The sequence below is a fragment of the Antarctobacter heliothermus genome (genome assembly GCF_900188425.1).
GTDB classification, from domain to species: Bacteria; Pseudomonadota; Alphaproteobacteria; order Rhodobacterales; family Rhodobacteraceae; genus Antarctobacter; species Antarctobacter heliothermus.
In genome coordinates this window covers 1-53,732 of sequence record NZ_FZON01000007.1, presented here as the reverse complement: position 1 = coordinate 53,732, position 53,732 = coordinate 1, and the positions used below count along the sequence as shown (strand labels likewise).

The window sequence follows — 53,732 nt, the reverse complement described above, 5'->3', positions numbered from 1 at the left end:
CGGCATTGGGACGGATAAAGATCCAGTTTTGCCAGGCGGTCAGACGGCCAAAGATGCGGGTTTCCATGGTTTCAGGCCCGGCAAAGCGCAGGTTCGCCTCCATCCCCGTCATCGCATCCGGGCTGAACGACGCGCGCTCCTCCATGAAGATGCGCACCTCGTCCTCCCAGTCGATGTCGTCGAGGATCATGGTGACAAGCCCCTGCTCATCCGCCTCTTCGGCTTCCAGCGCCTCACCGATCTTCTCCTTCAGCGCCTCGACATGCTCCGGCTCCGCTAGAAAGCGGGTTTGCAGGCGGGTGATGCCGTTGCCCATCGGATAGGGGCCAAAGTTGTCCGCCGTCAGGGTCAGCGTCGCCGTCGGGCGGTTATCGCCCTCAAATTCGTCTTCCATCATATAGCTGCGGTCGACGGCAAAGAGGATTTCCGCCAGCACACCGACAAAACACGATCCATGCTCGATAAACGCCGCCAGCGAGCGGGAGGTCACGTCGATCCGTTTCAGCGTGCGTTTCCAGAACTGGCGCACCTCGTTGGCCAGCCAGTGATCGGCGTTCGCGGCCAACAGCGCCTCATGCGCGGCCAGTTTCTCCGGGTCGCCCTGCGTGCGGAAAATCCACAGGCCCAGCGCCATCTCGTTCAGCCGCAGGTGCAGGATCGCGTCCTCCAGCTCGCGGCAAAGCTTCAGCATGTAGGCCTGATCGCCCTGCGCCTGAAAGGCCTCCATGTCGGCGGGCGCATCCTCTTCCGGCCCTTTCAGAGTGATCACCGCCTTGCGCCCGGCCCGGTCCAGTTCAACCTCGACCAGCGAATAGGTCACCGCGTCGTCGGTGATGGTGCGCGACAACGGGCCAAGGGTGATGCCCTCTGCCACGTCGGCCTTTTTCGAGGACGCCGCAAATTCGCGGGCGCGTTCGGCGACGGTGTCATCGAACTTCGAATTCGGGATCACCTCGTCGACCAGCCGCCAGTCCTTGGCGCGCTTGCCCTTTACGCCCTCTTCGATCGAACAGAAGATGTCGGCCCGATCACGGCGCACTTTGCGTTTGTCGGTGACGCGGGTCAGCCCGCCGGTCCCCGGCAGCACCGCCAGCAGCGGCACCTCGGGCAGACCCACGGACGAGGTGCTGTCATCGGTCAGCATGATGTGGTTGCAGGCCAGCGCCAGCTCATACCCGCCCCCGGCGCAGGCGCCTTTGACGGCAGCGATGTAGTTCTGGCCGCTTTCCTCTTCGGCGGCCTCATAGGCATTGCGCGTCTCGTTGGTGAACTTGCAAAAGTTCACCTTGTGGCCATGCGCCGCCCCGCCCAGCATCCGGATGTTCGCGCCGGCACAGAACACGCCGGTCTTGCCCGACCGCATGACGACGGTCTTGACCTCGGGGTGTTCGAACCGCATCCGCTGCACCACATCGTTCAGCTCGATGTCGACGCCCAGATCGTAGGAATTCAGCTTCAGCTTGTAGCCCTCAAACAGGCCACCGTCCTCATCCACATCCATGTACAGGTTAGCCACCGGACCGTCATATTCGACACGCCAGTGGCGGTAGTGGGCCGGGTCTGTCTGAAAGTCGATCATCTTGGTCATCGGGTCCTCCCTAGTCGTGAAGTTGCAGGCAACGTACATCAATGGGAAAAGTAAGTAAACTTATGTATGCATAATAAAGCACAAAAATTCACGTTCGCCTTCAATGGCTTGCGCAATTCAGCGCCAATCTTACGGCGCGTGTGCATTATATTTCACATATCGCCGCCTCTTCGATAGAATCGATCATAGCGTGGACCCTCTCCGCGCCAAACGTCATGATCTGCACATTGCGCGCCTCGGGCAAAAGCCCGCGCGCAATCGCGCACAGGCGCAGCGCGGCCTTGGGGCGATCCATGCGCAGTTTCAACAGTCCATTGGCGGTCTGGATCAGGGCTTGTACGAAACGCCGTTCAACGCTGTCCTCGGGCAGTGCCATCCAGACCGGCTCCAGCACCTCATGGGCCTCCCAGTAAAACCCACGTTCGATGTAGAACAGCCCGTGGCGAAACGCATCGCTCTGCGCGAGATCCGCAGGGGTCATTCCCGGCTGCGCAGATGCGCTGATCGAGTCGAACAGCCCGTCAGGCGGGCGCGCGGTGCGTCCCGGCACATAGGCTTGCGCCGGGATGAACCAGCCCGCCTGAGTCACGCGACTTCGGGTTCGGCGGCTTCGATCCGCTCCAGCCGGGCACAGAACGCGGCGATCCCTGCCACCACCCGCTCTGGCTGATCCAGATGCGGGGAGTGTCGGCAATCATCCAGGATCAGGGTTTCGACCGGCGCATAACTGCGGCTGTCCAGTTCCTCGATCTGCGCCAGCGTGCCGTATTGGTCGTCGCGCCCCTGCACCGCCAGAGCCGGGATGCGCAAGTAGTCGATGACATCCGCCACGTTCCAGTCCTTGAAATCCGGGTGCAGCCAACTGTCGTTCCAGCCGAGAAAGGCGTTGTCCGGGTCGCGGTGATAGCGCGCCATTTTCTCGCGCAGGTCTCCGGTTTCAAAACCCGCCTTCGCCTTGGCGATCTCGGCCAACCCGGCCTCTTCGGTAAAGAAATGCGGCGCCATCAGCACAAGCGCCCGCACGCGCGCATCAGACACGCTGCCGGCGTAAATTGCCGCGATCGTCGCGCCATCGCTGTGGCCGACAAGGACACCGCGCTGAAAACCGATCTCCTCCAGCACCTGCGGCAAGACATCCACCGCCTCGCGCGTCATGTAGCCCAGCGGGCGCGGCAGGTCCGCCGGGTCCGATTGACCATAGCCCGCCCGCGAATAGACAAACACGCCAAAGCCGGTGGCCTTTGCCAGCGCCTGCGGGAAATCACGCCACAGCGCCACGGCGCCCAGCCCCTCGTGCAACAGGACCAAGGTCGGCGCCTTGTCAGGGGCGGGACCGAAACAAGCATACTCCAATGCCTTGCCACCTGCCGTCAGCCGTCCGTTTTCCGTCCACTCTACCGTCATGTCTGCGCCCTCAGCTTGAACCGTTGAATCTTGCCCGTCGCGGTCTTGGGCAGGTCATCGACCACCTCGACCCAGCGCGGGTATTTCCACATACCGATCTTGTCTTTCACGAACTCCTTGAGGTCTTCGACCGCCGCGGCGTCCTGCCCTTCCTTGAGCACGATATAGGCCTTGGGCTTGTCCAGCCCCTTGTCGTCGGCGCAGGCCACCACTGCCGCCTCCAACACGGCGGGATGTTCGACAAGGGCCTGTTCCACCTCAAAGGGGCTGACCCAGATGCCCGACACCTTGAACATGTCGTCCGTGCGCCCGCAGTAGACAAAGCGCCCCTCAGCGGTGCATTCGTATTTGTCGCCGGTCCGGGTCCAGTGCCCCTCAAACGTCGACCGCGACTTGTGCCGCTTGTTCCAATAGCCATCCGCCGCCGATGGGCCGCGCACCAGCAACTCGCCAACTTCTCCTGCGCCGACATCCTCATCGTGTTCATCCACCAGCCGCACCTCATAACCGGGGACCGCCGTGCCGGAAGTGCCATAGACGATGTCGCCGGGACGATTGGACAGGAAGATGTGCAGCATCTCGGTCGAGCCGACGCCATCGACAATCTCGGTGCCGGTCAACCTGTGCCAGCGTTCGCCCACCTCACGCGGCAGCGCCTCACCGGCAGAGGTACACAGGCGCACAGCCATCCCCTGCGGCAGGCCGGTCTTTTCCAAAGCGGCGCTCATCGCGGCGTAAAAGGTCGGCACGCCGCAAAACAACGTCGGACGATGCGTCCCAAGGATGCCGGACACCACCTCTGGCGTCGGCCGCCCCGACAACAGCACTGTCGTCGCGCCCACCGACAGGGGAAAGGACATCGCGTTGCCCAGACCATAGGCGAAAAAGATCTTGGCCACCGAATAGACGATGTCGTCCTCACGGATGCCAAGCACCTGCGCGCCAAAAGTGTCTGCCGTGGCCTTGAGGCTGGAATGCACATGCCGCACGCCCTTGGGCTGGCCGGTGGACCCGGAAGAGTACAGCCAGAATGCCATCTCATCCTCATGCGCCTCAACCGCCGTCTCAATCGGCGCGTCCGCGACAAACTGCTGATAGCTCTCGGTGCCCTCGGGCGCCTCCCCGATCACCAGCACCGCGCGCAGATACGGGTTGTCGGCAACCACCGGCTGCACCGTCGGCCACAGCTTTTCCGACACCACAAGGATAGAGGCGCGACTGTCGGTGAGGATGACATCGTAGACCGGCGCCGACAGCAGCGTGTTCAACGGCACCGGGATCGCCCCGGCCTTGAGCGCGCCCCAAAAGATCACCGGACACTCGATCTGATCCTGCACGATCATGGCAACCCGCTCTTCGCGGCGCACCCCATGCCGATGAAGCGCCCCGGCGAACCGCCCGCTTTGCTCTGCCAGTTGCCCGAAAGTCAGGCTGCGCTTGTCGCCATCCGCTTCTTGGAAGGCCACCTTGTCGGCGCGCCCCTCGTCCACATGGCGGTCGACAAAATACAATGCTGCGTTTTCGTTCATGACGTGGCCTCCTCCCTGCCTGTCACCCGCGCCGCATGGCGGCACATATCGTCGCTCTGATCCCCGAAGCAGCCTCACCCGACACGCCCCTTGCAGACAGGACCGATACGCGCCTGGCCCGGTCGACCTCCTCGCCGCCTCCCCCGGTTTCGGCGCGTCGCCTCCTGCGGAATCAAATCTTTGGTAAGCGTACACCTTATTTTTCAAAGATGCAATTTCATGCACTCCAATTGCCGAGCCGTTCACAAAAATGCACTATACTGCACAACTCACATCCACCCCGCCCTAGGCAAAAGCGCAGCACGATGACAATATGCGTACTTGCGACTTTCACCGGCTGGCCTACCCTGCGGACATGCACGCGATCTATAACATGCCCGGACACCTGATCCGCCGTCTGCAACAACTGTCCTCGTCGATCTTCGCCGAACAGATGAGGGCGACCGGATCTGACCTGACTTCGCCGCAATTCGCGGCCCTGGCGATGTTGCAGGAACATCCCGGCATTGATCAGGCAACATTGGCCGGGCTGATCGCACATGATCGCGCCACCATCGGCGGGGTGATCGAACGGCTGTGTGCCAAGGGGCTGATCGAACGGCGCACCAACCCTTCTGACCGCCGGGCAAAGGTGCTGGCCCTGACGCCGGAAGGCGAAAGGCGCATCGCCCATATCCGCCCCATCGTCGAGACCATGCAAAAGAACCTGCTGGTTGGGCTGGACGAGGCCGAAAAGGCAGAGTTCATCCGGCTGGCCGCCAAGGTCGCCGCCGCTGGCAATGACCGGACGCGCGCGCCCTTGCGGATGCCCAAGGACAAGGCCGACTGACCTCCACGTTGACCGGACCGCGTTGATCATCGCCGCGCGACATGCCATCCCTTGCCGCAACCGCGTTGAGGAGGGGATCACATGTCGGACACCATTCTTGTCACCGATCACGGCACATGGGCCGAGGTCACGTTGAACCGGCCCGACCGGCTGAACAGCTTTACCCCCGACATGCATCTGGCCCTGCGTGCCGCCCTGACCCGCGCGGCAGCGGATGACAAGCGCGCGCTGCTGCTGACCGGCGCGGGACGCGGCTTTTGCGCCGGGCAGGATCTGGGCGACCGCGATCCGCGCAAGATGGACGGCCCGCCCGATCTGGGTGAGACGGTGCGCAGCTACTGGGCGCCGCTGGTGCGCCAGATCCGCGCCCTGCAAATGCCGGTGATCTGCGCCGTCAACGGTGTGGCCGCCGGGGCCGGGTCCAGCGTGGCGCTGGCCTGCGACATGGTGCTGGCCGCCCACAGCGCCAAGTTCATCCAGTCCTTTGCCAAGGTCGGGCTGATCCCCGACACCGGCGGCAGCTGGCACCTGACCCAGCTGCTGGGGCGCGCCCGCGCCATGGGCCTTGCCCTGACAGCCCAGCCCTTGCCCGCCCAACAGGCCGAAGATTGGGGCCTGATCTGGAAGGCGCTGCCGGATGAGACATTGATGGACGAGGCGCGCAAGCTGGCCGCCCAGTTCGCCGATGGCCCGACCTTTGGCTTTGCCAGCACCAAGCAGGCGATTGATGCGGCGGCGACCAACACGCTGGACGCCCATCTGGATCTGGAGGCCGAGTTGATGAAGGCCTGTGGCGAACACCCCGACTATGCCGAAGGCGTCGCCGCCTTTCTGGACAAACGCGCGCCGAAGTTCACCGGAGAGCGGTAAACCGCTCCTTCACAGGTCAATTTCCCAGCCCTGCTCCACCACGTCCACGCCAAAGCTGACCTTTGGCGTGGTCCGCACCAGCCGCCAGCCGGTTTTCTGGTACAGGGCGCAGGCGGCGCGGTGGCTTTCGTGGGTCCACAGCACCATGCGACGATAGCCACGGTCCCGCGCAAACCCCATGCATTCGGCCAGCAGGCGTTTGCCCAGCCCCTTGCCGCGCGACTCTGGCATCAGAAAAAACAGCCGCAACTTGGCCGTTTCCGCATCCTCGCGCACACAAAAGATGCTGCCCAATCGCTGCGCCCCCTGCCACGCGACAAAGCCGCGTTCGCCCGCCGGGTCATGACCTGCGTCAAAATCCTCCAGGATCTGCCGCACCAGCGCCGGGAACGTCTCATCAAAACCTTCGTCGCGCGCATAGAGGCGACGGTGCTGCGCCACCAGCCAGTCGATGTCGCCGGGGCCAAGAGGTTTCAGGTCTATCTCCATCCGCCGATACAAACCCCTGCGCGTCTTGCAAATCAACCCCTACAGGGCTAGGTGACGTCGATCCTCAAACCTATCGGACAAGGCACTGGTAACATGAGCATCCACGACGAACGCGACATCGAAGCCAACCTTCAGATCGGCCCCACCGAAAAGGGGATGGTCCGCCTGTTCATCTTTGCCGACGGGATGGAAATCCCGATGGATTTCGAACCCGAAGAGGCCGAGGAAATCGCCGAAGAACTGCGTGCCGCGGCCGCAACCGCGCGCCGGACCAAGCCCAGCCGCTAATCCTGCGACGGCGCGGGAACGTGCTGATCGACAAAGACCCTGTTCCCGTCCGGGTCGACCAGCGTCATGCAGGCTGGCCCCGTGCTGTCACCCTCTACACCTGATTCCGGTTCAATGCCGTTGGCGCGCAGCCGCGCCTGCATCGCGCGGATATCGGTGAAGTCGTCCAGCGGCTCACCGCCGCCGCTCCAGCCGGGGTTGAAGGTCAGCATATTGCCTGTGAACATGCCCTGAAACAGGCCGATCACGCTGTCACCGTTGCGCAGGATCAACCAGCCCTCTTCGGCGACCCCGGCGACTTGCTGAAATCCCAGTGCCTCGTAAAAGCGCCGCGAGGCGGTCAGATCCTTGACCGACAGACTGACCGAAAATGCCCCGAGTTCCATGACGGATCCTTTCTGTGATGTGCCGCGACGGTTCCATCGTCGTCCGGATCAACCCGTTCAGGCAAGCCCCACCAGACAGCAGCCCGACTATCCCCAGCGGTCCAGCCCTGCGCCGGGATCCCGCAACCCCTGCAACCGCCGCGCCGCATGAACGGCAAACTTGCGCGTCAGCTTGGTCCGCCGCGCGGCTGCCAGCTTATCCTCTGGCGCCATGCGCAGGATCTCCGCGTCATAACCATCGGCAATGATCAACCCTGTCCCCTCTGGCAACAGATCGGTCGGAAACGTCTGATCCACCGCCCAGAAATAGCGATCACACCACGGCAGATAGCCCTGCCATTTGCCGTCGCTCATGAAATCCGCGCGTGAGGATTTACACTCCACCACCCACAGCTCTCCCTTTGGGCCCAGCGCCATGACATCGACGCGCAACCCCCGGTCGGGCACAAACTCTTCCACCACGGCAAAGCCATGCCCTGCCAGGTGGCGGGACACGCCGCGCGCCAGCAACTGGCCGGGCATCAAGTCAGACATCACATCGGGCATCAGGTTGGGCGCGACAGGCAATTCCATGCTCAAATTCTTGAACATTCCGTGAACAAATGCAACCCCGCCGCGCGCTGCCTTTCCTCTGGTGGCGATTTGCCTACTGTCGCCAAAGCACCCTTTTCATGACTCTCAAGGTTCCGCATGTCCCAAGACGCCCCCCAGACCCGACTGACCCGCGAAGAGGCCCGCGGGGTGCGTGCCGCGCGCGAACTGGAAGGGCACCTGACATGGCTCGACACGTTTTCCGGCACGGCGCTTGGCGTATTGTCCGTGGCGTCGGGCATCTACACCTACCTTGGCGTGTCCTCGTTGCTGGATGAAAACGGCGCCATGTCGATCTTTGCCGCCATCGCCTATTCCACCGCCGTCTCTGTCGGGATCTTTGTGTTCTGGTCCTACATGCTGCGGCTGTTTCCCGCCGTCCGCACCGCGCGCGCCCGCGCTGGCCTGCTGGCCACCATGGGTCTGGGCAGTCTGGCCATCGTCGCCATGTCATCCTGGCTGAACGCCGCCGCCCTTGCCGGGTCGGCAGCCGTGGAACAGCACCTGGCCGAAACGGTGCAGGATTATCAGGCGGCGCTTGAACGCGCGCATGAGATCGCCCTGACCGGGCAGGCGCTGGAACGCGATGTCGCGCGCACCCGCCAGAGCTTTGAAGATTTGTCAGAGTTGGAGGCGCAAGGCGCGCTGTCCGGTCTGGCCGGGCGCGGCGCTGTCTTTCGGGTGTTGCGTCAGAAATCGGCGGAACTGACCGCACTGGAGGGCCAGATCGCAGCCCAGACGCCTCTGGTCGACACCGCCTTTACCGAGGGCAACACCATCCTGTCGCGGATGCGTGCGCTGACCGTGGAACCCGGCAACGTCGAGGCGCGGTCGGTCGAGTTTTCAGAGGCCGCCGTGCGTCTGCAAGGGCTGATCACCCAGTTGCGGCAACTTTCGGTGGCCCCGCTGGTCGAACGCGCCGCGCAAGATCTGGCCGCTTCTGTGGTGCTGCCGGAACTCGACAGTGCCACGGCGCAGGGCCGCGCCGACCAGTCCGCCACCATCACCTCTGTGCTGGAGGTGCTGGCGCAGCGCGCCGCCACGCTGGAAAGAGCCGCACAGGCCGTGCAATCGTTGCAGGCCCCCACGGACGTGACCTATGCGCCGCTGTCCGCCGCCGATGCGGTCATCCTGTATGCCGGAAATTTCATCCCCTCCTGGGCCGGCGCCATCGCCATCGACCTGCTGCCCATGGTGCTGGTCTTTATCCTTGCCATCACCCACGGCGCGATTCGAGAGGGCCGCGAGGGCGCGGGCGTTGAGGACACGCTGACACTGGCCGAACTGCGCGCCGCCGTCACCGCCCTGCGCGAGGTCGAGGCCGTTGCAGGCCCGCCGCCCGCACGCGCCGAACCGCCGGCAGCGCCGCGTGAGGATGTCACACCGCTCAAGGGTAAATCCGCATGACGGCGGCTGCGCACCCAATACCGCGCCCAAACGGCGTTCAGAGGCCCCGGCGCGATGTGGGGACGGGCGTCGGCCTGACCGCACCGCGAGTCCAGCCATGAACCGCAGCGTTGCCCGCACCCTGTCGGCTGTGCTGATCTTTCAGGTCGGCATTGGCGTCCTGCTGGTCCTCGGTGACATGCGCCAGGGCACCCTGTCGCTGCCGACCTTCAAACCCGATGCACCCCGCCTGTCCGAACCTGTCCGCCCCGGCGATCAGCGCCGCATCTTCAAACCGGGCCGTGACCGCCCCGCCGTTGCCCCCGAACGCGATCCCGGCGAGCTGCCCGAGCGTTTGACCCTGACGTTGAATAACGGTCTCTGGCGGATGGAGGGGGCGATTGCCGAGGGTGACGCCGAACGCCTGATCCCGCAGATCGACCGTGCCGATCCGCCCATCGCCACGCTGGTGCTGCAATCCTCTGGCGGGTCTGTCCGCGACACCCTTGACCTTGGCCGTCACCTGCGCGCCTCTGGCATCGCAACAGAGGTCCTGTCGGGCGAATTCTGCTACTCCGCCTGCCCTTACCTCTTTGCCGGCGGAAAAACCCGCACCGCCGCCGCCGCTGCCTCTATCGGGGTCCACCAGCACTATTTCGGCGAAAGCACCCTGCTGCCCGCCTTTGTTGCGGTCGAGGATATCCAGCGCGGTCAGGCCGAGGTCATGGGCTTTCTCGACGACATGGGGGTTGACCCGCTGGTGATGCGGCACGCGCTTGTTACGCCACCGGACGAAATCTACATCCTGCTGCCCGAGGAATTGACCCGCTACGGGTTCGTCACCGACGACTCCTGACGGCGACCCGCGAACGGCGGACGATCCAGGAAAAAACCCGACACAGGTCTTCCTGCTTGACAGGATACCATTTGGCATCCCATAAAAGGATGCCAAATGGTATCACAAAGCTGTCTCACACCGGAGCCGCCATGCCACCAGACCTGCAACCCGCCTTCCGCGCCCTCGCGGATCCGACCCGGCGCGACATCCTGCGCCGCCTCTCAGCCCGCGAAATGACCCTCGCCGAAGTGACACGACACTGCGACATGACCCGCGCGGCGGTCAAAAAGCACCTTGTCGTGCTCGAAGAGGGCAACCTGATCCAGATGCGGCGGCAGGGTCGGGAAACGATCTCCACCCTCAACGCCGCCGCGCTGAAACCCGTCACCGACTGGCTCAGCTATTTCGACGCTTTCTGGCAGGACAAGCTCACGGCCCTGACAACCGCTCTCCAAGACGAAAAGGACAACACATGACCCTCACCATCCGCAAATCCGTCTTCCTGCCCGCCGATCAGGCCACTGTCTGGGATCACCTGACGCGCGCCGATCTGCTGGGCAAATGGTTTCACCCCGCCACCTCTGATCTGGTCGAGGGCGAGGCCTATACCCTGCTGTCACAAAAAGACGGCGACCGCATGTGCTGGGGCACGGTGGAAAAACTCTCGCCAAAGGATCACATGCGCTGGTCGTTTACCGTCGGCCCGCTGAACGGCAAGATGACCACCGTCGACTGGCGCCTGACCCCGGCCCCCGGCGGCACACAGTTGACGCTAGAGCATTCCGGCCTGCCCGATGACGCCGATGGTTATGGACTGGTGCTTGCGCTCGACAAGGGCTGGCATGGCTTTATCGGCAATCTGCACGAAATCGAAACGATGGCCTTGTCATGAGCCGGGCACAGGCATAGATCACGCGATGGCGGGTTCTGCCCTTCTCGTATACGGGTACATTCCGGTGGCCTTAAGCAAATCCGAGGGAGCTGGCTCTGGCGGGATCGTGGTCTCGTTACCTGGCGCCCACCTGTACATACAGGTCCTCGGGAATGCACTACCCACACGGTTGGCGCGGTTCCCGCCGCACACCCCACACTCCACATGATAACAAGACCGGAAGCGGGCTGGAGGGCGGGCCGCTGAGCCGCAGGCTCAGTCGGGGCGTCCGGAGGCCTGCTTGGAGTGTTCAGCGGCGGTTCAGAATCCGCAGCGACCGCGCTTTCGGCGCCTCTGCCGCAACACGCACCCGTGCAGGCACTTGTGGGCGGATGCGCTCACGCTTGCCACCCGAGGTGTCGTCGTCCTCTGCCATGCGCATGATCGAGATGGCGAATTGTACGCCGGCAAACACCACACCGTTAAAGAACACCAGCATGATCACGGCCACAACCGCGACATCGCTGCCGGAAATCAGGGTCCACAGATTCGCCACGTTGAGCCACAACAGCGCGCCGACAAAGAGCGCCGAAAGGCCAAAGCCAGTCAGGACCTGGATGATGTAAAGACGGATGAGCTTGGGCATGGGCTACTCCTTCGCATTCCATGATCAGAATACAATTGGGGCACAATGGCAATCCCGCAAGAGGTCACAGGCAGATTGCCGCCTCTATGCGCCGCGCGTTTCGACGCAGGCGCGGTCTGGTGCAAACCAGGCCACGCCAACAGCGGGTCAAAACGCCTCGGGTTTGGCCTCTCGCGCCATGTGATCCAGAACCGCGTTCACAAAACGTGCTTCCTTGCCATCCGGGAAAAAGGCCGAGGCCACGTCCAGATATTCGACGATGACCACCTTGGGCGGTGTGTCAAAGGCCAGCATCTCTGCCCCGGCCACACGAAACAGCGCGCGCAGGGTCGGGTCGATCCGCGCGATGGGCCACTTGGCCACCAGCGCCCGGTCGGTCATCTGGTCGATCTTGACCTGCCAGTTCACCGCCTGCTCCAGCAGCTTGGCAAAGAAATCGACGTCCCCGTCGATCATCTCTGTACCGTCCTCGATCTCAGCCCCGAAGCGGAACTCCAGAAACTCGTGCCGGACCTTGTCGAGGCCCGCGTCGGATTGTTCCATCTGGAACAGCGCCTGCACGGCATAAAACCGCGAGGCGCTCTTCATCTTGCGTTTCTGGTTGCCCGATAGCTGGGTCATGCGATGTCGGGGCCCTTGCTGCTGCCTGCGATCTGGATCTCTTCGCGGGCGGGGACGAATCCAACACCCTTGCGCGAGCCGCCCCACTTACGGGTCAGCGCCAGCAGATGCAAGGCCGCCGCCGCCGCGCCGCCGCCCTTGTTCTGCCCGGTCGCCTCGGCCCGCACGCGGGCCTGCTCAAAGGTCTCGACCGTCAGGATCCCGTTGCCGATGCACAGTCCCTGAAGACCCAGAAGCGTCAGCGCGCGTGAGCTGTCGTTACAGACCGTGTCGTAATGCGTCGTCTCACCCCGGATCACGCAGCCCAGCGCCACATAGGCGTCGAAATTCGACATCCGTTCCGCGATGCCGATGGCGGTGGGCAGCTCCAGCGCACCGGGCACCTCGACGGTTTCATGCCAGCCGCCGCAGGCCTCGATCTCAGCCGCGGCACCGGCCACCAACTGGTCGGCGATGTCCTTGTAGTAGGGCGCCACCACGATCAACACCTTGACCGGCTTGTCGAATTCCGCGCGCTCCAGCACATGGTGCGTTTCATTCGATGCCATCAACCCAGCTCCGAGATCTTGCGCGTTCCGACGATTTCAAGACCGTAGGCGTCAAGCCCCACAACCTTTGGGGTGGGTGAATTGGTCAGCAGCACCAGCTTGGACAATCCCAGCGAGGACAGGATCTGCGCCCCCAGACCGTATTGCCGCAAGGTCTTGGGCGAGACGCCTTCGGTGACGTCCAGCTTCATCGAGGTGTCACGCAACAGCACGACCACGCCGCGCCCCTCGTCCGCAACCGCCTGCATGGCGTGCTGGAACTCATGCCCGCGCCCCTTTGGCCCGGTGCCGATGATGTCCAGCATCGGGTCCATGGCGTGCATCCGCACCAGCACCGGATCGGACGTGCCGATGTCGCCCTTGGTCAGGACGATATGTTCGTCGCCGTGGGTTTCGTCGGTGTAGATACGCATGTTCCACTCACCACCGAACTCAGAGGTGATGGTCTCTTCGGTGCGGACCTTGACCAGATTGTCGTGACGCCGACGGTACGAAATCAGGTCCGAGATTGTCCCGATCTTCAGCCCATGGCGCTGAGCAAAAGCCACCATTTCCGGCAGCCGCGCCATGGTGCCGTCCTCGTTCATGATCTCACAGATCACGCCCGCCGGATTCAGCCCCGCCAGCCGCGACACGTCGACCGCGGCCTCTGTATGTCCGGCGCGCACCAGCACGCCGCCCTTGCGGGCGCGCAGCGGGAACACATGGCCGGGTGTCGCGATGTCCGCAGCCCCCTTGGAGGCGTCGATCGCCACCGCGATGGTCCGCGCCCGGTCAGCGGCGGAAATCCCGGTCGTCACCCCCTCACGCGCCTCGATCGACGTGGTAAAGGCCGTTTCGTGCCGCGACGAGTTGTTGGTCGACATCAAGGGCAGACCCAGCTCCTCGATCCGGTCCGAGGTCATCGCCAGGCAGATCAACCCGCGCCCGTACAGCGCCATGAAGTTGACCGCATCCGGTGTCGCCCATTGCGCGGGGATCACCAGATCGCCTTCGTTCTCACGGTCCTCGTGATCAACCAGGATGAACATACGCCCGTTGCGGGCATCCTCGATGATGTCCTCGACAGAGGAAATCGCATCGGACCAGACCTGTTCAACCGGTCCCGGAGTTTTGAAATCGGGCATGGGGCCTCTCTTTTGTCAGTCAGATGCGGGATACTTGAGCGTATCGCCAAAGACCAGAGGCAAGCGTTGTCAGGGCCGCACCGCAATCGTGCGCATACGCAGCACGTCACGTCCGTACTGTGCCGCCCGCCGTCCACGACGCCCCGCAACACAGACCTGGGCGGATGTCAGTCAAAGATGTCGTCCAGCAGGTCGAAGGCCTCGTCGAAAAAGCGGTGCGCCAGACCTTTGCTCTTCTTCTTGCGAGGCTTCTGCCGGACCTTGCGCTCGGCAGGCGAGGCCGGTCTGGCCGTCTTGCGCGGACCCTTGGTGTCCTTGCGTCCGGGGCTGGTCGCTGCGGCCTTTAGGTGTTTCATGTTGTGCAACGGCGCACCACAGGACGCGCAAGACAGTTCGTGCCGGACCTCCCCGCGCAGGACCAGCGCGGCACGGGTGCCGCAATAACAACAAGTCGCAATCTTCGTCGTACCCATTGCGCCGATCTAGGCACGCGCCGCATAAAGCGCAACCGCCGCCGCGTTCGACACATTCAGCGACCCGAACGCACCGGCAAAATCGATCCTGACCAGCGCATCGACGGTTTCCTTGGTCTTGGGCCGCAGTCCCGGCCCCTCGGCCCCGAAAACCAGCGCCACCGGCGTCTCGCGCCGCCCCTCCAGCGCCGCCTCGATGGTCTGTTCCGCCTCGCCGTCAAGCCCCAGAACAAGGTATCCCATGTCGCGCAGGGTCTGGATCGTTTCGGCCAGATTTCGTTCGCGCAGGTAGGGCTGGCGTTCCAGCGCACCGCTCGCCGTTTTGGCCAGCGCGCCGGTTTCCGGGGCCGCGTGGTGACGCGTGCCAATCACCGCCTGCGCGCCGAACACCTCGGCAGAGCGCAGGATCGCGCCCACGTTGTGCGGGTCCGTCACCCGGTCCAGCAGCACCAGCCGCAAGGCCCCCTGCCCGGCAAAGGCCACATCCTCCAGCCGCCCCCAGTCCAGCGGCTTGACCTCCAGCGCGGCGCCCTGATGCACCGAATTGGGGTCCAGCGGCGCATCAAACCGGCGCGGGTCCTGAATTTCGGGCGTCATGCCCGAAACCGCAACCGCCTCTGTCAGCTTTTCCGCCGCATTGGGCGTCAGGATCAGCCGCAGCCTGTCGCGGCGGGGATTCATCAGCGCGTCGCGCACCGCGTGCAGCCCGAACAGCCAGACGGTCTCATTGGCCGAGGCCTTGCGCGCCTGTTCCTTTTCGACCACCCATTTCGGTTTCTTCGCCATCGCCGATGCCCCTGCTTTCTGAGGACACAGGGTTTGCACCCTGCGCCGTGCTTTGCCAAGGGAATTTCCTGTTGACGCGGTTTTTGGGCGGATGTAGTCAGCCCCTCACACCGGGCATGCCCGGTGTCCGGTGGGCGACAGGCCGCAAGGTGTGGCAGGGGACTGTAACTCCCTCGAGGCGACTCACGCCTGGTTCGATTCCAGGGTCGCCCACCATTTCATCTCTTTGACGTTGCGCGTCTATGGGGATCAGGCTTTGGCCCGATCCGCCTATGCAGGTCAGGCCGCTTGACTGGCCATCCATTCAGAATCACTTGCGATGTCTCGCACGATTACCCCCGGACCGATTGCACCAGCGCGGCCAGTGCAAACAGCACTGCCGCCGCGCAGACGACACTTGGCCCCGCTGGAGTGTCGAATGTCCAGGCCGCCCAAAGCCCGCCCAGCGCCGACACAACGCCCACCGCCGCCGTGCCCGCCAGCATGCCTTCTGGCGTTGTCGACAGGGGCCGCGCCGCCGCCGCCGGGATGATCAGCAGCGCGCCGATCAACAGCGCGCCGACCACCTTCAGCGCCACGGCCACCACCAGCGCCAGCGCCAGCATCAGCACCACACGCTCGCGTTCAGGGTTCAGGCCGGAGGCCGCCGCCAGGTCGGGCGACACGGTCGCGGTCAACAGCGCCTGCCAGCGCCAGCCGATCAACGCCGCGACCAGCGCGCCGCCGCCCCAGATCACCGCCAGATCACTGCGGCTGACCGCCAGAATGTCGCCAAACAGATAGGCCTCCAGGTTCAGGCGCGGTCCGGGCAGCAGGCTGGCGGCAACAAGACCCAGCGCCAGCGCCGCATGGGCCGCAACCCCCAGCACCATGTCCGCGCCATAGCCCCGCCCCGACAGTTGCGCGACACCAAAGGCCACGACCAGAGCCACGACCAGCGTGCCAGCAAAGACCGGCACCGAGAACGCCAGAGCCAAGGCAACCCCAAGGATCGCCGCGTGTGAGGTGGCATCGCCGAAATAGGCCATCCGCCGCCAGACCACGAAAACGCCCAAAGGCGCCGCCGCCAGCGCCACACCGACCGCCGCCAGTGCAGCGCGCACAAGGAAATCATCCAGCATCGCAGCTCTCCCCCGGGCCGTGGTCATGGGCGTGATCATGCGTATGTTCATGGTCGTGGTGGTGACTGTGTTCGTGTCGGTACAGCGCCAGCGCGCCCTTGGTGCCAGAGCCGAACAGCGCGCGGTATTCCTCGGCCTGCGCCACCACTTCGGGGTGGCCCTCGCAGCAGACATGCCCGTTCAGACAGATCACCCGGTCGGACGCGCTCATGACCACATGCAGCTCATGGCTGACCATCAGCACCGCACAGCCCAGCCGGTCACGCAGATCCTCGATCCTCAGGTAAAACCGCGCCTGCGCCGGTTGGTCCAGCCCGGTGGTCGGCTCATCCAGAATCAGGATCTGCGGGTCGTTCAACAAGGCCCGCGCCAGCAAGACCCGTTGAAACTGACCGCCTGACAGCGCCGACATCTGCCGGTCTGCCAGATCACCGGCCCCCGCCTCGTCCAAGGCTTTGGCGCGCGCCTCGGCGCTGCTCCGGCGCGGCAGGTTCAGAAAGCGGCTGACGGTCATCGGCAGGGTTTCATCCATCCGCAACCCCTGCGGCACATAGCCCAGGCGCAAACCGCGCTGCCGGGTCACCTTGCCCCGCGCCGGCCTCAAGGCCCCGACAAGCGCGCGCAGCAGGGTCGATTTTCCCGATCCGTTGGGGCCGACCACGGTCACGATCTCTCCGGGGGCGATGGTGAAATCCACATCGCGCAACACCTCACGCGGGCCTTGCCGCACCGCCAGCCCCCGCGCCTCGATCAGCGCGCTCATTGTGCGGTGTCCACGCAGGACGGACACAAGCCCTCGGCCTCAATCGCCACCCGTTCAACCTGAAAACCCAGCTCCCCGGCCGCGGAGCGCAGCGCCTCGGACGCCCGTCGCCCCGGCGTTTCCGCCACTGCCGAGCAGTTCCGGCAGATCAGGAAACAGGGCGCGTGGCGCACTCCGGGGGCGGCGCAGGCCACAAAGGCGTTCAGCCGTTCGATCCGATGGGCGAATCCGTTCGCCACAAGGAAATCCAGCGCCCGGTAGGCCACGGGAGGCTGTGATCCGCGTCCCTCTTCGCGCAGCACGTCCAACACGTCGTAGGCCCCCATCGCCCGGTGCCGCGCCAGCAGGATCTCCAGCACCCGCCGTCGCACTGGCGTCAGTTGTAACCCCTGCACATCACAGGTTTCCTCAACCGTTTGCAGCGCGGTGGCGATACAGTGACGGTGGTCGTGATGTTCGAACCCTTTGGCGTCCATGGTGCGTCTCTCCTGCGGATTCAGGGTTGATATGGTATAACATTCGGTCCTACAAGTCCGAAGCGTTATGATATAACATCCGAAAGTTTGCCCATGTTCCGCCCTCTCCTGCTCACCGCCGGTCTTGCCCTTCCCACCCTCGTATCGGCAGAGGTGCCGCGCGTCATCACCGACATTGGCCCGGTCGAAAGCCTGACCGCCATGGTCATGGGCGATCTGGGCGCGCCGGACCGCCTGTTGCAGCCGGGCGATTCACCACACCACATGGCGCTGCGCCCCAGTCAGGCCCGCGCGCTGTCCAACGCCGATCTGGTGATCTGGATCGGCCCGGATCTGACCCCGCAACTGGCCGGACAGATCGAGACGTTGGCCACCTCCGCCCTGTCCCTGCCCCTTGCCGATCTGACCACGACTCACCTGCTGCCCGCGCGCGACACCGGCCTCTTTCCGCATGACCATGAGGAGGAGGAGGAAGACCACCACGACGATCATGACGAAGACCATGAGGACCATGCAGAAGATCATGACGAAGACGCCCATGGGCACGGCCTGCACGATCCGCATGTCTGGCTCTCACCCGAAAACGCGACCCACTGGCTGGCTGACATCGCCGAGGCGCTGGCCGAAACAGACCCGGACAATGCCGAGACCTACCGCACAAACGCCCGCACCGGGGCCGAAACCATCGCCGCGGCAGAGGCCGAGGCGCACACAACACTGGCCCCCCTGAACGGACGCCCGCTGGCCGTCGCCCATGACGCCTATCAGTATTTCGAACATGATTTCGGCCTGACCGTGCTTGGCGCCATATCGGACGCAGAGGCCAACACCCCCGGACCCGCCCGCCTTGCGGCGCTGCGCGACGGTCTGGCCACCGACAAACCCGCCTGCCTGCTGATCGAGCCGGGCACCGACCCGCGCCTGCTGCAAACCATCGAGGGCAGCGGCCTCCCGACCGCCACGCTGGACCCGCTGGGCAGTGATCTGCCGCAGGGCGCGACGCTGTATCCGGCGCTCATCCGCACCTTCGCCCAGCGGATCGCAACCTGCGTCGGCGACTAAACGCACCGCGCGGGGCGTCAGGCCGCCCCGCGCCGCCCCTCGAATGCCTTTACCGTGATCCCCGCCGCCTCCAGCGCCGCGCGCACCGCGCGGGCCATGGGCAAGGCCGTCGCCCCGTCGCCGTGCAGGCAGATCGTGTCGATGGCCACCGGGATTGGCGCGCCCTCTTCGGGCAGGATCGCCCCCGCCTGCACCATCTTGACGATACGCGGCGCGGCTGTGGCCGGATCATGCAACACTGCCCCCGGCAGCCGCCGAGCCACCAGCGTCGCATCCCCATTATAGGCCCGATCGGCAAAGATCTCTCCGGCCCAGAGACACCCCAACCTCTCAACCACCCGCTGCTGCGCGGTGGCGGCCAGCACCATGACGATGATCTCCGGTGCCACTTCCAGCGCGGCCCCATAACAGGCCTCTGCCAGCGCCTCATCCTCGGACGCCATGTTGGACAGCGCGCCGTGCAGCTTCAGATGCCGCACCTGCGCACCCCCGGCCCGCGCCATGCCCAACGCCGCGCCCATTTGATACTGCACCATATGGCGCAGGCTTTTCTCCGGCAGATGCATCCTGCGGCGGCCAAATCCCTGCAAATCGGCGAAGCCGGGATGCGCGCCGATGCCCACGCTCCGCGCCTGCGCCATGGCCATCGTATCGGCCATCACGTCCCAATCGCCGCCATGGAACCCGCAGGCCACATTGGCCGAGGTCACAACTTCCAGCAAATCGGCATCCTGCCCCATCACCCACGGGCCAAAGCTTTCGCCCATGTCGGCATTCAGATCGACAGATGTCATGACAGCTCCTCTCCGGCGGTGACGCCGCTGATCAGGGAATAGGACAACAGGTCCGGCATCTGCGCCGGATCGCGGATCAGGGGGCGGGTCGTGCCGGGCAGCCCGTCGATCATGCGGCGATGGGCGGCCTCGGCCTCCAGCGCCTCCTCCCGCGTGACGAATCGGAACCGCAATTCCGCCCCCGGCGCGGCCTGCGCCACGCGCGGCAGGTCGGCGGGAATGACCGTGCCGATCCGGGGATAGCCGCCGGTGGTCTGGCATTCGTACAGCAGGATATAGGGCGCACCGTCGCCGGGGATCTGGATGTCGCCCGGCGTGATCACCTCTGACACGATGGTCTGGCCAGAGGTCAGGCCATAGCCCTCACCCGGCGGCAGGATGCGAATCCCCATCCGGTTGCCCCGGCTGTCGCGGCGAAACGCCTCTTGCGTGAACCGGGCGCGCATGTCGTCGGGGAACATCGTGGTTTGCAGACTGGGCAGGACGCATAATTCGCCGCCGTCAAACCGCGGCAGCGGGGCCAGCACCTGCCCCACCGTGCGCCCGGTGTCCTGTGCCAGCGGCAGGGTATCCCCCGCCTCCAGCACCGCGCCCAGCCCGGCGCTCAGGTGGGCGGACCGCGCGCCCAGCGCCTCTGGCAGGTCAAACCCACCACCAACCGTCAGGTAGCCATAGACGCCAGATTGCGCCCCGCCGATGTCCAGCACCGCGCCCGCAGGCATCCGGTGGCTGGCGTTCCAGACCAGCGGGGCACCGTCCAGCGTGGCGCGCATCGGCGCGCCGCTCAGGGCAATCCGGCAAGGCACATCCGCCCGAAACCGACCGCCAAACCCCGCCAGTTCCAGCGCCGTGCCCACAGGCTGGCGCAACAGCGCCGCCCCCTCTGCCAGCGCCAGCCGGTCCGCCGCGCCGCCGCGCGACAGGCCCAGCGCCAAGTAGCCAGAGCGGCCCATGTCCTGCACCGTGACCCCCGGTCCGGCCTGCAAGATCTCCAGCCCGCTCATGTCAGCGGCTCCGTCACGATCCCGCCTTTGGGGTCCGCCGCCAACCTGTCCCATGCCCCGGCCTCAACCGCGTCAAAGATCACCTCATCGCCGGGGCGCAACAGAAACGGCGCATCGCTGTCGGGCCGGAACAGCGGCGCAGCGGTCCGTCCGACCTGCCGCCAGCCCGTCGGGGCCGTGACCGAAAACAACACGAATTGCCGGATCGCCACCACCAGCGCGCCCGCAGGCACGCGCGGCGTCAGCCCGGTCTGGCGCGGAATATCCCAGGCCTCTGGCAATGTGCCCAGATAGGGCTGACCGGGGGCAAAGCCGATGGCACTGACCCGCACCCGCGCGCCCGACAGCGCCTCGACCGCCGCATCGGCCTGCATCCCCGCCGCCTGCGCCGCCTCTGCCAACTGCGGGCCGAAATCTCCGCCGTAGACGGTGGGAATACGCAACAGCCGCCGCCCTTCGGGCAGCGGCGCGGCGTACCAATCCTCGGCCGACAGGCGCTGTTCCAACGCCGTCGTCAGCGCCTCCAGCGACAGGTGCAATGGATCGAACCGCAGGTAGGTCGACACCAGCGAGGTCGAGCATTCCTCGACCCCCTCCGGCATGTCCCGCTCTACCGCCGCGCGAAACGCCAGCGCCGCGCGGTTGGCGGGTTCCGACAGCGTCTCGCCAAAGCGGACGATCACCCCATCCAGACCGATGGGCGCAATTCTCGGGCAATCGGGGGTCAATTCATCGGGCATGGGTCTCTCCTGCGCCCCAGCCCATCACGGTCGGGGGGCAATGTCCAACCCCCCCCAAACCCTCACCCCAGGATTTCGCGCATCGCCGTCAGAAAGGCGCGCACCTCGTCCAGACTGTTGTAATGCGCCAGCGACACCCGCACACAATCCGCCTGCCCCAGTGGCGTCAGGATGTTGCCCGAATAGTGATCCGCCTTGCGCATATGGGTGCGGATGCCTCGGTCGTTCAGCGCCGTCACCAGATCGGCAGAGCCGTGGCCCTCCGCCCAAAAGCCAACCAGCCCCTCACGCGCCGGGTTGTCGGTGCCGCCGACAATGGTCACCCCCGGCAGATCCGCCAGCCCGGTCAGGTTGCCGGTGCCATGCACCATCGCGTCACACAGCGCCGCCTCATGCGCGTGGATTGCCGTGCGCGCGGCGGTCAGCCGTCCGGCGGCGTCCCCGGCATCGGACACCTGCCCGCCCAGCCAGTCGAAATAGGCCACGACATCCGAGAACGTCGCATAGGCGCCCGTGTCGCGCGTGCCCAGTTCCCAGTTGCCCTCCGGCCCGCCAACCAGCGAATCATGCGCCAACGCCGTCAGCCGGTCCGAGGCCCAGGCGATGCCGTATCCATGGCGCGAGAACATCTTGTACGGCGAGACGACATAGCCATCGACACCGGTCGCGGCCACGTCGATGTGACCGTGACAGGCGTGCTGGATGCCGTCCACGATGATGAAACACTCGGGCGCAACCGCGCGGATCGCCGCCGCGATGCCCGCCAGATCCATGCCTATCCCCGTCACCGGAGAGGTGTGCAGCACCGTCGCCACCGCCGTCTGCGGCGTCACATGCGCGGCATAGGCCTCTGGCGTGACTTGCCCCAGCGCGTCGTCATGCGGGATCAGCACATGGTCACGGCCCGCCTGCGCCGCCCAGCGCGCCATGGCGCTGCGGGACGCCGGGTGTTCGACGGTCGAGCCCAGCGCCGTGCCCGGTCCGGCGCCCAGACACGCGTCCCGGATCAGCCGGAACAGCAGTTCCGTGCCGCTTTCGCCCACAACCACAGCACCACCCTTGGCACCAAGGAACAGCCGCGCATCGTCCCGCGCCTGCGCTATCACATCCACCAACGCCTTGGACGCCACGTTGTCCCGCCCCTGGTTGTCCGGGATCGCCGCAAACCGCGCCGAGGTCTCGACCACCTTGTTCAAGGTCAGCGCGCCACCGGCATTTTCAAAGAAAATGCGCTTGCCGGTAAAGGGGCAGTCGTCAACATGGGCAAAGCGCCCGCGAATCTCGCTCAACAATGCGTCGTCAAACATCAGTGCGGTTTCCTCTCTTCTTCGACCACGGCGCGCGCGGCCTCTTCGATATCGTCGGGATCGTTCGAGGGGATGGCATAGCCACCGCCCAGCCACTTTGCCAGATCCACATCGGCGCAGCGCTTGGAACAGAACGGCCGGTACTCCGCGTCACTGGCGCGGGCGCAAATCGGACAGCTCATATCACCTCCGTCAGGGCCACGCGGTCCCGCTTGCGCTGCAATTCCAGCAGGCCCAGCGTGGTCCACCCGGCCACAACCGTCTCGATCGTCTCAGTCTTGATCGCCGCCTTGATGACCGCCTCGACCTGACGGCGGTCCTTTTTCACCATCGGCGCGGGATCAACCACGATCTGACCGCCAAGACCCCGCAGCCGCAACTGCCGGGGCAGATCGCGCAACGCGGCAATGTTCGCCTTCAACCCCGCCGCAGGCGAGGTATCGCCGCCGGTGTTCACATCCACCGCCACAAGGGCCGAGGTCGGCTCGATCAACATGCTGCCGCCCGTGGGCAGCGCAACACGCGGCAGGCGCAGCGCCTCGACCAACTCGCCGATCTCATGCCGGGCAAAGCTGCCCTCGGCGTCGTCCACCTCTGCCGGGGCGGTCCATTCCCGCCACGCCAACGCATGGGGGCCATCGCCCTCCACCAGCATTTCGGCCTCGCCCTCGACATCCGCCATCACCGCCTTGGACAGGTCCAGCATGGCAAGGATGTCGTCCATCACCGCGTCCGCCTCATCGGGATGCGCCGAGGACCGCAGGATCAGGCCCGCGCCCTCAGGCAGGCCCGCCTCTGCCAGCGTCTCATGGGCGATTTCCAGCAGCGCATCGCGCACATCGTCGTCCCGGATCTGGCGCGAGACATTGATGCCCGGCGCGCCCGGCGTGACAATGGCATAGCGCGACTTGAACAGCAGGCGCGCCGTCACCGGGATCGCCTTGCCCGGCTCCGCATAGCCCGTCACCTGCACCAGCAGCCGGTCGCCGGGGCTATGCCCCTTGACCTGCCGCAGGAACGCAGGCCCGTCCGGCGTGCGCAGGAACAACCCGCCCTGCCCCTTCATGGGCCGCTCGACGATGCCGCGATAAATCGACCCCGGACGCGGCAGGTCACTGTCAATCAACAGATCCTCCAGCCGTCCGTCGACCAGCAGCGCCGCCGCCTCGCGGGGGCCCCACTGGTCCAATGCAATTGTTCTGCCCTTCATGACGCCGGTTTGTAGAGCGGATATCCCGCCGCTTGAAGCAGATTCGCCGTCTCTGTCAGCGGCAGGCCGACAACGGCGGTAAAAGACCCGTTGATCCACGGAATGAACGCGCCCGCCGGTCCCTGAATGGCATAGCCACCGGCCTTGCCGCGCCAGTCACCGCTGGCCAGGTAGGCGTTCAGTTCCTCGTTTGACAGCATCTTCATCTTGACCTGCGTGACCACGTCCCGCTCCCAGATCCGGTCGCCGCGCCGCACCGCCACGGCGGTCACCACCCGGTGCCGCCGACCGGACAGCTGCGTCAGGAACTGCGCCGCCTCTTTTTCATCCTCGGGCTTGCCCAGAATGCGGCGGCCCAGCGCCACGGTGGTATCCGCCGACAGCACGATCTCATCGGCGTCAGAGGGAATCGCCTGCGCCTTTTCGCGCGCCAAACGCACGCAATAGGGGCGCGGCAACTCACCCTTTTTGGGGTCTTCGTCGATGTCGGGGGGGCGGATATCGTCGGCGGTCACACCCAGTTGCGCCAGCAATTCGCGGCGGCGCGGGCTACCAGAGCCTAGGATAAGGCGGGGACGGTCGGTCATGGCGGCGTGCCTTTTGAACGGAACTCTGGCACGCGCCCTATCGCGCCCGGCGTCCGGACGCAAATTGTCTTGGCCGCGCGGTGTCGCACGGGTCCGGTCCGCAGCGGGCGCGCCATCGCGTCCGCCGCTGAAACGGCTTATTTGAAGCGGTAGTTGATGCGCCCCTTGGTCAGATCGTAAGGGGTCATCTCAACTTGTACCTTGTCGCCCGCGAGGACACGGATGCGGTTCTTGCGCATCTTTCCCGCCGTATGCGCGATGATCTCATGGCCGTTTTCTAGCTCGACCCGGAACGTCGCGTTCGGCAGGAGTTCCTTCACGACACCGGGAAATTCGAGCGTATCTTCCTTGGCCATGGTCTCTCCTGAATCGAAAACCGCGCTCTCGGCGCGGCGGGCGCAATATGAGCCTGTCGCGCCGGGTTTTCAAGTCACAAACGAGCGCGGGACTGTAACAGGCACCGCGTCATCGCGTCCCAACTGGTCGTCCCAATGGGTCCGGTTCAGGGTGACACCGTCCTGACGGACGTGCGCGATGGCGTCAAGATCGACCTCGGCATAGGTCCAGCCCGGCACGTTCAACGCCCCCTCGGCCAGAATGCCGGTGGCCGGAAAGCCCACGTCTGGCGGGCCAAACACCGCCCCCCGCCCCACGCTTTCGTCGATTGACTGGCTCCAGTCCGCTGTGCCCACAACAGAGGACATGATGGCCACGCATTGCGCCTCCAGCGCGCGGGCCTGCGCGCCGATCCGGACCCGCGAATGCCCCGACAGCGCCTCGGTGACAGAGGGCACCAACAACAGGTCCGCGTCTTGCAGCGCCCGTCCCAGCAAGGGAAATTCGCTGTCGTAGCAGATCAGGATGCCGATCTTGCCCAGCGCGGTCTCGAACAGCCGCAGCGGCCCGCCGGGGGCAATGTGCCACTCCTCGCGCTCAAACCGGGTCATGATCTGCTTGTCCTGCACCCCCATCCCGCCGGTCGGCGTGAACAGCCGCGCGCGATTGACAGGCCGCGCCGCCACGGCTGTGTCCACCACCGGCGCAGAGGCGGCAAGGATATGCACGCCGAACCGCCCAGCCAGATCGGAATGCAGCGCATCCACCGCCGGAATCCGCGCGGCCACCGCATGAATGGACGCCTCCAGATCCAGCGCCACCGCACGCCCGTCCAGCGTCGCCAGCTCCATCGCGCCATACTCTGGGAACACCAACAGTTGCGCGCCAGATCCTGCGGCCTCGCTCACCCACTGCGTCAGCTTGGCGACATAAGCATCCCAATCCGCAAGGAAATCCGCCGGGTATGACGCTGTTGCAACCTTCATGTCCTCTCCTCACATCTCACGAAGCCAGACCTGCAACGGCTTCACCGTCTCCACGTCCTGATCGACATCCTTCCACCGAAACCGCGCCACCGCGCCGTCCAAAGGGACATAGCCACGCTTGCGCCAGAACGGATCCAGCGGCGCGTAGCCCTCGGGCCGCAACGGATGATCCTCAGGCCGCACCACACCGCAAAACGCACTGTAGCGCCGGTTCAATGCCCGGCCATGCGCCTCTCGCAGATCGAAAAACCGATGCCCGATCCCGCGCGCCCGATACTCCGGCAACAACACCGATTCGGCACAGTAGAACACATCGCCCAGATCATAGCCCGTGCCCGCAAAGGCCCCGGCAAAATCATCGGCGTGATCCTCCATCGGCGTACCCGTGGCCGCCCCGACCAGCCGATCCCCGTCAAACGCCCCCACCAGAACCGCCCCCGGACTGTCCCGATAGGTCTGCAAATAGCCGCGCTCATACGCCAGATCCCCGTCATACAGATAGGGAAAGGCACGAAACACCGCGATCCGCAGCCGCGCCACGTCGTCCAGCGCCGCCTCCAGCGCCTGCCCCGTCAGTACCTCGACCCGCATCACGACACCTGCGTCATCCAGTCCGCAAGGTTGTAATAGGTCACCACGCGCGTGATCTTGCCGCCCTCAAGCGAGAAAAACGACCCCGCCGGCAGGCGATACGTCTGCCCCCGCGCCTCCGGCAGCCCCGCATCGGTCTTCAGATAGGTGCCGTTGACGATGTATTCCGCCGCCGCCCGCGCGCCGCCCTCGGCCTCAAAGACCACCACATCGCTCAGCTCTTCGCGGTAGCACCGGCTCATGTGATCGCAAAACGCACCAAACGCCGCCTTGCCAACCCGCACCTGCCCCTCGTTGACATGATGCGCCACGTCCTCGGACAGGCACGCCAGCATTCCCGCCGTGTCCCCGGCATTGAACGCCGCAAAATACGCCGCCACCACGTCGCTCGCCGTTGTCATCCGAACGCCTCCCGTTTCTTCTCTGTGAAAAATACCCATTTTCCCGCCCCGCGTCAGGCCGCGTCCCATGTTCCGCTCAACCGCGACACCAGCTGGTCGCGCGTCTGCCGAAAGGCGTTCAGCTTCTGCTCCCGCGTCTCGCCGATCCCCGTCGGGTCCATCACCGGCCAGTATTCCACCGTCAGATGATAATAGCGCGTCAGTTGCAACGCCCGCCGCTGCGAGGCCGGCGACAGCGTGACGATCAGGTCAAAACCGGACAGCATCTCACCCATCTGCTCCATCTCTTCAAAGCTGCGCGAGCGGTGGCGTTCCAGTTCCACGTTGATCTCGCGGCAGGCGGCGATGGCAAAGCCGTTGATTTCCAGATCGTTCATCACGCCGACCGACTGCACATACGTCTCTGTGCCGTACAGCTTTTTCATGATTCCTTCGGCCATCGGGGACCGCACCGCGTTGTGATCGCAGGCAAACAGCACCGACTGCGGCAACTCCGGCACCTCAGCCTCCGAAATGCAGCACGCAGATCAGGGTGAACAGCCGCCGCGCGGTATCGTCGTCGACCTCCACCTTGCCCTCCAGCCGCTCTTGCAGGATGCGCGCGCCCTCATTGTGGATGCCGCGCCGCGCCATGTCGATCGTCTCGATCTGGCTGGGCGGCAGCGTCTTGACCGCGTCGAAATAGCTTTTGCAGATCTGAAAGTAGTCTTTCACCACCTGCCGAAAGGGGGACAACGACAGGTGGAATTCTGCCGCCTTTTCATGATCCTCGGCGGTCACGTCAAAGACCAGCCGCTTGTCCCGGATCGACAGCCCCACATGATACGGCCCGTCCGGCACCGGCCTGTCCTCCCGCGCGGGCAGGACAAAGGAGTTTTCCTCCATCAGGTCAAACATCGCCACGCGACGCTCTTGTTCAATCTCCGGCGTTGGCGGCGGCAGATTGGCGTCGTCCAGTTCGATATGCGCGATGCGGGTCATGAGGGGCATCCTGAAAGCTCAAATTTGGCTTAGCGCGGCCTGCACGCGGGGGCAATGCCACCAAGGGCGCAAAAGCGCGCAGGATTGCCGGTCGGGAATACCTCACCCCCTGAAACCACGCCGCGAATGGCGCCGTGTCTTGGGGCATCGGCGGCCACAACGGCGCCGACATGACACAAACGGAGACAGCCCAATGACCCAGCCCCGCCCCCTCGCCCAGACCCTGCGCACAACCCTTGGCGCGTTTCTCATCGCCGCCACCGCCGCCACCGCCATCCTGCCCGGTGCCGCCGCCGCGAAATCATCGCGCGAATTCGGCCTGCGCCTCGCGCAGAGCGAACGGATTTCCGAACAGACAGAGACTCGCAAGGACAAAAAACCCTACGTCACGCAATGCGCCTATATCTCGAAAAAGCGCGCCAAGTATGCGCCCAAACATGTGACCGTCAAGAAGTACCGCAAAGTTGTGAACTGCAAAAAACTGTTCAAGAACAAGGTGATCCTGCGGCAATTCAAGATGGACCAGACAGAGGCGCAGATCAAGGCGAACGTCGCGGCCCAGGCAAACCGGCTGTGATCCGGCGCGGGCGGCGCGCAGCCCCGACGGCGCGCCGTCCCTACAGCAGGTCCAGCACCCGTTCCGGCGGACGGCACAGGCGCACCCCCTTGGCCGAACAGACCAGCGGCCGTTCCACCAATTCGGGATGTGCCACCATGGCGTCAAGGATTGCGTCCGGCGATACGCCCTCACCGGTCAGCCCCAATTCCTTGGCTGCCCCGCGCGCGGTGCGCAGCGCCTCGGACGGTTCCAGCCCCGCAACCGCGAACAGCGCCTGCAACTGCGGCTTGGTCCAGCCGGTGCTGAGATAAGGCACCACAACCGGATCAATGCCCGCCGCGCGGATCAGGTCCAGCGTCTCACGCGATTTCGAACATTTGGGATTGTGAAAGATGACGACGGCCATGGCCCCCTCCTATCGGTTGAGCTTGTCCAGCCGCGCGGTCACGCTCAGCCCATGCGCCTCAAGGCTCTCTGACCGCGCCAGCACCTCTGCCGCCGGGCCAATGGCGCGCAACGCCTCTGGCGTCATCCGCGCCAATGTGGTGCGCTTGACGAAATCCATCACGCTCAGGCCGGACGAAAACCGGGCAGAGCGTGCGGTGGGCAAGACGTGGTTCGGCCCGCCGACGTAATCGCCAATGGCCTCGGGCGTCCACTGACCCAGAAAGATTGCGCCTGCATGAACGCATTTGTCCGCCAACGCCTCCGGGTCAGCGACGCAAAGCTCCAGATGTTCGGGGGCAATCCGGTTTGACAGCGCCGCCGCCTCGTCCAGATCGGCCACCGTGATCACCGCGCCATAGTCACGCCATGACGCGCCCGCGATGGTCCGCCGTTCCAGCGTTTGCAGGCGTTTGTCCACCGCCTCTGCCACGGCGCGGCCAAATTCGGCGTCGGTGGTGATCAACAGCGATTGTGCGCTCTCATCATGTTCCGCTTGGCTCATCAGGTCCAGCGCGATCCAGTCCGGGTCATTTTCGCCGTCCGCAATCACCAGAATCTCAGAGGGACCGGCGATCATGTCGATGCCGACCTTGCCAAACACCCGCCGTTTCGCAGCGGCGACAAAGGCGTTGCCAGGTCCGGTGATCTTGTCCACCGGCGGAATGCTGTCGGTGCCATAGGCCAGCGCCGCAATCGCCTGCGCGCCGCCGATGCGGTAGATCTCATCGACCCCGGCAATCCGCGCCGCCAGCAGCACCGCCGGGTTCACCACTCCGTCCGGGGTCGGCACACAGATGGCCAACCGCTCTACCCCGGCCACCTTGGCGGGAATCGCGTTCATCAGCACCGATGACGGATAGGACGCCAGACCGCCCGGCACATACAGGCCCGCCGCCGAAACCGCCGACCAGCGCCAGCCCAGCGTCGCGCCCTCCGGGTCGGTCCAGCTCTGGTCCTGCGGCATCTGGCGGACGTGATAGGCGCGGATGCGTTCGGCGGCTGTTTCCAGCGCCTGCCGCTCCGGGTCCGCGACCTGCGCGCAATACTGCTCGATCTCCGCCTCGGAGAACCGCAGCTCCGCCGCGTCCAGTTCCAGCCGGTCGAATTTCGCCGTCAACTCCAGCACCGCTGCATCGCCGCGCGCGCGCACGTCCGCGATGATCCCGGCCACCACCGAATCCACGTCCGGGCTGTCCTCCCGCTTGGCGCCCAGCAGCGCCTGAAAGGCGGCCTCAAAATCGTCCTGACGGCTGTCGAGAAATACGGGCATCGGCCCCTCCAAACGTTCCCGGTCACAAAGACTGCGCCTGCGCAAACCTTACCAGAAGATAAATTCGTCTCTGTAACCCATTGATTTCAGGTGACCGAGGGCCTGTCCACGCGTGGACACCCCTTAGCGACCTGCCGCTCAGGCCCCATGATCCGGCAGCTTGCGCGAGGGGGCCAGATAGGGCCGCGTCACGTCCCGCAGCGACACCTCCAGCGCCTCGACCCGCGCCTGCAAGGCCCCGTCGCCGGCCAGCGTCAGAACCACCGCCCCGTCCGCATCCTCGCCCGGTTCAAAACTGATCGCCAGCACCTGAAGGATCATGTCCTTGTCCGCCCTGTCGACCCCCTGGCTCGCCACGCCCAAGACGTTGTCGATCACCAGCAGCGATTGCACCCGCTCCACCGGACGGCCGCGTTTCTGCGCGGCCTCCACATCCTCCCAGCGGATGCGGTTCAGCAGCAGACCCAGCCGCCGCCGCCCCGCCTGCCAGCGAATTTCCGTCACCGGCAGGACCGCGTCCTGTGCCAGCGAGGAAATCACCTGCAAATCCTCGGCGTCCAAAGCGCCCAGATTCAATGGCCGCTCACCACCATCCTCGAAACGTGCGTCCTCGGTCATATGCCCTTGATCCGTTCGATCTTGGCGCCCAGCGCCGACAGCTTGTCCTCGACGTTCTCATAGCCCCGATCCAGATGATAGACCCGGTTCACAACCGTCTCGCCCTCGGCCGCCAAACCGGCAAGGATCAGCGACACGCTGGCCCGCAGGTCCGTGGCCATGACGGGCGCACCTCTCAGCCGTTCCACCCCGGACACCTTGGCGGTGCCGCCATGCACATCGATCCGCGCGCCCATCCGGATCAGTTCGGGGGCGTGCATGAATCGGTTCTCAAAGATCTTTTCCTCCAGCAGAGAGTCGCCCTCAGCGGTGCACAGCAGCGCCATCATCTGCGCCTGCAAATCCGTCGGAAATCCGGGGAACGGCTCTGTCGTCACATCCACGCCCCGCACCCGGCCAGTCCTGCGCCGCACGGTCAGCCCGGCAGGCGTTTCTTCGACGTCGATGCCCGCCGCATCCAGTTTTTCACAAAAGGCCGACACCAGATCGATCCGCCCGCCAAGGCAAGTCACCTCTCCGCCGCAAATCGCCGGGACCAGCATGTAGGTCCCCAGCTCGATCCGGTCAGTGACAACCGCGTGGGTCGCGCCCCCCAGCCGGTCAACGCCCTGGATCGTGATGGTCGAGGTGCCCTCACCGTCGATCTGCGCGCCCATCTGGCGCAGACACTGTGCCAGATCGACGATCTCCGGCTCGCGCGCCGCGTTTTTCAGCACCGTGGTGCCCTTGGCCAGCGTCGCGGCCATCAACGCGTTTTCGGTCGCGCCTACAGACACAAAGGGAAAGTCGACCACACCGCCGCGCAGCCCGCCCGCCGGTGCCTTGGCATGCACATAGCCATCGCGCAGGTCCAGTTCCGCGCCCATCGCCTCGAACGCCTTGAGGTGCAGATCCACGGGACGCGCACCAATCGCGCAGCCGCCGGGCAGCGACACTTCGGCATAGCCAAACCGCGCCAGCAGCGGCCCCAGCACCAGGATCGAGGCGCGCATCTTGCGCACGATGTCATAGTCGGCCCGCTGCGTGGTCAGTCCGTGTGACGACATGGCCAGCACCTTGCCATCCGCCAATGTCGAGACCTCGGCCCCCAGCGACTGCAACAGCAACGTCATGGTGCGAATGTCCGACAGGCGCGGCGCATTGGTCAGCGTCAAAGGCTCTTCGCTGAGCAAGGTCGCCGGCATCAGCGTCAGGCAGGCATTCTTGGCCCCAGCGATGGGAATATCCCCGTTCAGCGGGCCATTCCCGGTCACAACAATCGAATCCATACCTGTCCTAGTCCTCGTTCGGCGGCGTGCTCTTGTCCTGAGACGTGTCGTCCGCCGGTGTCTTCCGGGCGCGGGCCTGAGCCTTGCGGCGCGCGAGATTGGACTTCAGCGCCGCTTTCAGCCGCGCTTCCTTGTCGTCGGTCCCGCCCTGCCCGCGTTGTGTGCCTTGCCGCTTCATGGCGCGGGTGTATCGCAGCCGGGAAACCGGGTCCAGCCCGGGACACGGCGCGCGCTAAGGAACCGGCCCGACAACGGCGGATTTTTCCAATCGACCTCTTGCGCGGTCCGAAAATTGGGTCTAAGAGGCCCGCCACACGCTGCTGACGCCCAGTGGTACGGTGATGCTTTTACACCGGACGGACGACGGGCAAAGGCAGATGTGGCATAAGGGCTGTTCCAGAGCCCGCTTGCGTAGGGAAGAACACTTGCGCTGGCCGTCTGGAAGACAAGATGCTGTGGTAGCTCAGTGGTAGAGCACACCCTTGGTAAGGGTGAGGTCGAGAGTTCAATCCTCTCTCACAGCACCATTTTCCCCGTTTCGTCCACTTGCAATCATGCCTCGATTGGTTCAGTTGCCACGTCCCTGTTGCCCGAGCCGAAGGCACGTTTTGGCGCGATCAGGACTCGGCGTCTGTCGCGCTGTCGCCTCTATTGTTATCTACGGACATATGGTTGGGATCATTTCGACAGCGAACGGAGTGCGCAAACAAGCATTGCGACAAGATCGCCGCCCAACCGACTGACAAATCAATATTTTTTCTCGAAATCAAAAGATGCCCGATTGTAAGGGGTTTGCGCCAAAAGTCCCGCTTTGGAAAAAAGCCAGCGGGTGTGAACTAATCCACAGACAAGTCATGCGCCAAAGATCTGCTCACAAACACTAAAATGAAACAATCCCCCGATCAGCATCACCCCCAAAGGTCTCCTTGTGACGACGGTGATCCGTACACGGACCAAAACAAATGGCACAAGTCCTCGAATACCTGTGAACTTATCGCTTCAGTGAAATTATGGTCGATCAATGAGGCGGGCTTGGGGGAATTCAGTGCAATATGTGAAACTTCATGAACCTCGTTTCCAGCACGGAATGCTGCTCGGTCACCTCAGGCAAGAGCTTGTAAATCAGGTGTAATTCCTGTTTCGCCTGAAAAACGCGTCAAACGGGGATCAGCGCTGCCAGACTGGCACATAATCGCCCTGCCGCTACAGCCATCGCCGCCCCGCGCCAAGGGCTTGCCAACGCCCTATCCAAGGGCCTATCCGTCTGTTTCGGGCCATCAGCCCGCGCCTTTCGGAACGGATGACCGTGCTCCTCTATCGCCTGCTCCTCAGCTTTTTTGCCGCCTTTGCGCTGGCCCGCACCCTGGCGCGGGACGGGGCAGGTGCTGCGCGGAAACGGCTGTCGCCCGGACCTGCGCCCGAGGGTCGTTTTGTCTGGCTGCACGGCGCATCAAATGGTGAGCTTGCCTCTGTCCAGCCCCTTCTGGAACGGCTTGTCGCGGCGCGCCCCGATCTTCGCTGGCTGGTGACCTCCAACACCGAAACTGGAGTCACTCTGGCCGACAGCTGGGGGTTGCCCGGTGTCGAGGCGCGCCTTGCCCCGCTGGATTTGCGACGCCCCACCGCGCGCCTGATGCGCGATTGGCAGGTATGCGCCCACATCACGCTGGAATCCGAACTTTGGCCAAACCGGTTTGTCACCTGCCCAGGCCCGGTCCTTTTGTTGGGCGCGCGCATGACAGAGGGCACGGCGCGCACCTGGGGTCGATTCCCGCGACTGGCGCGCACAGTGCTATCCCATGTCACACTTGCCGCCGCACAGGACAGCGGGTCTGCTGAACGGTTGATCGCGCTAGGTCTGCCGCCCTCGGCGGGTGGACCGGTCACCGATCTCAAGGCGTTTTTCACTGCCCCCCTGCCGCCGGACGACTCCGCGCTTGACGCCGCCTTTCCTGTTGCGCGGACATGGCTGGCCGCCTCCACCCATGATGGCGACGACACTATCGTGCTGTCAGCCCACGCGCTTTGCCTGAAACAGATCCCGGATCTGCGCCTGATCCTTGCCCCGCGCCACGCACGCCGGGCCGAGTCAATTGCCGCCGAGGCCGCTCAGATGGGTCTGACTACCGCCCGGCGCAGCCTGGGCGAGGCGCCGGGCACCGCACAGGTCTATATCGCCGACACCATGGGAGAGATGCCGCTTTGGTACGCCCGCGCGGGCCGGGTGTTCATCGGCGGCACGCTGAGCGACCGGGGCGGGCACACGCCCTATGAACCCGCCGCCTATGGTGCTGCCCTCTTGCACGGGCCCGACACCCGCAACTTTGCCGCCGCCTACACGCGCCTGGCGACCGCCGGGGCAAGCCTCGAAATCCACGATGCCGAGGGGCTGGCTCAGGCTCTATTGTCACTCGACACGCCCGACGCGCAACAGGCCGCGGGCGACAAGGCAACAGCCGCGCTGCGACAGGATACAAGCCTCGACAGCCTTGCCACAGCTCTGCTCAACCATCTACCCCGTCCCTGACCACGCTTGAACCGCTGGCAGTTTCCCTTATCTTTCCATCAACTGACAACCGGAGCCGGGAATTGATCCAGTACAGCCTCAAATGCGCCGACGGCCACCAGTTTGACAGCTGGTTCCAGTCAGCGTCCGCTTACGACAAGTTGCGGGCCACCGGCCATGTCGCCTGTGCCGTCTGCGGGTCCGCCAAGGTGGAAAAGTCGCTGATGGCCCCGCGGGTCGCGCATGGAGAACAGCCAAAGGCCAAGACCCTCACCGCCCCCAAATCACCCGCCGAACAGGCGTTGGCGGCCTTCAAGGCCCATGTCGAGGCGAATTCCGACTATGTCGGAGGCCGCTTTGCGCAAGAGGCGCGGGCGATGCACGCAGGCGACGCGCCGGAACGCCCGATCTGGGGAGAGGCAAAGCAGGATGAGGCCAAGGCCCTGATCGACGATGGCATTTCGGTCGCCCCCTTGCCATTCATGCCAACCCGCAAGAGCAACTGACATCGCGTCTGTCGGGGTGACACATCAAACGCATTCGAAAGGCCCACCATGCAAGTCCTGATCACGGGGGCCAACCGGGGCATCGGTGCCGCCCTCGACAACGCCTTTGCCGCGCGCGGAGTATCCGTTCTGGGCACAGCCCGCGATCACCGGAACTACTTGCCGCTGGAGGTCACTGACCCTGCGTCGCACAGTGCCCTTGCGGAACGCCTGAAGGGACAGGCCATCGACGCGCTGGTTTGCAACGCCGGGATCTATCCCGACAAGGGGCAGACTCTGGATGACGGCTATCCTGCCGACATGTGGGCGCAGACCTTTGCGGTGAATGGCACCGGGGTTTTCCTGACGGTGCAGGCGTTGTTGCCCAACCTGCTCCTGTCCGACAAACCGCGCATCGCCATCATCTCTTCGCAGATGGCGTCCCAGACCCGCGCGCCGGGTGGCAGCTACATCTACCGCGCGTCCAAGGCGGCGGCGCTGAACCTGGGCCGCAATCTGGCGGCCGACCTGAAACCGCGCGGCGTAGCGGTTGGCATCTATCACCCCGGCTGGGTGCGCACCGATATGGGCGGCAGCACTGCCGACATCACCGTCGACGAGGCGGCACAGGGTCTTGTCGAGCGCATCGACGCGCTGTCGATTGGGACCACAGGATGCTTTGAGACGTGGGATGGCCGCGCCCATCCCTATTGACCGCCTCGCGCGCCTGTCATCAGGGCGAAAACCACGCCCTGCCGGCCCAGTCCCCTGCCTGATCCCTTGTCCGCTCACCTGCGGCCAAAGCGCCCTTGCGCAGAGCAGAAACGCAGCGTAAACGCCCTCCGATCAAAAGGGGACCGTTCGATGCCCGTGCTCGTGATGAAATTCGGCGGCACCTCTGTCGCCACGCTGGACCGTATCCGCCGCGCCGCCAAGCGCGTGGGCGTCGAGGTGGCCAAGGGCTATGACGTCATCGTCATCGTCTCTGCCATGTCGGGTGAGACCAACAAACTGGTCGGCTTTGTCGAGGAAACCTCGCCTCTGTTCGACGCGCGTGAATACGATGCTGTCGTGTCGTCCGGCGAGAACGTCACCGCCGGCCTGATGGCTCTGACCTTGCAGGAAATGGACGTGCCCGCGCGCAGCTGGCAAGGCTGGCAGGTGCCGGTCATGACCACCGGCGCGCACGCCAACGCCCGGATCGAGGATATCCCGACCGACAACATCTCGGCCAAGTTCGGCCAAGGCATGAAGGTGGCAGTGGTCGCGGGGTTCCAGGGCATCTCGCCCGAGGGCCGTATCACAACGCTGGGTCGAGGGGGGTCGGACACGACCGCCGTGGCCTTTGCCGCCGCCTTTGGCGCTGTGCGCTGTGACATCTATACGGACGTCGACGGCGTCTATACCACCGACCCGCGCATCTGTGAAAAGGCGCGCAAGCTGGACAAGATCGCCTTTGAAGAGATGCTGGAAATGGCCAGCCTGGGTGCCAAGGTGCTGCAAACCCGCTCTGTCGAGCTGGCAATGCGGTTCAAGGTGCCGCTGCGGGTGCTGTCGAGCTTCGAGGAAATGGATGACACGGCGGGAACGCTGGTCTGCGACGAGGATGAGATCATGGAAAGCAATGTTGTGGCCGGTGTGGCCCATTCCCGCGACGAAGCCAAGATGACGCTGGTCTCGGTCGCTGACCGGCCGGGCATCGCCGCCGCGATCTTTACGCCGCTGGCAGAGGCCGGGGTAAACGTCGACATGATCGTGCAGAACATTTCCGAGGAAGGGCGCACCGACATGACCTTTTCCTGCCCCACCAATCAGGTGGCGCGCGCCGAAAAGGCGATGGAAGAGGCCAAGGCCAAGGGCGAGATCAACTTTCACGGCATCGTTGCCGACACCAATGTGGCCAAGGTTTCCGTTGTCGGGATCGGCATGCGCAGCCACACCGGCGTGGCGGCCAAGATGTTCAAGGTGCTGTCCAACGACGGCATCAACATCAAGGTGATCACCACCTCCGAGATCAAGATCTCGGTGCTGATCGAGCGGAAATACATGGAGCTGGCCGTTCAGGCGCTGCACGATGCGTTTGAACTGGACAAAAGCGCCTGACAACTGATCCCTGACGTGGTTGGTCGCGTCGCCTGACCCGAAAACCGTTCTGCCAATCGGCGCGATGACAGGGCCATGCCGGGCACCGGATGCCCGGCATTTGGCCGTCTCTGATCGGATCAACCTGCATTTGATACCCGCATAACGGGAAATTTGATCCCGCCATGACGAAAAGCGGTTTCCCTTGTGCGCCCGATTGCTCTATTCCTGCGGATCGCATCCACCGGGGACGCGCGGGGGGCAAACCCATGCCGACAAACACCGAATCGGAAAGCCGCAAGCTGCTTGGCCGCTTGCGCGACACGATGGCCGAAGACGCTGCCGGTCAGGCGCGGCTGGACAAGATCACCCATCTGACCGCGGATTCGATGGGCACAGAGGTCTGTTCGATCTACCTTTTCCGCGATCCTGAAACGCTGGAGCTTTGCGCAACGCAGGGTCTAAAACCGGAGGCCGTCCATCAGACCCGCATGAAGCTGGGTGAGGGTCTGGTCGGTCGCGTCGCGCGGACCGGCAAGACCATCAACAGCGCCGATGCGCCAAAAGAACGCGGCTTTCGCTACATGCCCGAAACCGGCGAAGAGATCTATTCCAGCTTTCTCGGTGTTCCGATCCAGCGGCTCGGCTCCAAGCTGGGGGTGCTGGTGGTTCAGTCGAAACAGGTCCGTCAGTTCACCTCCGACGAGGTTTACGCGCTGGAAGTCGTCGCCATGGTGCTGGCGGAAATGTCCGAACTTGGGGCCTTTGTCGGAGAGGGCGCGGCGCTCAAGGCGCGGCACACCCAGTCGATGCTGTTCCGGGGCGGCACCGGACAAGAGGGCAGCGCGATGGGCAATGCCTGGTTGCACGAACCGCGCGTCGTGGTCACCAACCTGGTCTCTGACGATCCCGACTCCGAACTCAAACGCCTGAATGCGGCTGTCGATCAGTTGCGCGTGTCCGTTGATCAAATGTTGGCCGGCGCGGGGGGCGAAAGTGCGGAAGGCGAACACATTCAAGTGCTGGAGGCGTACCGCATGTTCGCCAATTCCAAGGGCTGGATGCGCCGCATGGAAGAGGACATCGCCCGCGGCCTGTCGGCCGAGGCCGCCGTGGAAAAGGAACAAAGCACCGCCCGCGCCCGCATGGCGCAGGTCAACGACGCTTACCTGCGCGAACGTCTGCACGACCTTGACGACCTGTCGAACCGCCTGCTGCGCATCCTCACCGGACAGGGCCGCCAGACCGGCGCAGAACTGCCCGAGAACCCGATCCTGATCGCCCGCAACATCGGCCCGGCCGAATTGCTGGAATACAACCGCAAGCTCAAGGGCGTGGTGCTCGAAGAGGGGTCCGTCGGCAGCCATGCCGCCATTGTGGCCCGTGCACTGGCCATTCCGCTGGTGATCCACGCCGAACGCATCACCAACGAGGCGCTGAACGGCGACCAGATCCTTGTCGACGGCGATCAAGGTGTGGTCCACCTGCGCCCCGATGAGACCGTGGTCAGCGCCTTTCGCGACAAGATGGAGATGCAGGCCAAGGCGCAGGAACGCTATGGCTCTATCCGCGACACCCCCTGCGTCAGCGCCGACGGCGTGCGGATGAACCTGATGATGAACGCGGGTCTGATGGCCGATCTGCCCTCTTTGGAAGATTCCGGCGCCGAGGGCGTCGGACTGTTCCGCACGGAATTGCAATTCCTGATCCGCAACAAGATGCCAAGGCGGACTGAACTGGCAGACCTCTACACCCGCGTGCTGGACGCCGCCAAGGGCAAGCGCGTGATCTTTCGCACCCTCGACATCGGATCCGACAAGGTCCTTCCCTACATGAAGTCGCTGGATGAGCCGAACCCGGCACTGGGCTGGCGCGCGATCCGTGTGGCGCTGGATCGTCCCGGGGTCATGCGGATGCAGTTGCAGGCGCTGGTGCGTGCCGCAAATGGCCGCCCCCTGACGATCATGTTTCCCTTCATCGCACAGTATGAGGAATATGCCCGCGCCCGCGAGGAAGTGGGCAAGGTTCTGGCCCGTGAGCGCAGGCTGGGACACGCCGTGCCGGAAAAGTTGGAGGTGGGCACCATGCTGGAGACGCCCAGCCTCGCCTTTGCCTCACAGCGGTTCTTTGAGGAAGTGGAGTTTCTGTCGATCGGCGGCAACGATCTCAAGCAGTTCTTTTTTGCCGCCGACCGCGAAAACGAAATGGTCCGGCGCCGCTATGACACGCTGAACGTCTCGTTTCTGAGTTTCATTGGCGACATTGTGGCACGCTGCGAAAGCACCAAAACCCCGCTGAGTTTCTGCGGCGAGGATGCTGGCCGCCCGATAGAGGCCCTGTGCCTTGCCGCCATTGGCCTGCGGTCATTGTCGATGCGCCCCGCGTCTGTCGGCCCGGTCAAAAGCCTGCTGATGCGCTATTCGCTGAAGGAAGTGCGCGACGTGATCGAAGAGGCCAAGCTGCGCGGCGAACAATCTGTCCGGCAATCGGTCATGGACTACCTGCGCGACAACGCCTGATCGGACCGCTGGCAACGGCGCCAGTGAGCCGGCGTGTGGGCAACCCGGAACGGCCTGCTGCATGGCTTGCCACCATGTCTACTGCGCAATAGCGCACCCCTAGTGACCCGGTCGGGAGGCCGGTGTCCAGACGCCTCCCTTGTCCCCGCGCCTGCGTCGGGCAGCTGCGTCGGGCAGCGAGGAATCTTCTTTGGCCAAAGCGGACCGTGCCGGTCATGAAAAAACCCGGTCGCAGCCTTCGGCAAGCGACCGGGTTCAGGACTGTCTACACACATTCGCCCCTACCATTCTGGCCAGAGCGCCGCCCGCGCATTCTGCGCGAACAGATCCCCTGCCCCGATGCTGCCGGCCGGTCCAAATCAGGACCGACACTCTCGTGGGGCGGGTGGTTTGCTACGAGGCTTTCCGCCCCGATACGACTCAGGTAGCACGGTTAAGCTTAATTCAGCGTTAACCGCGCCTTGGCCATTTCCTTTTTCAGTTCTGCCACCAGCACTTCTCGCGGGATGCGGGATCGGCGCGACAGGGCCAGCAAGCCGAAATGCACATGCGCCATCTGCTGGTAATAGCTGGTATAGGCATAGTTGGTCGCCGCCCCCGCCACCGCGCCCAGCACCGGCACCGTCTGGGTGGCCAGCTTTTGCCCCATCGCAATCGACAGCTTTGGTGCGATCCGGGCAATCAGGCTGTAAATCGTCGATCCGGTCACCGCCACCCGTGCGGCCAGAAACCCCATCTCGGCGTTGTCGTCCTCTTCCATCGGTCCAGCCACGGCAAAGACGCTCAGGCATTCGCGGGCAATCTCCGGGTCGGACGGGTCAAAGCCGTGATCCGCCGCAACCCCTTGAATGGCCCGCAACAATACTGTCACCGTGACCGGCAATTCCGCCAATGCGGAGGGCAACCCGCCCGATCCACCGGCCGCCCCCATCGCGGTGGCAACCGCCGTGTTGAGCCAGTGCTTCTGGTCCGGCACCACCCCACGCGACCGTTGCGCCGCGTGTAGCGCCGCCGTCAAGGCGCGGCGTGTCGCCTCTTCCAGCCGGTCCTTGGCGGCATCCGGCAGTCGTTCCAGCAGGTTTCCCGCATGGCCACCGATCAACGACAGCACTTGCATTCCCAACGAATCCGCCTCGCGGTAACGCTTGGCCAGCGCCGCGATTTCGGTCTGATGTTGTTCTACCGGCAGTTTTGTGTCGGACACGCGAAAACCCTCCCTGATCTGGTGAAAGATGGGTTCGCAGACCCGCGCGATCAAGCTGCGCGCGTCACCTCACCCGTCACACCGTCCCAGGCACCGGGCGACAAGGGCAGACCCAGAATGCGGTCCGGATTGGTCGGCGGAGGCATCTCGACCCCCTCAAGCCGCTCAAATCCAAAGCGTCCGTAGTAGGGCGCGTCCCCCACCAGCAGGATACGGGCATAGCCCTGCTCGGCCGCCCGCGCCGCCGTGTCGCGGATCAGCGCCGCGCCCAATCCCTCGCCCTGCGCAATGGGATGCACCGCTACCGGCCCCAGCAACAGCGCGTCATGCGTCCCCACCCGCACTGGCCAATAGCGGATCGCGCCGCCCAGCGTGCCCGTCTCATCCCGTGCCAACCGGCACAACCCGGCAACCGGGGGCACGTCGTCACGCAGCCGGTAAGAAGACAGCGCCGACCGACCCGGCGCAAAGGCCAAGTCAAACAGCGCTTCGACCTCCCACCAGTCGTCTGGCGTTTCCTGTGCAAGTGTGAACACCGCGTCTGTGCCTCCAACCCCCGTGCGTTTCAGCGCAAACCCGCGTATCACGCGGAAAACGCCCGCGCAAACAGGAGAATGCACCTTGTTCTATCGCCCCGAAGACGGCCACGGCCTGCCCCACAACCCGTTCAACGCCATAGTGACCCCGCGCCCCATCGGCTGGATCTCGACCCGTGGCAGCGACGGGCACGACAATCTGGCCCCCTACAGCTTTTTCAACGCGGTCGCCTATTTCCCGCCGCAGGTGATGTTTTCCTCGACCAGCGCCAAGGAGGATCGCGGCGACACCAAGGACAGCGTCTCCCAGATCCGCGACACCGGGGTCTTTTGCGTCAACATCGTGGAATACGCCATGAAAGACGTGATGAACCAGACCTCTGGCGCATGGGATCGGGGCGTCGATGAATTTGAACTCGCCGGAATCGAAAAGGCCGAGTGCGACACCATCAACTGCGCCCGCGTCGCCGCCGCCCCCGCCAACCTGGAATGTAAGCTGACCCAGATCGTGCAACTGCCCGGAGAGGCGAATTTCGCCGTCTTCGGAGAGGTCACGGGCGTCCATATGCGCGACGATTGTCTGGTAGACGGGATCTTTGACGTGCTGCGCTACAATCCGCTCAGCCGCATGGGCTATCGCGACTACACCGTGGTGCGGGAAAAGTTCAGCCTGAGCCGACCGGGGGAGTAACGTCGCGCGCGACGGGGGGCGGGGTCATGTTTCCACGGGAATCGCGATCCCGCTCCTCCGCCATTCCGGTGCTCTGGCTGCCCCTGCATATCTCCCATACGTTTCCTCATGGTCCTAACCCCTCGAAAACTGCCGCCTGACATGGTATCTGGACTGCACATCAATGGAGGCACCGATGGACCAGCACCTTTGAACCCCTGACATTTCCAGCGTTCAAAGGAGGCATCATGCCCGTCCCTTCCCCCCTGCCCGGGGCCGATTCGGCCTACCCCATCACCCTGCCTGACGGCAGCCCGCATCGCGGCACGGTCAATCTGAAAAACGTCATCGACCATCCGCGTTTCGAGGTTGGCGATTTCACCTATGCCTCGGACTTTGACCCGCCCGACGATTGGGCCGGTCGTCTGGCACCCTACCTGTTTCCTTTCAGTCAGGAAAAACTGACGATCGGCAAATACGGCCAGATCGCAAACGGCGTCCGCTTTATCGGCAGTTCCGCCAACCACGCGACAAACGGGATCAGCACCTTTCCCTTTGCGGTCTTCGACCCGGAGACCATGTTGGGCTTTCAGCCAGACACCCGCAACACAACGGTCGGCCACGATGTCTGGATCGGCTACGGAGCGTTGATCCTGCCGGGTGCAACGATCGGCAACGGTGTGATTGTCGGCGCGGGATCGGTGGTGCGTGGCACTGTCCCCGACTACGCCATCGTCACCGGAAATCCGGCGCAGGTTGTCAGAATGCGCTTTGCACCCGACGAAATCGCCCTGCTGAATGCGCTGGGTTGGTGGGATTGGCCGCCCGAGAAGGTCGCCGCCGCCCGTCCGGCGCTGGAGGCAGGCGACATTGCCGCCCTGGCGAAACTCGCGCCGACCTGAACGCATTGGAAACCGAAAAGGGCGTCCCGCAGGACGCCCTTTTCAAGTCATACTCGGAATGGACCTCACACAGGCGCGTGTCAGTGCCCGCCCAAGATTCCTGTTCGCACATGGTAATCGACCGCGATCTCATAGTCGGGGTCATCGTCGCTATCGACCATCAGGTGTCCCGCCTTGTTCAGCAATCTATGGCAGTCCCGGCTGAGGTGGCGCAGTTTGATGTGCTTGCCCGCCGCCTCATATTTGCCAGCGAGCGCCTCGATGGCCTGCAAGGCAGACTGGTCCACCACGCGGCTGTCCTTGAAATCGACGATCACGGTTTCAGGGTCATTCTCGATGTCGAACAACTCACCAAATCCTTCGGAAGATCCGAAAAACAGTGGGCCACGGATTTCGTAGACCTTGGCACCAAGGTCTGTGGCCGACTCGCGCGTGTGGGCGTCAATCCGGCGCGCGTTGTTCCACGCATAGGCCAGAGCCGAGACGATCACCCCCACAACAACGGCGACGGCAAGGTCTTCCATTACCGTGACAACCGTCACCAACAGAATGACAAAAGCATCCATCAGCGGCACTTTTGTGAGGATGGTCAGAGAGTTCCACGCGAACGTCCCGATCACCACCATGAACATCACACCAACCAGAGCTGCCAACGGAATGAGTTCAATCAACGGCGAGGCGAAGAGGATGAAGATCAACAGGAACAGCGCCGCCGCGATCCCGGCAACCCGCGTCCGCGCGCCCGATTTCACGTTGATCATCGACTGACCGATCATGGCGCAGCCGCCCATGCCGCCAAAGAACCCGGTCAGCACATTGGCCGCGCCCTGCGCCATGCACTCTTGGCTGGCGCCGCCACGCTTGCCGGTCATCTCACCCACAAGGTTCAGCGTCAGCAGCGATTCAATCAATCCGATGGCAGCAAGGATGACCGCATATGGCAGAATGATTTCAAAGGTTTCGAGGTTCAGAGGCACAGCTGGAAAATGAAAAGCCGGCAGACCGCCCTGGATCGAGGCAAGGTCGCCCACACGCGGCACCTCTAGCCCAAAGCCGATCACCAGCGCGGCCACCACAAAAATACCGACCAGCGGTGCAGGCACCACCTTGCTGATCTTGGGCATGACCCAGATGATTGCCATAGTCAGCCCCGTTAGGCCCAGCATCAGGTACAACGGCATCCCGGCCAGCCATTCGCCCCCGCCAACGCCATGTCCGGTATTTTCCATTGATCCCGGCACCTTGAACTGTCCCAACTGGGCCAGAAAGATCACGATCGCCAGCCCGTTGACAAAGCCCAGCATCACCGGATGCGGCACCAGCCGGATGAACTTGCCCCATTGCAGCGCCCCCGCGATCAATTGCAGGATGCCCATCAGGACCACGGTAGCGAACAGGTATTCAACGCCGTGCTGCGCGACCAGTGCCACCATGACCACGGCCAAGGCCCCCGTCGCGCCAGAGATCATGCCCGGACGCCCGCCTATCAGCGCGGTCACCAGACCGACAAGAAACGCCGCATACAACCCGACCAGAGGATGAACCCCCGCCACAAAGGCAAAGGCCACGGCCTCGGGCACCAGCGCCAGGGCCACGGTCAACCCGGCAAGCAGTTCGATCCGCCAACGGGCAGGCGTCAGTTTTTCGTCCGGCATCAGGGAAAGATCGGGCATTTCGCCACGATTGGCGAAACGCGCCAGCAAAGCTTTCTTCATCGGGGGTCCTTTTTGTTCGCGACAATCCCATACTGCAATGCAGCGTAAAAGGCCAGTCCGCGCCGTCCAGGCCTTTGTCCCAAACATTGCCAGATTGCCGCCCTCTTGGTGCCAAGGGATCTGGAGGAGTCCAACCAACTGAAGAAGGGACTTTATATGCGCGTGTTTGTGTTGTTCGTGTTTGTTTGCCTGCTGGGTCTTCCGATCCACGCCGACCCGCTTTTGGTGGCAACGCATCCCCCCCAGCCGGTCCCCTCCCTCAAAAAAGACCAATACGCGGTTTCCGCCACCCGTATCCTGCGCGCGAACAGTCGTGAGGTGGTCATTCTTGATCCTGCGACAGGGGTGCAGACCGGATCCTTGCTTGCACCAGAGGGATGGAGCGGCCCTTTCGCCAATGCCATCACAATGGAAGGCGACCGGGCGTTGATCTGTCAGGACGGCGTTCCCTTTTGGACTAGGGATGCACCGCGCCAACAGGAAGAAAGCCTGTTGTATGATCTCAACAGCGGCGCTGTGACAGTCCGGTTTGCAAAGCCCAAAGTAGATTCAGGTAACGGAAATTGGGGATTTGGCGACGCGTGCGTCATAGAGGGCGACATTGTGGCGATAGCCATGCCCGGCGACGACAGCCGTCGTCGGGAGTCCAACAAGAAAATAGGCAGCGTCTTGGTTTACGATGCTCGGACAGGCGCCCTGAAACACCGCATCCATTCGCCCTATCCACAAGACACCGCCGCATTTGGCAAACAGATCTTTCTGTCCAAAGGGCGGCTGTTGGTCAGTCAGTCGGGCGGCGGATGGAACCCCGACGCCCGCGCGGCTATCTACGCCTTTGACGTTCAATCTGGCGCGTTGATCGACACGGCCTTTGAACTGGAGCCTGGATCGCAGTGGTTCTTTCGTCGCTTTGCCTTGGACGGTGACCAGTTGGCTGTCAGCCTGTTGACGACCCACCGGGCCCAAAAGAAGGGCGTGGAGAATCGTACCCTGTTGGTCGATCTGAACACTGGTGACCCGGTTGCTGGATTCCCGGCGCCGGACCCCGGCATTGAGGGGTTTGGGGTCGCGCTGGCGTTTCAGGATGAACGGCTTTTGATCGGAGCTCGTGCGGACCATGGAACCAACGAGCATGTCTTCTTGTTCGATTCGGCGACCGGCTCTTTGCTGGAGACGTTTACCCCCGAAACGCCGGGTACCTATTTTGGCATCAACCTTGCCGTTTCGCGCAACACGGTTCTGATCGAACACCGGATGCGACCTGAGTGGGAAGAAACAGGCCGCGCGGCCCTTATCTACCGCCTTCCGATAGCGGACTGACGCCGCACGGTTGGGGCGGTTGCGCCGCTTCATCCACCGTGGCTAAATACGATCGAAAGCCAAGCAGGAGCCGCAATGACCGAAAGCCCGAAAGAGACCATGATCGCCGTGATCGGCGGGTCCGGCATCTATGACATCGACGGGCTGCAAGGGGCCGAATGGCGCGCCGTGGACAGCCCATGGGGCACTCCCTCGGACGAGATCCTGACCGGCTCGCTGGATGGAGTAAAGATGGCCTTTCTACCGCGCCACGGGCGCGGCCATGTGCATAGCCCGACCACCGTGCCCTACCGCGCCAATATCGACGCGCTGAAACGCATTGGTGTCACCGATGTCATCTCTGCCTCGGCCTGCGGGTCGTTCCGCGAAGAGATGGCACCGGGCGATTTTGTCGTGGTCGATCAGTTCATCGACCGCACCTTTGGTCGGGAAAAGTCCTTTTTCGGCGCGGGCTGCGTGGCCCATGTCTCTGTCGCACATCCCACCTGCCCGCGCCTTGGCGATGCCTGCTACAACGCCGCGCAGGACGCCGGGATCACGGTCCACAAGGGCGGCACCTATCTGGCAATGGAAGGGCCGCAGTTCTCGACCATGGCAGAATCCAAGATGTACCGCGACGTCTGGGGCTGCGACGTGATCGGCATGACCAACATGCCTGAGGCCAAGCTGGCCCGCGAAGCAGAGCTTTGCTACGCCTCCATAGCCATGGTCACCGACTACGACAGCTGGCACCCCGATCACGGCGCGGTGGACATCACCGACATCATCAAGACCCTGACCGGCAACGCCGACAAGGGCCGCGAGATGGTCCGTCGCCTGCCTGCGCTGCTAGGAGCTGACCGCGCGCCCTGCCCCCACGGCTGCGACCGTGCGCTGGAATACGCGCTGCTCACCGCCCCGGAAAAGCGCGACCCCGCCTTGCTGGCCAAGCTGGACGCGGTGGCGGGCCGGATGCTGGGCGCCGCCTGAGCGCGCCGAACGATGCTGCGCGCGCTTTTCCTTGGCCTTACGGTGCTTGCCCTGCCCTGTACGGCGGCAAGCGCCGAAGACTATATTGAGACCGAAGGCCAGCTCAGCGACGAAGACTTTTATCGCCTCGTCGCCTGCGCCGCCCCGCCCGGCACGGCGTGCCGCAAGGCGATGGTACGATGGCCGGTTGAACGGCCCTTGCGCGTGCAGTTGACGCAGGTCGATCCCGCCTTTCTGGGCGGCAAGCAGAACCGCGCCCGCGCTGCCCTTGTGCGGGCGATCAAGTTCATCAACAGGGCGGACACCGCGATCACCCTGCGGCAGGTCGACCCCGACGCCGAGGCCGACATTCGCATCTATCTGATCGACACCGACGGCGATGCCCCCATCAAGGGCACCGGCATTGAAGGGATCGATGGCGCGACCGTCACTGGCGCGCGGGTCATCGTCTGGTCGCGCAGTGGCTCCGGTGAAATCCAGCGCGCAAAGATCATCTTTGGCACCCGCCTGCACATTCGCCACTACGAATCCGCCATGATCGAGGAATTGACGCAGGCGCTTGGCCTGTTGACCGATATTCGGAACCCTGATTACCTCGGCCAGTCGATCTTTTCGCAGGACGACAACGAATCCAAGGATCTGGGACCACAAGACCTGATGGCCCTGCGCCGCCACTATCCGCCACAGGAGTAAGATATGGACCTCAACTTCTGGCTGGCGTTTGTCGCCGCATCGACCGCGCTGCTGCTGATCCCGGGTCCGACCGTCCTGCTGGTGCTGTCCTATGCCCTGAGCAAGGGGCGGTCGGTGGCGGTCGCCTCCGCCGCCGGTGTCGCCAGCGGCGATTTCATCGCCATGAGCCTGTCGCTGGCCGGATTGGGCGCGTTGGTCGCCGCCTCCGCAACGCTGTTCACGGTCCTGAAATGGGTTGGCGCGGCCTATTTGGTCTGGCTTGGGATAAAACTGATCCGCTCCGCCCCCAGCAAGGGGCTGACCCTGCCAGAAACACAGATCACGGCGCGCGGGGTCTATGCGCACAATCTCGCGGTGACCGCGCTCAACCCCAAAAGCATCGCCTTTTTCGTCGCCTTTGTGCCGCAGTTTGTGACACCGGGTTCGCCGCTGTTGCCGCAGTTTGCCGTTCTTGTGACCACCTTCGTCACCCTCGCCGCACTCAACGCACTGGCCTATGCGCTGGCCGCCGACCGGCTGCGGCGAGTCATTTCACGCCCGTCCATTCTGACCACACTCACCCGTGCAGGCGGTGCCACGCTGATCGGCATGGGTGTGCTCACCGCCACTCTGCGCCGCGCCTGAGGCGACAAAGCGGTCCTTTCGGACCGCCGCATTGCGATCTTTTCTTGCGGCCAATGGTCCGAGCTGGGCCGCCGCAGCCTGAAGGCTTGCCAACGCGCCCCATCCCGCGCTACCGCAAGTGCGGCGTTTGTCTGAGGAGTACCCATGCCGCGCAAGACCGAAATAAAGGACTACATCCGGACCATCGTCGACTTCCCGCACGAGGGGATCATGTTCCGCGATGTGACCACACTGTTCGCTGATCCGCGCGGGTTCCGCATGGCGATTGACCAGTTGCTGCACCCCTACGCGGGCGTGCGGTTCGACAAGGTCGTGGGGCTGGAGGCGCGCGGCTTTATCCTGGGCGGTGCCGTGGCGCACCAATTGTCCACCGGCTTTGTTCCGATCCGCAAGAAAGGCAAACTGCCGGGTGCTGTGATCTCCGAGGAATATCAGCTGGAGTATGGCGAGGCCGTTGTGGAAATCCACGACGACGCAATCGAGGCGGGAGAGAAGGTGCTTCTGGTGGACGATCTGCTGGCCACGGGCGGCACAGCAGAGGCCGGAATCAAGCTGGTCGAGCGGCTGGGTGGTGAGATCATCGGATGCGCCTTTGTGATTGATCTGCCCGAACTGGGCGGGCGCACGCGGCTTGAGGCTATGGATATGGACGTCCACGCCCTCTGCACCTTTGACGGGGCCTGACAGCAGGCAACCATTTCGACAAAACAAAAGGCCGGACATCAACGGATGCCGGCCTTTTTTCATTTCAGCGTTTATTCCCCCGCCCCTATCGACAACAGCGCCAGACCGGAGGACGGCGCGCTTGGCGCGCAAGGACGACATGAAAGGCGCGCGCCGCAAGGCGCGCACCAATGGATCACGGTCGGATCAGCGGTGATCGGCCAGATTGACGGCAACCGGGCCGGGTTTTTCCTGACCGGAATTGGCATCGATGAAATCCAGCACCAGCGGCCGGATATTGTTGCGCCAACTCTTGCCCGCAAAGATACCGTAGTGTCCGGCACCCGGCTCCAGATGGCTGGCCTTTTTCTCATCCGGAAGGCCGGTGCACAGATCCAGCGCCGCGACGCACTGGCCGGGGGCTGAAATGTCGTCCTTGGAGCCCTCGACGGTCTTGACCGCAACCTTTGTGATCGCACCAATATCGACCTTGTGACCATCCACGATGAATTCGTTCTTGGCGATTTCACCGTTCTTGAAGATCCGCTCAACCGTCGACAGATAGAATTCTGCCGGCATATCCATCACGGCAAGGTATTCGTCGTAGAATCGGTTGTGCGCGTCATGATCCGACGCTTCGCCCCTGGACACGCGACCGATCTGTTCCTGGAACGCGGCGGAGTGACGTTCTGCGTTCATCGACATGAACGATGCCAGTTGCAACAGGCCGGGATAAACCATCCGTCCCACACCTTTGCAACTGAAGCCGACGCGCTGAATCATCGTCTCTTCCAGCTGACCCATCGTGACGCGGCGGCCAAAGTCGGTCACATCTGTCGGCGTGGCGTCAGGGTCGATCGGCCCCCCGATCAGGGTCAGCGTGCGTGGCTGCGCGTCGGGGTCCAGTTCGGCCAGATAGGCGGTGGCCGCCAGCGTCAGCGGCGCGGGTTGGCACACCGCGATCACATGGGTGTCCGGCCCCATATGGCGCATGAAGTCCATCAAGTAGAGGGTATAATCCTCAATATCGAACTTGCCGCAGCTCACCGGAATGTCGCGCGCGTTATGCCAGTCGGTGACGTAGACTTCGCAATTTACGATGAGCGACTTGACGGTTGAGCGCAAAAGCGTGGCATAGTGGCCCGACATGGGGGCCACCAACAGGATCTTGCGCGGCTGTTCGACACGACCGGAGACGTTGAAATGTATAAGGTTGCCAAAGGGTTTTTCCACCACCGTGGCGATGTCGACAAGATGATCCTTGCCGTCTTCGCAGGTGAAGGTGTGGATACCCCAGTCGGGCTTGACCACCATGCGTTCAAAGGTCCGTTCGGTCACGGCACCCCAGGCTGCCATCCAGGTCAACGCCGGGTTGGGAACAGCCGAGAAAATCGGATAAGATGCAAGCGTGCGCGCTGTCGCGCCCATCCAGGCATTCGTGTTGCGGATGCTTTCCATCAGGTCGTAGGTGGCCATGTAGCGCACGACGGCTGCTCCTTTTCGTTTCGCGGGGTCAGCGGGGATCCGCACACCCAAGCCCGAGCCAATTCGTCGCTTTGCCCCCCGAAACCCACGACGGTAGTTTCTGCAACTGCGAAGGATAGGGGGATTTAGTTCCAATGACAATAAACGAGGTTGCCGCAGGCGAAAGCCGTGCGCGGCTGGAGGAGAACCTTGATCGAGTGGAAGAGCTCAGCAAGCGACTCGTTTCGGCTCTTACCCGCCGCCATCCAACGCCACAGGCGCTGAGCGGCCCTGACAGCGCGCTGTATGCCAAGGCCGTGCAGGCCTATGCGCAGGAATGGGTGAACAACCCCGCCAAGCTGATCGAACAACAAGTCAGTTTCTGGGGCAAGACCGTCACCACGTTTGTCGAGGCCCAGCAACAACTGGCCCGCGGCAAGTTGGAAGCGCCGCAGGATTCGGGGCCCAGCGACAAACGCTTCAAAAACCCGCTCTGGGACAGTCATCCCTATTTCAACTACGTCAAGCAACAGTATCTCATCAACGCCGATGCCATCCATCAGGCCGTCGATGCGATCGAGGACATGGACGAAAAGGAAAAGCGCCGTCTGCGCTACTTCAGCCAGCAGATCGTCGACATGTTCGCGCCGACAAACTTTCTGGCGACCAACCCTGATGCGCTGATGAAGGCGGTCGAGACAGAGGGCGAAAGCCTTGTGCGCGGACTCGAAAATCTTGTCGCCGACCTTGAGGCCAACAACGGTGAATTGGTGGTGCGTCTGGCGGATGAGAACGCCTTTGAGATTGGTGAGAACATCGCCACGGCCCGGGGCGAAGTGATCTATCGCAACCGCATGATGGAAGTGATCCAGTACAACCCCACCACCGAGCAGGTTCAGGAAACCCCGGTGGTTCTGTTTCCGCCCTGGATCAACAAGTTTTACATCCTCGACCTCAAACCCCAGAACAGCATGATCCGTTGGGTCGTCGATCAGGGGTACACCCTGTTTGTCGTCAGCTGGATCAACCCCGACGCCAAGTATCGCGATGTCGGGTTGGAGGCCTATGTCGAAGAGGGGTTCCTGAAGGCGATCGAGATTGCCAAAGATGTTTGCGACGTCCCCAAGGTGAATGCCGTTGGCTACTGCATCGCCGGTACGACGCTGTGTCTGACCCTGTCTTTGATGAAAAAGCGCGGCGACAAATCCGTGCGGTCCGCCACCTTTTTCACGGCGCTCACCGACTTCAGCGATCAGGGTGAATTCACGCCGTTCCTGCAAGACGATTTTGCCGACGGAATCGAAGAAGAAATCAACCAGGAAGGCATCCTGCCGTCCTTTATCATGGCGCGCACCTTTTCGTTCCTGCGCTCCAACGACCTGATCTATGGGCCTGCGATCCGGTCTTATATGATGGGTGAGACGCCACCTGCCTTTGACCTGCTCTACTGGAACGGCGACGGCGCCAATCTGCCCGGCCTGATGTTCACGCAGTATCTGCGCGGTCTGTGTCAGCGCAACGAATTTGCCGAAGGCACGTTCGAGATGTTCGGCGAAAAGCTGAGCGTCAAGGATGTGGATGTTCCGGTCATGTCCATCGCAGCAGAGTCGGACCACATCGCCGCTGCACGCGACGTTTACCGGGGCGTGCAGTTGATGGGGTCGCGTTCCAAGCAGTTTGTCATGGGGCAGTCCGGCCACATCGCCGGCATCGTCAACCCGCCGTCCAAAGGCAAGTACGGGCACTTTGTCCATGACGACCTGAGCCTGGATTTCGACACCTGGACAAAGACGGCTGACTTCCGCGAAGGCTCTTGGTGGCCGCACTGGGAAGACTGGCTGAAGAAGCGGTCGGGCAAGAAAGTACCTGCCCGCATTCCGGGTGATTCGGCCTATGAACCGATCTGTCCAGCCCCCGGCACCTATGTGAAGATCAAGGCAGCAAAACAAATTCAATAACTTGCGGGCCACATGCTGCGGCGCAGAATTTCACTTGAATTGCTGCGCCGCAGCATGCATATTCATGTCAGCTGCTAACGCCGGGGTAGGCCCGGATGAGCAAGAGACAAGGATTGATCATAATGGCACAGACCCAGGACTTCACCGCGATGATGAAAGACATGATGGGCGCATTCCCCGTCGACACGAAAGCCATGGAAGGCGCGTTCAAGACCACCGCAACCATGAACGAAAAGCTGTCCTCTGTCGCACTGGAAGCTGCCGAAAAATCGACCGAACTGTCGGCAACCTGGGCCAAAGGCACTCTGTCCAAACTGGCAGACATGTCCAAAGCCAAAGCCGAGCCGGCTGACTATGCCAAGGCCGTGACCGACTTCGCATCGGCTCAGGCCGAAGTTGCCGCCGAGAACATGGCCGCATTCGCCGAGATCGCCAAGAAGGTCCAGATGGACACCGTCGAGCTGCTGATGGCTGCTGGCAAGGACTTCTCCGAAGATGCCTCCGCCGCCGTGAAAAAGGCCACCGACGAGATGACCGCGACCGCCAAGAAGGCAACCGCCGCGGCCAAGTAATTTCGGTTTCGACCGAAACGGAAATTGCGCCCTCTCCTCCCAATCGAGGCGCAATGTCCTGGGGCAGGATCTTCGGATCCTGCCCCTTTTTGTTGGCTTGCATCAACGTGTGGACCAACGGAAATCCTGCGGAAATTCTGTTGACTTTTTGACGCACCGCCGAGGTTCCCCTTGAAATGCTGCACTGCAGCATTCATGTATTCCTCAGTACAAGACGCCGCCCCGGCTTCACAGAAACAAGGACCTGACCAATGACCAAGAACGATGATTTCGCCGCCATGATGAAAGACATGATGGGTGCATTCCCGATGGACACCAAAGCCATGGACGATGCGTTCAAGACAACCGCAACGCTGAGCGAAAAGCTGTCCAACGTCGCGCTGGACGCTGCCAAGAAGTCGACTGAGCTGTCGGCAAACTGGACCAAGGACACGCTGGCCAAGATGGCCGACATGTCGAAAGCCAAGGCAGAGCCCGCCGACTACGCCAAGGCGCTGTCCGACTTCGCGACCGCCCAGGCCGAGATCGCATCCGCAAACGCAAGCACCTTTGCCGAGATCGCCAAGAAGGTACAGGCGGACACCGTCGAACTGTTGATGGCCGCTGGCAAGGACTACTCGCAGGACGCGTCCGCCGCAGTCAAGAAAGCCACCGACGAAGTTACCGCGACCGCCAAGAAAGCGACCACGGCCGCCAAGTAAGTGAGGCTCCGGCGGGGGCCGTCTGACTTCGGCTACGATCCGATGATAAGTCCGACCTTATGTCTGATTTCATTTACCGCCCTCAAATCGAAGTTCTCTCCGCGGCCGATGGCGTTCGCCGTCGGCGATGGTCGGATAAGGACAAGCTCCGGATTGTCGAGGAAAGTTTTGTCGGCCACCGGCAAGTTTCGGTCACGGCGCGGCGGCATGGCATTTGCCGATCGCTGTTGACGATCTGGCGTCGGCAGTATCGAAACGGTGAGCTTGGTGCGGCCCGCCCGGTATCCTTCGCCCCGGTGACCGTGACGCAGGATGTCCCGACCTCTCGGCCCGGGCCGGTTGATCCCCCTGATCCCTC

Annotated in this window: 63 protein-coding genes and 2 tRNA genes (1 of these 65 running past the window's edge); 27 read left to right on the top strand and 38 right to left on the bottom strand. The window is 63.6% G+C overall.

What is annotated here, in order from left to right; translation table 11 throughout:
* From boxC to CHB90_RS05630, 4 genes are all read right to left on the bottom strand, one after another.
* Positions 1-1,588, bottom strand: the 5' portion of a protein-coding gene (boxC, locus tag CHB90_RS05645) for a 2,3-epoxybenzoyl-CoA dihydrolase (protein ID WP_089276883.1). Its footprint begins 71 nt before the window's first position; 1,588 of the gene's 1,659 nt are visible here — the first part of the coding sequence; the start codon lies at positions 1,586-1,588; its stop codon lies off the left edge, out of view.
* A gap of 145 nt (positions 1,589-1,733) precedes the next feature.
* Positions 1,734-2,177: a DUF309 domain-containing protein gene (locus tag CHB90_RS05640; RefSeq protein WP_089276882.1), complete on the bottom strand. Its 444-nt coding sequence runs from the start codon at positions 2,175-2,177 to the stop codon at positions 1,734-1,736.
* Positions 2,174-2,992, bottom strand: a complete 819-nt coding sequence (locus CHB90_RS05635; RefSeq protein WP_089276881.1) for an alpha/beta fold hydrolase — start codon at positions 2,990-2,992, stop codon at positions 2,174-2,176. Before CHB90_RS05635 ends, CHB90_RS05640 begins: the two co-directional genes overlap by 4 nt.
* Positions 2,989-4,521 carry a benzoate-CoA ligase family protein gene (locus CHB90_RS05630; RefSeq protein ID WP_089276880.1) on the bottom strand — a complete coding sequence of 511 codons (1,533 nt, stop codon included), beginning with the start codon at positions 4,519-4,521 and terminating at the stop codon, positions 2,989-2,991. Before CHB90_RS05630 ends, CHB90_RS05635 begins: the two co-directional genes overlap by 4 nt.
* Before the next feature lie 313 nt (positions 4,522-4,834).
* On the opposite strand from CHB90_RS05630, the gene CHB90_RS05625 reads away from it, so the two are divergent.
* Together CHB90_RS05625 and paaG are read left to right on the top strand one after the other, a co-directional pair.
* Positions 4,835-5,350, top strand: coding sequence for a MarR family winged helix-turn-helix transcriptional regulator (locus CHB90_RS05625; RefSeq protein ID WP_245823174.1), 516 nt, complete (start codon positions 4,835-4,837; stop codon positions 5,348-5,350).
* Between the two features lie 81 nt (positions 5,351-5,431).
* The gene (gene paaG, locus CHB90_RS05620; RefSeq protein ID WP_089276879.1) at positions 5,432-6,220 is read left to right on the top strand and encodes a 2-(1,2-epoxy-1,2-dihydrophenyl)acetyl-CoA isomerase PaaG; all 789 of its coding nucleotides are present in this window, start codon (positions 5,432-5,434) and stop codon (positions 6,218-6,220) included.
* Positions 6,221-6,229: 9 nt separating this feature from the next.
* Here paaG and CHB90_RS05615 read toward each other — a convergent pair whose 3' ends face one another.
* Positions 6,230-6,709: a GNAT family N-acetyltransferase gene (locus CHB90_RS05615; protein ID WP_089276878.1), complete on the bottom strand. Its 480-nt coding sequence runs from the start codon at positions 6,707-6,709 to the stop codon at positions 6,230-6,232.
* A gap of 93 nt (positions 6,710-6,802) precedes the next feature.
* Between CHB90_RS05615 and CHB90_RS05610 the strand changes: the two genes are divergently transcribed.
* Entirely contained in the window at positions 6,803-6,997 is a 195-nt protein-coding gene (locus CHB90_RS05610; RefSeq protein WP_089276877.1) for a DUF6324 family protein, read from the top strand.
* Here CHB90_RS05610 and CHB90_RS05605 read toward each other — a convergent pair.
* On the bottom strand, positions 6,994-7,383 hold the full coding sequence (locus CHB90_RS05605) for a VOC family protein (protein ID WP_089276876.1): 390 nt from the start codon (positions 7,381-7,383) through the stop codon (positions 6,994-6,996). The two genes, CHB90_RS05610 and CHB90_RS05605, sit on opposite strands and share 4 nt — an antisense overlap.
* An 87-nt stretch (positions 7,384-7,470) precedes the next feature.
* Positions 7,471-7,956, bottom strand: coding sequence for an MmcB family DNA repair protein (locus tag CHB90_RS05600; RefSeq protein ID WP_245823173.1), 486 nt, complete (start codon positions 7,954-7,956; stop codon positions 7,471-7,473).
* 117 nt (positions 7,957-8,073) lie between these two features.
* Between CHB90_RS05600 and CHB90_RS05595 the strand changes: the two genes are divergently transcribed.
* The 4 genes from CHB90_RS05595 to CHB90_RS05580 all read left to right on the top strand — a co-directional run bounded on the left by CHB90_RS05595 (position 8,074) and on the right by CHB90_RS05580 (position 11,090).
* Complete coding sequence (locus CHB90_RS05595) at positions 8,074-9,381, top strand: coiled-coil domain-containing protein (protein ID WP_089276875.1); 1,308 nt, start codon at positions 8,074-8,076, stop codon at positions 9,379-9,381.
* Positions 9,382-9,478: 97 nt separating this feature from the next.
* A complete protein-coding gene (locus CHB90_RS05590) occupies positions 9,479-10,216 on the top strand; it encodes a COG3904 family protein (RefSeq protein ID WP_089276874.1) in 738 nt (245 codons plus the stop codon).
* A 131-nt stretch (positions 10,217-10,347) separates the two neighbouring features.
* Positions 10,348-10,674 carry an ArsR/SmtB family transcription factor gene (locus tag CHB90_RS05585; protein ID WP_089276947.1) on the top strand — a complete coding sequence of 109 codons (327 nt, stop codon included), beginning with the start codon at positions 10,348-10,350 and terminating at the stop codon, positions 10,672-10,674.
* The gene (locus tag CHB90_RS05580; protein WP_089276873.1) at positions 10,671-11,090 is read left to right on the top strand and encodes an SRPBCC family protein; all 420 of its coding nucleotides are present in this window, start codon (positions 10,671-10,673) and stop codon (positions 11,088-11,090) included. Before CHB90_RS05585 ends, CHB90_RS05580 begins: the two co-directional genes overlap by 4 nt.
* Positions 11,091-11,379: 289 nt before the next feature.
* Here the strand turns inward: CHB90_RS05580 and CHB90_RS05575 are convergent, their stop codons facing one another.
* From CHB90_RS05575 to rlmB, 6 genes are all read right to left on the bottom strand, one after another.
* Positions 11,380-11,715: a hypothetical protein gene (locus CHB90_RS05575; RefSeq protein WP_089276872.1), complete on the bottom strand. Its 336-nt coding sequence runs from the start codon at positions 11,713-11,715 to the stop codon at positions 11,380-11,382.
* Between the two features lie 147 nt (positions 11,716-11,862).
* The gene (gene nusB, locus CHB90_RS05570; protein WP_089276871.1) at positions 11,863-12,336 is read right to left on the bottom strand and encodes a transcription antitermination factor NusB; all 474 of its coding nucleotides are present in this window, start codon (positions 12,334-12,336) and stop codon (positions 11,863-11,865) included.
* A complete protein-coding gene (locus tag CHB90_RS05565; RefSeq protein ID WP_089276870.1) occupies positions 12,333-12,884 on the bottom strand; it encodes a 6,7-dimethyl-8-ribityllumazine synthase in 552 nt (183 codons plus the stop codon). The genes nusB and CHB90_RS05565 overlap by 4 nt, the downstream gene beginning before the upstream one ends.
* Complete coding sequence (gene ribB, locus CHB90_RS05560; protein WP_089276869.1) at positions 12,884-14,011, bottom strand: 3,4-dihydroxy-2-butanone-4-phosphate synthase; 1,128 nt, start codon at positions 14,009-14,011, stop codon at positions 12,884-12,886. The genes CHB90_RS05565 and ribB overlap by 1 nt, the downstream gene beginning before the upstream one ends.
* A gap of 167 nt (positions 14,012-14,178) precedes the next feature.
* Complete coding sequence (locus CHB90_RS05555) at positions 14,179-14,484, bottom strand: hypothetical protein (protein ID WP_089276868.1); 306 nt, start codon at positions 14,482-14,484, stop codon at positions 14,179-14,181.
* Between the two features lie 9 nt (positions 14,485-14,493).
* Positions 14,494-15,270, bottom strand: a complete 777-nt coding sequence (gene rlmB / locus CHB90_RS05550; RefSeq protein ID WP_089276867.1) for a 23S rRNA (guanosine(2251)-2'-O)-methyltransferase RlmB — start codon at positions 15,268-15,270, stop codon at positions 14,494-14,496.
* A gap of 132 nt (positions 15,271-15,402) precedes the next feature.
* Here rlmB and CHB90_RS26485 point away from each other — a divergent pair.
* Positions 15,403-15,486: transfer RNA gene (locus CHB90_RS26485), tRNA-Tyr, on the top strand.
* A gap of 116 nt (positions 15,487-15,602) precedes the next feature.
* Here CHB90_RS26485 and CHB90_RS05545 read toward each other — a convergent pair.
* The 3 genes from CHB90_RS05545 to CHB90_RS05535 are packed head-to-tail and all read right to left on the bottom strand — an operon-like array spanning position 15,603 to position 17,630.
* On the bottom strand, positions 15,603-16,391 hold the full coding sequence (locus CHB90_RS05545) for a metal ABC transporter permease (RefSeq protein ID WP_089276866.1): 789 nt from the start codon (positions 16,389-16,391) through the stop codon (positions 15,603-15,605).
* Positions 16,381-17,154 (bottom strand): metal ABC transporter ATP-binding protein, encoded by a 774-nt coding sequence (locus CHB90_RS05540; RefSeq protein ID WP_089276865.1) that lies wholly within the window; start codon positions 17,152-17,154, stop codon positions 16,381-16,383. The genes CHB90_RS05545 and CHB90_RS05540 overlap by 11 nt, the downstream gene beginning before the upstream one ends.
* A complete protein-coding gene (locus CHB90_RS05535) occupies positions 17,151-17,630 on the bottom strand; it encodes a transcriptional repressor (RefSeq protein WP_089276864.1) in 480 nt (159 codons plus the stop codon). Before CHB90_RS05535 ends, CHB90_RS05540 begins: the two co-directional genes overlap by 4 nt.
* 93 nt (positions 17,631-17,723) lie before the next feature.
* Here CHB90_RS05535 and CHB90_RS05530 point away from each other — a divergent pair, with 93 nt between their 5' ends.
* Positions 17,724-18,692: a zinc ABC transporter substrate-binding protein gene (locus CHB90_RS05530; RefSeq protein ID WP_089276863.1), complete on the top strand. Its 969-nt coding sequence runs from the start codon at positions 17,724-17,726 to the stop codon at positions 18,690-18,692.
* Between the two features lie 17 nt (positions 18,693-18,709).
* Here CHB90_RS05530 and CHB90_RS05525 read toward each other — a convergent pair whose 3' ends face one another.
* From CHB90_RS05525 to CHB90_RS05465, 13 genes are all read right to left on the bottom strand, one after another.
* A complete protein-coding gene (locus CHB90_RS05525; protein ID WP_089276862.1) occupies positions 18,710-19,486 on the bottom strand; it encodes a LamB/YcsF family protein in 777 nt (258 codons plus the stop codon).
* The gene (locus tag CHB90_RS05520) at positions 19,483-20,490 is read right to left on the bottom strand and encodes a 5-oxoprolinase subunit C family protein (RefSeq protein WP_089276861.1); all 1,008 of its coding nucleotides are present in this window, start codon (positions 20,488-20,490) and stop codon (positions 19,483-19,485) included. The genes CHB90_RS05525 and CHB90_RS05520 overlap by 4 nt, the downstream gene beginning before the upstream one ends.
* Complete coding sequence (locus tag CHB90_RS05515) at positions 20,487-21,230, bottom strand: 5-oxoprolinase subunit B family protein (protein WP_089276860.1); 744 nt, start codon at positions 21,228-21,230, stop codon at positions 20,487-20,489. The genes CHB90_RS05520 and CHB90_RS05515 overlap by 4 nt, the downstream gene beginning before the upstream one ends.
* Positions 21,231-21,292: 62 nt before the next feature.
* Positions 21,293-22,537 (bottom strand): aminotransferase class V-fold PLP-dependent enzyme, encoded by a 1,245-nt coding sequence (locus CHB90_RS05510; RefSeq protein ID WP_089276859.1) that lies wholly within the window; start codon positions 22,535-22,537, stop codon positions 21,293-21,295.
* Positions 22,537-22,719, bottom strand: coding sequence for a DNA gyrase inhibitor YacG (locus CHB90_RS05505; protein ID WP_089276858.1), 183 nt, complete (start codon positions 22,717-22,719; stop codon positions 22,537-22,539). The genes CHB90_RS05510 and CHB90_RS05505 overlap by 1 nt, the downstream gene beginning before the upstream one ends.
* Entirely contained in the window at positions 22,716-23,747 is a 1,032-nt protein-coding gene (locus CHB90_RS05500; RefSeq protein WP_089276857.1) for a ribonuclease E/G, read from the bottom strand. The genes CHB90_RS05505 and CHB90_RS05500 overlap by 4 nt, the downstream gene beginning before the upstream one ends.
* Positions 23,744-24,334, bottom strand: a complete 591-nt coding sequence (locus CHB90_RS05495; RefSeq protein ID WP_089276856.1) for a Maf family protein — start codon at positions 24,332-24,334, stop codon at positions 23,744-23,746. Before CHB90_RS05495 ends, CHB90_RS05500 begins: the two co-directional genes overlap by 4 nt.
* A gap of 137 nt (positions 24,335-24,471) precedes the next feature.
* The gene (infA, locus tag CHB90_RS05490) at positions 24,472-24,690 is read right to left on the bottom strand and encodes a translation initiation factor IF-1 (protein WP_005978431.1); all 219 of its coding nucleotides are present in this window, start codon (positions 24,688-24,690) and stop codon (positions 24,472-24,474) included.
* Positions 24,691-24,759: 69 nt separating this feature from the next.
* Entirely contained in the window at positions 24,760-25,656 is an 897-nt protein-coding gene (locus CHB90_RS05485; RefSeq protein ID WP_089276855.1) for a carbon-nitrogen hydrolase family protein, read from the bottom strand.
* A gap of 9 nt (positions 25,657-25,665) precedes the next feature.
* Positions 25,666-26,247 carry a GNAT family N-acetyltransferase gene (locus CHB90_RS05480; RefSeq protein WP_089276854.1) on the bottom strand — a complete coding sequence of 194 codons (582 nt, stop codon included), beginning with the start codon at positions 26,245-26,247 and terminating at the stop codon, positions 25,666-25,668.
* Positions 26,247-26,648: a ketosteroid isomerase-related protein gene (locus CHB90_RS05475; RefSeq protein ID WP_089276853.1), complete on the bottom strand. Its 402-nt coding sequence runs from the start codon at positions 26,646-26,648 to the stop codon at positions 26,247-26,249. Before CHB90_RS05475 ends, CHB90_RS05480 begins: the two co-directional genes overlap by 1 nt.
* A gap of 53 nt (positions 26,649-26,701) precedes the next feature.
* Positions 26,702-27,148: an arsenate-mycothiol transferase ArsC gene (locus CHB90_RS05470; RefSeq protein WP_089276852.1), complete on the bottom strand. Its 447-nt coding sequence runs from the start codon at positions 27,146-27,148 to the stop codon at positions 26,702-26,704.
* 1 nt (position 27,149) lies between these two features.
* Positions 27,150-27,629, bottom strand: coding sequence for a UPF0262 family protein (locus CHB90_RS05465; RefSeq protein ID WP_089276851.1), 480 nt, complete (start codon positions 27,627-27,629; stop codon positions 27,150-27,152).
* Between the two features lie 193 nt (positions 27,630-27,822).
* Here CHB90_RS05465 and CHB90_RS05460 point away from each other — a divergent pair, with 193 nt between their 5' ends.
* Entirely contained in the window at positions 27,823-28,206 is a 384-nt protein-coding gene (locus tag CHB90_RS05460) for a hypothetical protein (RefSeq protein ID WP_089276850.1), read from the top strand.
* A gap of 40 nt (positions 28,207-28,246) precedes the next feature.
* Here the strand turns inward: CHB90_RS05460 and arsC are convergent, their stop codons facing one another.
* From arsC to CHB90_RS26480, 5 genes are all read right to left on the bottom strand, one after another.
* A complete protein-coding gene (gene arsC, locus CHB90_RS05455) occupies positions 28,247-28,594 on the bottom strand; it encodes an arsenate reductase (glutaredoxin) (RefSeq protein WP_089276849.1) in 348 nt (115 codons plus the stop codon).
* Between the two features lie 9 nt (positions 28,595-28,603).
* On the bottom strand, positions 28,604-29,905 hold the full coding sequence (gene hisD / locus CHB90_RS05450) for a histidinol dehydrogenase (RefSeq protein WP_089276848.1): 1,302 nt from the start codon (positions 29,903-29,905) through the stop codon (positions 28,604-28,606).
* Between the two features lie 138 nt (positions 29,906-30,043).
* The gene (locus CHB90_RS05445; protein WP_089276847.1) at positions 30,044-30,523 is read right to left on the bottom strand and encodes a DUF2948 family protein; all 480 of its coding nucleotides are present in this window, start codon (positions 30,521-30,523) and stop codon (positions 30,044-30,046) included.
* Positions 30,520-31,791, bottom strand: a complete 1,272-nt coding sequence (gene murA / locus CHB90_RS05440) for a UDP-N-acetylglucosamine 1-carboxyvinyltransferase (RefSeq protein WP_089276846.1) — start codon at positions 31,789-31,791, stop codon at positions 30,520-30,522. Before murA ends, CHB90_RS05445 begins: the two co-directional genes overlap by 4 nt.
* Before the next feature lie 7 nt (positions 31,792-31,798).
* Positions 31,799-31,969, bottom strand: a complete 171-nt coding sequence (locus CHB90_RS26480) for a hypothetical protein (RefSeq protein ID WP_170940988.1) — start codon at positions 31,967-31,969, stop codon at positions 31,799-31,801.
* Positions 31,970-32,243: 274 nt separating this feature from the next.
* Here CHB90_RS26480 and CHB90_RS05435 point away from each other — a divergent pair.
* The 6 genes from CHB90_RS05435 to ptsP all read left to right on the top strand — a co-directional run bounded on the left by CHB90_RS05435 (position 32,244) and on the right by ptsP (position 39,383).
* Positions 32,244-32,318: transfer RNA gene (locus CHB90_RS05435), tRNA-Thr, on the top strand.
* A gap of 773 nt (positions 32,319-33,091) precedes the next feature.
* Positions 33,092-34,318, top strand: coding sequence for a 3-deoxy-D-manno-octulosonic acid transferase (locus CHB90_RS05430; RefSeq protein WP_245823172.1), 1,227 nt, complete (start codon positions 33,092-33,094; stop codon positions 34,316-34,318).
* A gap of 62 nt (positions 34,319-34,380) precedes the next feature.
* The gene (locus CHB90_RS05425) at positions 34,381-34,803 is read left to right on the top strand and encodes a DUF1178 family protein (protein ID WP_089276845.1); all 423 of its coding nucleotides are present in this window, start codon (positions 34,381-34,383) and stop codon (positions 34,801-34,803) included.
* Between the two features lie 48 nt (positions 34,804-34,851).
* Positions 34,852-35,496: an SDR family oxidoreductase gene (locus tag CHB90_RS05420; protein ID WP_089276844.1), complete on the top strand. Its 645-nt coding sequence runs from the start codon at positions 34,852-34,854 to the stop codon at positions 35,494-35,496.
* Positions 35,497-35,646: 150 nt separating this feature from the next.
* Positions 35,647-36,885: an aspartate kinase gene (locus tag CHB90_RS05415; protein WP_089276843.1), complete on the top strand. Its 1,239-nt coding sequence runs from the start codon at positions 35,647-35,649 to the stop codon at positions 36,883-36,885.
* A 248-nt stretch (positions 36,886-37,133) separates the two neighbouring features.
* Entirely contained in the window at positions 37,134-39,383 is a 2,250-nt protein-coding gene (gene ptsP / locus CHB90_RS05410) for a phosphoenolpyruvate--protein phosphotransferase (RefSeq protein WP_089276842.1), read from the top strand.
* Between the two features lie 439 nt (positions 39,384-39,822).
* On the opposite strand, the gene CHB90_RS05405 is transcribed toward ptsP, so the two are convergent.
* Positions 39,823-40,587: an EcsC family protein gene (locus CHB90_RS05405; RefSeq protein ID WP_245823171.1), complete on the bottom strand. Its 765-nt coding sequence runs from the start codon at positions 40,585-40,587 to the stop codon at positions 39,823-39,825.
* 50 nt (positions 40,588-40,637) lie between these two features.
* Positions 40,638-41,123 (bottom strand): GNAT family N-acetyltransferase, encoded by a 486-nt coding sequence (locus tag CHB90_RS05400; RefSeq protein WP_089276944.1) that lies wholly within the window; start codon positions 41,121-41,123, stop codon positions 40,638-40,640.
* An 85-nt stretch (positions 41,124-41,208) separates the two neighbouring features.
* Here CHB90_RS05400 and CHB90_RS05395 point away from each other — a divergent pair, with 85 nt between their 5' ends.
* Together CHB90_RS05395 and CHB90_RS05390 are read left to right on the top strand one after the other, a co-directional pair.
* The gene (locus CHB90_RS05395; protein ID WP_089276841.1) at positions 41,209-41,814 is read left to right on the top strand and encodes a flavin reductase family protein; all 606 of its coding nucleotides are present in this window, start codon (positions 41,209-41,211) and stop codon (positions 41,812-41,814) included.
* A gap of 227 nt (positions 41,815-42,041) precedes the next feature.
* Complete coding sequence (locus tag CHB90_RS05390; protein ID WP_089276840.1) at positions 42,042-42,695, top strand: CatB-related O-acetyltransferase; 654 nt, start codon at positions 42,042-42,044, stop codon at positions 42,693-42,695.
* Positions 42,696-42,775: 80 nt separating this feature from the next.
* Here CHB90_RS05390 and CHB90_RS05385 read toward each other — a convergent pair whose 3' ends face one another.
* A complete protein-coding gene (locus CHB90_RS05385) occupies positions 42,776-44,410 on the bottom strand; it encodes a SulP family inorganic anion transporter (protein WP_089276839.1) in 1,635 nt (544 codons plus the stop codon).
* A gap of 108 nt (positions 44,411-44,518) precedes the next feature.
* Between CHB90_RS05385 and CHB90_RS05380 the strand changes: the two genes are divergently transcribed.
* The 5 genes from CHB90_RS05380 (at position 44,519) to CHB90_RS05360 (ending at position 48,700) form a co-directional block, all read left to right on the top strand.
* On the top strand, positions 44,519-45,730 hold the full coding sequence (locus tag CHB90_RS05380; protein ID WP_141135806.1) for a WD40 repeat domain-containing protein: 1,212 nt from the start codon (positions 44,519-44,521) through the stop codon (positions 45,728-45,730).
* A gap of 75 nt (positions 45,731-45,805) precedes the next feature.
* Positions 45,806-46,699 carry an S-methyl-5'-thioadenosine phosphorylase gene (locus CHB90_RS05375; protein WP_089276837.1) on the top strand — a complete coding sequence of 298 codons (894 nt, stop codon included), beginning with the start codon at positions 45,806-45,808 and terminating at the stop codon, positions 46,697-46,699.
* Positions 46,700-46,711: 12 nt separating this feature from the next.
* Positions 46,712-47,392: a DUF2927 domain-containing protein gene (locus CHB90_RS05370; protein WP_089276836.1), complete on the top strand. Its 681-nt coding sequence runs from the start codon at positions 46,712-46,714 to the stop codon at positions 47,390-47,392.
* 3 nt (positions 47,393-47,395) lie between these two features.
* Positions 47,396-48,016: a LysE family translocator gene (locus CHB90_RS05365; protein ID WP_089276835.1), complete on the top strand. Its 621-nt coding sequence runs from the start codon at positions 47,396-47,398 to the stop codon at positions 48,014-48,016.
* A gap of 144 nt (positions 48,017-48,160) precedes the next feature.
* Positions 48,161-48,700, top strand: coding sequence for an adenine phosphoribosyltransferase (locus tag CHB90_RS05360; RefSeq protein WP_089276834.1), 540 nt, complete (start codon positions 48,161-48,163; stop codon positions 48,698-48,700).
* Positions 48,701-48,886: 186 nt separating this feature from the next.
* Here CHB90_RS05360 and phaZ read toward each other — a convergent pair whose 3' ends face one another.
* Complete coding sequence (gene phaZ, locus CHB90_RS05355; protein WP_089276833.1) at positions 48,887-50,164, bottom strand: polyhydroxyalkanoate depolymerase; 1,278 nt, start codon at positions 50,162-50,164, stop codon at positions 48,887-48,889.
* Positions 50,165-50,298: 134 nt separating this feature from the next.
* Here phaZ and CHB90_RS05350 point away from each other — a divergent pair, with 134 nt between their 5' ends.
* The 4 genes from CHB90_RS05350 to tnpA all read left to right on the top strand — a co-directional run.
* Positions 50,299-52,101 (top strand): PHA/PHB synthase family protein, encoded by a 1,803-nt coding sequence (locus tag CHB90_RS05350; protein ID WP_089276832.1) that lies wholly within the window; start codon positions 50,299-50,301, stop codon positions 52,099-52,101.
* Positions 52,102-52,223: 122 nt separating this feature from the next.
* Positions 52,224-52,673 carry a phasin, PhaP gene (locus CHB90_RS05345; protein ID WP_089276831.1) on the top strand — a complete coding sequence of 150 codons (450 nt, stop codon included), beginning with the start codon at positions 52,224-52,226 and terminating at the stop codon, positions 52,671-52,673.
* Between the two features lie 251 nt (positions 52,674-52,924).
* Positions 52,925-53,374: a phasin, PhaP gene (locus tag CHB90_RS05340; RefSeq protein ID WP_089276830.1), complete on the top strand. Its 450-nt coding sequence runs from the start codon at positions 52,925-52,927 to the stop codon at positions 53,372-53,374.
* Between the two features lie 59 nt (positions 53,375-53,433).
* Positions 53,434-53,732: IS66-like element accessory protein TnpA (gene tnpA, locus CHB90_RS05335; RefSeq protein WP_141135805.1), on the top strand; the 299-nt coding region annotated here is incomplete at its 3' end.

What these genes read in the sequence shown, in the direction of transcription:
- CHB90_RS05365 (WP_089276835.1), top strand. Translation starts at nt 47,396, where the DNA reads ATGGACCTCAACTTCTGGCTGGCGTTTGTCGCCGCATCGACCGCGCTG.
- CHB90_RS05420 (WP_089276844.1), top strand. Translation starts at nt 34,852, where the DNA reads ATGCAAGTCCTGATCACGGGGGCCAACCGGGGCATCGGTGCCGCCCTC.
- CHB90_RS05590 (WP_089276874.1), top strand. Translation starts at nt 9,479, where the DNA reads ATGAACCGCAGCGTTGCCCGCACCCTGTCGGCTGTGCTGATCTTTCAG.
- CHB90_RS05615 (WP_089276878.1), bottom strand. Translation starts at nt 6,709, where the DNA reads ATGGAGATAGACCTGAAACCTCTTGGCCCCGGCGACATCGACTGGCTG.
- CHB90_RS05585 (WP_089276947.1), top strand. Translation starts at nt 10,348, where the DNA reads ATGCCACCAGACCTGCAACCCGCCTTCCGCGCCCTCGCGGATCCGACC.
- CHB90_RS05415 (WP_089276843.1), top strand. Translation starts at nt 35,647, where the DNA reads ATGCCCGTGCTCGTGATGAAATTCGGCGGCACCTCTGTCGCCACGCTG.
- murA (WP_089276846.1), bottom strand. Translation starts at nt 31,791, where the DNA reads ATGGATTCGATTGTTGTGACCGGGAATGGCCCGCTGAACGGGGATATT.
- ribB (WP_089276869.1), bottom strand. Translation starts at nt 14,011, where the DNA reads ATGCCCGATTTCAAAACTCCGGGACCGGTTGAACAGGTCTGGTCCGAT.
- CHB90_RS05555 (WP_089276868.1), bottom strand. Translation starts at nt 14,484, where the DNA reads ATGGGTACGACGAAGATTGCGACTTGTTGTTATTGCGGCACCCGTGCC.
- CHB90_RS05600 (WP_245823173.1), bottom strand. Translation starts at nt 7,956, where the DNA reads ATGGAATTGCCTGTCGCGCCCAACCTGATGCCCGATGTGATGTCTGAC.
- CHB90_RS05520 (WP_089276861.1), bottom strand. Translation starts at nt 20,490, where the DNA reads ATGAGCGGGCTGGAGATCTTGCAGGCCGGACCGGGGGTCACGGTGCAG.
- CHB90_RS05625 (WP_245823174.1), top strand. Translation starts at nt 4,835, where the DNA reads ATGCGTACTTGCGACTTTCACCGGCTGGCCTACCCTGCGGACATGCAC.
- CHB90_RS05635 (WP_089276881.1), bottom strand. Translation starts at nt 2,992, where the DNA reads ATGACGGTAGAGTGGACGGAAAACGGACGGCTGACGGCAGGTGGCAAG.
- ptsP (WP_089276842.1), top strand. Translation starts at nt 37,134, where the DNA reads ATGCCGACAAACACCGAATCGGAAAGCCGCAAGCTGCTTGGCCGCTTG.
- CHB90_RS05465 (WP_089276851.1), bottom strand. Translation starts at nt 27,629, where the DNA reads ATGACCCGCATCGCGCATATCGAACTGGACGACGCCAATCTGCCGCCG.
- CHB90_RS05445 (WP_089276847.1), bottom strand. Translation starts at nt 30,523, where the DNA reads ATGACCGAGGACGCACGTTTCGAGGATGGTGGTGAGCGGCCATTGAAT.
- CHB90_RS05360 (WP_089276834.1), top strand. Translation starts at nt 48,161, where the DNA reads ATGCCGCGCAAGACCGAAATAAAGGACTACATCCGGACCATCGTCGAC.
- CHB90_RS05535 (WP_089276864.1), bottom strand. Translation starts at nt 17,630, where the DNA reads ATGGACGCCAAAGGGTTCGAACATCACGACCACCGTCACTGTATCGCC.
- hisD (WP_089276848.1), bottom strand. Translation starts at nt 29,905, where the DNA reads ATGCCCGTATTTCTCGACAGCCGTCAGGACGATTTTGAGGCCGCCTTT.
- CHB90_RS05530 (WP_089276863.1), top strand. Translation starts at nt 17,724, where the DNA reads ATGTTCCGCCCTCTCCTGCTCACCGCCGGTCTTGCCCTTCCCACCCTC.
- CHB90_RS05350 (WP_089276832.1), top strand. Translation starts at nt 50,299, where the DNA reads ATGACAATAAACGAGGTTGCCGCAGGCGAAAGCCGTGCGCGGCTGGAG.
- CHB90_RS05580 (WP_089276873.1), top strand. Translation starts at nt 10,671, where the DNA reads ATGACCCTCACCATCCGCAAATCCGTCTTCCTGCCCGCCGATCAGGCC.
- CHB90_RS05525 (WP_089276862.1), bottom strand. Translation starts at nt 19,486, where the DNA reads ATGACATCTGTCGATCTGAATGCCGACATGGGCGAAAGCTTTGGCCCG.
- nusB (WP_089276871.1), bottom strand. Translation starts at nt 12,336, where the DNA reads ATGACCCAGCTATCGGGCAACCAGAAACGCAAGATGAAGAGCGCCTCG.
- arsC (WP_089276849.1), bottom strand. Translation starts at nt 28,594, where the DNA reads ATGGCCGTCGTCATCTTTCACAATCCCAAATGTTCGAAATCGCGTGAG.
- rlmB (WP_089276867.1), bottom strand. Translation starts at nt 15,270, where the DNA reads ATGGCGAAGAAACCGAAATGGGTGGTCGAAAAGGAACAGGCGCGCAAG.
- CHB90_RS05430 (WP_245823172.1), top strand. Translation starts at nt 33,092, where the DNA reads ATGACCGTGCTCCTCTATCGCCTGCTCCTCAGCTTTTTTGCCGCCTTT.
- CHB90_RS05485 (WP_089276855.1), bottom strand. Translation starts at nt 25,656, where the DNA reads ATGAAGGTTGCAACAGCGTCATACCCGGCGGATTTCCTTGCGGATTGG.
- CHB90_RS05540 (WP_089276865.1), bottom strand. Translation starts at nt 17,154, where the DNA reads ATGAGCGCGCTGATCGAGGCGCGGGGGCTGGCGGTGCGGCAAGGCCCG.
- CHB90_RS05460 (WP_089276850.1), top strand. Translation starts at nt 27,823, where the DNA reads ATGACCCAGCCCCGCCCCCTCGCCCAGACCCTGCGCACAACCCTTGGC.
- CHB90_RS05630 (WP_089276880.1), bottom strand. Translation starts at nt 4,521, where the DNA reads ATGAACGAAAACGCAGCATTGTATTTTGTCGACCGCCATGTGGACGAG.
- CHB90_RS05340 (WP_089276830.1), top strand. Translation starts at nt 52,925, where the DNA reads ATGACCAAGAACGATGATTTCGCCGCCATGATGAAAGACATGATGGGT.
- CHB90_RS05480 (WP_089276854.1), bottom strand. Translation starts at nt 26,247, where the DNA reads ATGCGGGTCGAGGTACTGACGGGGCAGGCGCTGGAGGCGGCGCTGGAC.
- CHB90_RS05565 (WP_089276870.1), bottom strand. Translation starts at nt 12,884, where the DNA reads ATGGCATCGAATGAAACGCACCATGTGCTGGAGCGCGCGGAATTCGAC.
- CHB90_RS05610 (WP_089276877.1), top strand. Translation starts at nt 6,803, where the DNA reads ATGAGCATCCACGACGAACGCGACATCGAAGCCAACCTTCAGATCGGC.
- infA (WP_005978431.1), bottom strand. Translation starts at nt 24,690, where the DNA reads ATGGCCAAGGAAGATACGCTCGAATTTCCCGGTGTCGTGAAGGAACTC.
- CHB90_RS05605 (WP_089276876.1), bottom strand. Translation starts at nt 7,383, where the DNA reads ATGGAACTCGGGGCATTTTCGGTCAGTCTGTCGGTCAAGGATCTGACC.
- CHB90_RS05475 (WP_089276853.1), bottom strand. Translation starts at nt 26,648, where the DNA reads ATGACAACGGCGAGCGACGTGGTGGCGGCGTATTTTGCGGCGTTCAAT.
- CHB90_RS05515 (WP_089276860.1), bottom strand. Translation starts at nt 21,230, where the DNA reads ATGCCCGATGAATTGACCCCCGATTGCCCGAGAATTGCGCCCATCGGT.
- CHB90_RS05510 (WP_089276859.1), bottom strand. Translation starts at nt 22,537, where the DNA reads ATGTTTGACGACGCATTGTTGAGCGAGATTCGCGGGCGCTTTGCCCAT.
- CHB90_RS05595 (WP_089276875.1), top strand. Translation starts at nt 8,074, where the DNA reads ATGTCCCAAGACGCCCCCCAGACCCGACTGACCCGCGAAGAGGCCCGC.
- CHB90_RS05390 (WP_089276840.1), top strand. Translation starts at nt 42,042, where the DNA reads ATGCCCGTCCCTTCCCCCCTGCCCGGGGCCGATTCGGCCTACCCCATC.
- CHB90_RS05505 (WP_089276858.1), bottom strand. Translation starts at nt 22,719, where the DNA reads ATGAGCTGTCCGATTTGCGCCCGCGCCAGTGACGCGGAGTACCGGCCG.
- CHB90_RS05545 (WP_089276866.1), bottom strand. Translation starts at nt 16,391, where the DNA reads ATGCTGGATGATTTCCTTGTGCGCGCTGCACTGGCGGCGGTCGGTGTG.
- CHB90_RS05575 (WP_089276872.1), bottom strand. Translation starts at nt 11,715, where the DNA reads ATGCCCAAGCTCATCCGTCTTTACATCATCCAGGTCCTGACTGGCTTT.
- paaG (WP_089276879.1), top strand. Translation starts at nt 5,432, where the DNA reads ATGTCGGACACCATTCTTGTCACCGATCACGGCACATGGGCCGAGGTC.
- CHB90_RS05370 (WP_089276836.1), top strand. Translation starts at nt 46,712, where the DNA reads ATGCTGCGCGCGCTTTTCCTTGGCCTTACGGTGCTTGCCCTGCCCTGT.
- CHB90_RS26480 (WP_170940988.1), bottom strand. Translation starts at nt 31,969, where the DNA reads ATGAAGCGGCAAGGCACACAACGCGGGCAGGGCGGGACCGACGACAAG.
- CHB90_RS05345 (WP_089276831.1), top strand. Translation starts at nt 52,224, where the DNA reads ATGGCACAGACCCAGGACTTCACCGCGATGATGAAAGACATGATGGGC.
- CHB90_RS05495 (WP_089276856.1), bottom strand. Translation starts at nt 24,334, where the DNA reads ATGACCGACCGTCCCCGCCTTATCCTAGGCTCTGGTAGCCCGCGCCGC.
- CHB90_RS05500 (WP_089276857.1), bottom strand. Translation starts at nt 23,747, where the DNA reads ATGAAGGGCAGAACAATTGCATTGGACCAGTGGGGCCCCCGCGAGGCG.
- CHB90_RS05375 (WP_089276837.1), top strand. Translation starts at nt 45,806, where the DNA reads ATGACCGAAAGCCCGAAAGAGACCATGATCGCCGTGATCGGCGGGTCC.
- CHB90_RS05385 (WP_089276839.1), bottom strand. Translation starts at nt 44,410, where the DNA reads ATGAAGAAAGCTTTGCTGGCGCGTTTCGCCAATCGTGGCGAAATGCCC.